Raw genomic sequence first — 40,635 nt, forward strand, 5'->3', positions numbered from 1 at the left:
ATCGACGGAGTCAGATCGCACGGCGGATGTAAAACGGCCGGCGCTGCGATCTGACTCACCGATCGGAACTGCGCTTCTTCCAGTAGCTCACCCACCAAAGCAAGCCAATTTCGCGGCCAGAGGATATACCCACGCCCACTATGTCGTCGCGGGCTTCAGGCCGCGTTCGGTATCAAGAAAGAATTTCGGCCGAAATACCGAAAGCAGTAAACTTGCCGGCTATGCGAACTCTGGCAGTCGCGCTCATTTTAACTTCAGTGCTGACCTTCGCCGTGGCGACGGCGTTGATTCTCCTGGGCCAGCCAATTGTTCCAGGAATTCATACCGGCCCTGAAGGATTCTCACGAGCCTCATCGAACCTGGCACTAATCGCTATTGCATTGGGTGTGTGGTTTGGACCCAGTACCGATTCCGGCAACGAGGACGACGACTAAGAGGGCACATCAGAACATGCGAAACCCAATGCTCCCTTCAGTCGTGCTGTTCTATTCGGTCGTTGCGCTGGTGCTGGCGGTGACGCTCATCCTTTTACACGGATCTTCACTGTTGGGAACCGGAGCGCGGGGCTTATCGAACGCGTGCGAAAACCTCGTTCTGATCGTGATTGCGATGGGGGTCTGGGTAAAAAGAAAGTAGAAAGGTTGCAGGCTTCTGCATTTCACATTTGAACTGCAGAAACCTCCAATGATGCAACCTGAAATAGGTTTTAAACTGTTTTCAGTTCGCGGGATTTGCCTTCTTCGAGTCGTCCCACTGCCCGACAACCTTGCCGTCGGCAAACCTGGCTGCGATGAACTCGCCGGCCGGTGAGCCGTCTTTCATCGGATGCATCTTCATTGTGACTTTCGCGCCGGCGGGGAACGTCGATGGGCGATAGCCCTGGCGCCCCAGCGCGTTCGGGCTGCCCCATTCCAGGCTCCATTCCGTCTTCTGACCCTTGGCGTCTTCCACGATCACCTGGATCCAGGTATGGGGATTCTTGAACTGGAACTCTTTTACCGTACCGCTGATTTCTGCGACTTTGTCGCTGTCGAAACCTGCGCCCGAATGATGCGCCATTACCGGCTGGAGCGCAAAAACCATGCCGGCAAGGACCACAGCGGCCAAAAGCGGCAGATGAGCTGACTTCATGAGAAATATCCTCCTCAGGAGAAATCTTTATTTAAACGGTTTGCCGTCCGGACCCAGCGTCAGCGTCTTGCCGGTAACCGTATCGACCGGATTGCGATTGTTTTCGGCGCATCCGTAGTCGTACAGGCGGGTTCCTGCGGGCATCTTCCGGAATTGCTTGGTGACGGCCCATGGCTTTGTCAAAGCCTTCGGATCTTCAATCGTCATCTGAATTTCAAGGGTGTCCGGGGCGGTCTTGTGGATTCGCGTTGTCGCGTGAGCTTTGTCGCTGAGAACCAGACCGGTCCGGTCCAGAATGCTGTCGCCGTCGCGATTGCCTTTGATCGCGATGGTGGTAAACACGAGCGCATCGCCTTCCCAGTGCCCCACGGAATCTCCGCTGTAGGTTTCCCACTGATCCTCAAGGTGCTTTCGTCCATCGGTATAAATCCGAAAGACGTTGGGGCCGTTTTCCGCCAGAATCCAGGATTCTTCCGGCCGAATTACGAATTCATAAGGATCCGGAAGATTGAACATTCGAGGGTAACCCGCGGGCACGCCGCAGTTGGTGAAGACGTCCGGCAGCGATCCTTTGTCGCGCAGCGCGAGGCTCTTCTCATACATGGCTTCCCACTCCGCATTGTAGGGAGGGTGCTCCCGGACGCCGGGAGTGATCGACCCGCCCTGACCCGTCTGGGTGGCGCGGTCGAAAACAGTACCGCCCGTCATGGACCAGGCGCCGCTCCAATCCGGCAGCTTGTCGTAGGGGGTCATCGCTCCCTGCCCGTAACTCGAGCCTGCCATCAGCAGACAAGCGATGATCATTGATGCGATTCGCTTATTCATGACACCATTCGTTCCTTGATGCAATTTTCCATCAACTTATATAACGTTTCCTGCGGCAAATGAAACGTTTTGGAGGTTCGTTGAAACGGAACGTCGTATTTACTTCAATCTGTCCGGGTTGCAATGCCCGCCTTAGAATCGAATTCATAACTGAACCCGTCCGTACCGGAGCCATGTGGACTGTGGACTGCCCAGTCTGCGGGACGAGCAAGATGGTCGGCAGTGAACCAGTCGGGATCGCCTACCAGAAGGATGGAAACTGGGTTGAATCGCAGCCCCATACCAATTACTCAGCAAACCGGTAAAACATTGGCATTTTCTGACCCGGTTGATTTTTGCATGACCCCAAGTTCTGATATTTGAGTCCACAATCCTGAAGCTTGGAGAGTGCCCATGAAGAGATTCGTATCGGGTTTGATTCTGGGAGTTTTCCTGAGTGCAAGCGTTATCACTCTAACTGCCCAAAACGAGAAAGCCATGCACCCGCGGCTCGCCAAGGCCATCGCGGCCTTGAAAGATGCGAGGGCGTACTTGCAAAGCGCCCCTCACGATTTCGGCGGACATAAAGCAGACGCCATCCGGGCGACGGACGAAGCGATCAAGCAGCTGAATTTTGCGCTCGCTTATCGGGGAAAAGAAGACAGACGCTAAGCCGGCTTATTTCGGACAGGCGGCGCTTAGATGAAGGTCCAGCTCCTGCCGCGTACCGAGCGGCATGATGTCTGAGCGCCGTTCCCGCACGAGATCACAGATCTGATTCAGCCCGCCGTCCGAAAGGACGGCACCCACCCATTGCGGCGGACCATCGCTCGTCAGTTTTACGATACTGACGGGACCGCCGACCGTGACATCGGTTTGCGCGGACGCCTCGATTGCCGCTTTCAACGCGGCCACTCCTTCATCCATCGTGGCCTTGCGGTTCAAGCTGGTCAGGGTCTCGCGAAGCAGCGGCGAAGGCTTGCTCGCAAAATAACCCGAATTGGAGCAGCCCTGGTCCGCGATGGGAGATTTGGCGCAAATCATCGGCTTCCCATCCAGAAAACCTGCGGAAATCATCGCAATACCGGTGCTATTGGTAAAAGGCACGTACAGCAGGAAGCCGAACAAAATCTCGTTGACCGGCCGCGCCAGCAGAAATCGATTCCGGTTGACGAATGAACTGAACAGTTCGCCATCCAGGCTGCTCATTCCGGAAAGCGCCACGGCCGCGCCGCGATCGACGTAGATTTTCGGCATTCCATCCACAAATGCGAACGCTTCGCCCTGGCCCGTCATGAAGGTCGACCGGGAATCGGCCGCGACAACGATCCCATCCGAACAGACAATGGCTCCGATAAACGTCCCGCCATATTGGTAGACGGCGAGCAGCAACAGGAGCCGGGATAGCAGCATTCGGAGCTATTGTAGTCCGCCGTAAGTAACTCAGATAAGAATATTGGACCATTGCATCATTGCAAGTGGTACGTCGAGATGATGCAATTTACATTAGTTCGGGGCGGAGGTCACCGGTCCCTGGAATCCCGTCGCGTCGGCAAGCTGTTTCAACGTCATGACCTCTTCAATTTTCTTACCGTTAATCACCCAGGTCGGATAGCTTTTGATTCCCATGGACTGGCACTCGGAAGCTTGAGGAGCATTCTGTCCGTTCGGACTGCACTCCACATAAGGAAGCCGGCCAACGGACGCGCCAAAAAACGATTTCTGCTGCTGGCAATGCGGACACCAGTATGCGCCGTACATTTTCGCGCCACTCTGAGCCAGGTGAACCGCGAGCGCCCGGGTTTGAAGATCTTCCGCCTTCGGCGCATCACCCAGAACTCCGATGTAATTGAGGTGAAGAATGATAATAAGCGCGGCCGCAACCGGCGCGGTTTTGGCCAGCCAGCCGCCCCAATTGAAATTCGGCAGCGAGCTGGGGCGTTGATAGGTGACGAGAGCGAAGGTCACGATCATCAGCGTCAGGGACGACAGGCAATAGGGACATGCCGCGTGCAGCATTGTCAACGACACCGTTGTGAGATAAGCGCTGTATACCAGGCCGAAAAACGCGACGCCCCAGGCAGCCCACCAATGCCGGTCCGCTCTTTTGATGAACGCAATCGCAGCCAGACTGGCATATGCCAGGAAACCCCACGCCGAAGTGGGAAAACCGAGCAGCGTTGCCCATTGGCTGGATAACACGATGTCGCAACTGCTGCCGACCGTGCAGCCTTTGACGGAATTGCCCGTCCAGTGCGTCCAGGTGAGATAGCTCGTCAAAAGCATCCCGATAACGCTCAATGCCAGCAGGGGCCAGTTGGGCGACGTCCGCGTCAGCGGCCGTCCGGCGGCCGGCATCCTTACAATTTCCCGTTCTCGTCTCGACTTGGCTTTCTTTCCCATAACCGCTACACGCTACCGCAGCAGGGGCATTGGATCAAGCCCAAGTATGTTATTGACACAAACCGACATTTTCTCTACCGTGTAGGGCAAATGCCTCAGATCGACTCACTCGGACATTTTGAGCAGATGGTTCTCAGCGCGATCGTGGCGCTCGGGGACAAGGCATACGGCGTCACGATTCACGAAAAAGTCGAGGAGCTTTCAGGGGATAAACCGGTCTCCGCCGGCGCCGTCTACATCACGCTCGACCGGCTTGAAGACAAAGGTCACATTCGCTCCTGGCTTGCGGATCCGACCCCGGAGCGCGGTGGACGGCGAAAGCGGTACTACCAACTGCAGGCGGCGGGCGCGCGCGCTCTCGAGGAGTCTTTGCGGACTGCCTTGCGCATGATCAACGCGGTTGAAGAATCGTGGGGCGGCATGCAGATGCCGGGACGCAAACGATGGAAACCCATCCGCCAAAGTTAATCGAGGCTCTGGTCGAGAGACTCGTCCCGCCGGCCTGCCGTGAAAATGTGATGGGCGACTGGGATGAGAAGTACACGTCGCCGGCGGGTTACATCCTTCGTGTTGTATCGGACTTGCCGTTCGTCGTCGCCAGCCAGATTCGCCGGACATTCCACGCGGCACTGTTCTTCAGCCAGGCCGCGGCGCTTTATATCGCGTTTGCGGGATCATCTCTCCTGGTGCCCAGGTATCTGTACGATGATTCCCGCCTGCTGCCGCTCACAATCGTCATCGGTGCCGTGTTATTCGCCCTCGTTTGCCGGGACGCCTATGCCAACCGCGAAGAGCATCCCGATGATAGAGCCCGGCGGGATCCCGTTTTTGCGATCGGAACCGGGCTCATCTGCGAACTTTTGCTTTTTGTCCTCGGCGGCTCAAGTTTGGTGCTGCCTTTCTGGATTTTGATTGCCGGCAGCGCCGCCGGACTGCTCATGGTCTACATGCTGCGGCGATTCATTCATTCTTCGCCGCAGGACTCGCCGGCCACCGCGGGCGGACCCCAAACATCTCTGGACGAGCATCGGAAGGCATGGCGGTGGAATCTTCTCTGGTTGATCGCGGGCTTGTTGATTATCTTCACACTTCCCAGCATCGGAAATAACAACGGTGGCAGCGTTCTGGATGCAGTATTCCTGGTGATTGTCGTTTTTCACCTTTTCCGTAGAAATAAAGATGGTTTCACCGGAGCCTCTCAGGAATATTCAGTTCTTTCCATCGCCGACGATCCCTACATCAACCAGCTCAAGCGAAAGCGCGATGGACTGGAGTTCTGGGCGGGTGCGTTCGCACGAGGCGGCGGCGGCATTTTGATTCTGGCGATCATCGGCTTTCATTTTGTCCCATTGGTTGCGGGACGGATTGGCGGTCTGCCGTTGCCGGCAAATGTGAGCGGAACGCACATTTCGCTCAGCCTGATTGCGTTTGGGATCCTGACCGCATCCTGGATATTCGTCAGATCGAGGAACCTGCGCGCGGCCCGGGCGATCCAGGACGAATTGGACCGGCTGAATACCAAAGACAAAAACCAGTGACCAACAGCGGAAAACGTCCGGCCATCCACGTCGAAGGACTGCGGTTTCGTTACGATGGCGCGGAAGTACTGCATGGAATTTCATTCGACATCCTCGCCGGCGAAGTCACCGGCCTCCTCGGCCCCAACGGCGCAGGCAAATCCACAACACTCAAGATCCTGACCGGAATTCTGAAGGCGCCCGAGGGTATCGCGGAGGTTGAAGGCTACAAGCTGCCTCAGGAAGCTTTCGAGGTAAAGAAACGGATAGGGTATGTGCCGGAATCTTCGGAGCTGTATGAAAGTCTCAGCGCTGTGGAATTTCTCGAGTTGTGTGGGCGTCTGCATGAAGTCGAGGAAGGAATTCTGCAGGCGCGGCTTGGCGTTTTTATGGAGACGTTCGGGCTCTCGCGTCAGAAACGAAACCGGCTTGGTTCTTATTCAAAGGGTATGCGGCAAAAGGTCCTCATTTCGGCCGCCCTGTTGCACGATCCTTCAGTTCTGATTCTGGACGAGCCGCTGACCGGACTGGACGTTGAAAGCGTCATGCTGACAAAGAGCCTGCTCACGGCGCTTGCGGCAAACGGAAAGTCGGTGCTCTACAGCTCTCATGTGCTGGACGTCGTGGAACGGTTCTGCGCCCGGGTTCTGATTATTGATCAGGGAAAGCTGATCGCCGACGGTTCTCCGGAGGAGCTGAAAACCAGAACCAACGAAGCAAACCTTGAAGGCGTGTTTCGCGGCTTGACGCATGCGGTCGACGCTGAACCGCGCATCCGCAACATCATCGACATCCTGCACTCATGAATAAGCTTCTGGCGCACCCTTTCGTAAAGAGCTCTCTTCGCGCCGCCGGCATCGATCCCATCCAATTCGGAACATTGCTCAGCTTTTTTTCCAAGCTTCGCGACCGCGAGGAATTCGAACTGGGATCGGCTCGAATGGGAATAGCGATCATCATCGGATTCTTCACGGCATTCAGCGCGTTGATCAATTTAATCGTGGTCGCGGTAGGAAAAGCATCGATCGTGCAGTTGGTCTGGGGGAATTATCTTTTCACGGCCTTTCTACTTCTGCCGGTACTCGCGACGGAAGCGATAAACACCTTTCTCAACCCCGTTGAAGCCGCGGCGCTTGCTCATCACCCGATTCGGGAAAAGTGTTATTTCACGGCGAAGCTGACCCATCTGCTTCTGACCACGGCATGTATTGTGTTTCCAATCAATCTCGTTCCCGCGGTGGCAGGTCTGAGCTTGAGAGGCGCCCGATGGTTTTATCCTCCGGTTTACCTGGCATCCGCATACGCTTTGGGAGTTTTTGTGGCGCTGACGGAATGCGGTGTTCTGGGGCTTCTGTTTCGAGTTATTCCGGCCGCGCGCGTGAGAAGTGTCGTTTTGTGGCTGCAGGTGGCTCTTTTCGCTTTGGTGATGGTCGGGCCGCAACTATTGCGGCTGGTACCAGCCACCACATTCAGCTCGAGTTCAGGTTATTCGTCGGCGATACCGCTCACATGGTTCGTGGCGCTTGCATCGTTCCGCAGTCCGGAAGCGGCAGCTCTGCAATGGCCGGCGATTCCATCGATGTTCCTCTTCGCGGTAATGGTGTATTTCGGAATCTCAGCCCTGACGCAGGGGTACTTGTCGAACGTCCATACGCTTCTTCGCAGCGGACCGGCAACAACACATAAACGGAGCGACTTTTTCGGAGGCATCATCCGGCGCCTCACAGGCAGGCCGTCCGGCCGTGCGGCGTTCGCTTTCACTTACCGCATGGCAGCAACAGATTGGCAATTTCGGCGAAGCGTCTATCCGATGTTGATTCAGTTTATGATCCTGCCGGTCGGGATACTGGTACGCGTGGGATTTCGGGCGTCTCCGTTTCAGCCCGGACCGCCGTCTTTTGCGCATTTTCTGCCCCACCTCGGCGGGCTGGCAGGCCTGCTCGTATGCAACATGATCACGTACTCCAACCAGCACCGCGGGGCGTGGATATTCCTGATGGCGCCTTTGAATGGGATTCGTTCCTTTGTCGAAGGGATCTTCTGGGCGTTGTGGCTTCCGCTGTTCGCCGTGACGATCATGGCCACTCCAGTACTTGCGTGGTATTGGGGCCCGGCCGACGCATTGTTGTTTGCCGGCTATAGCCTTGCCGTCGGGTCGTTCTACTTAAGCTGGGAGTTGTTCTTGATTGATGGTTTGCCTTTCGCAAATCCACCCAAGTTCGGAAAGGGCTCGATGATGGCGCCCCTGGTCATCGCGGCACTGATTGGCGCCATGATTCTTGTTCTGCTGCAATGGCTGTTTATATTTCAAAGCCGCTTCGTCACGGCAGGCGCGACGCTCGCCTTCGCCGGCGCCGCGTATCTTGTCACACGAACGTCATTCCGTTACCTGGAAGTCAACATCACCCACAACCTGCATGTCATCGCGTCGGGACGCGCGACAATGTTTGCGGAAATTTGATGTCGATCACCTTGTCACCTCCAAAGATCAGAAGCTCATACGGGCGTTGAATGTGAATCTCCGTGCGCCCGTCGCGTTGGTGATCTGTCCAAAACTGGTGGAGTTGATATTCACCGTGGGAGCCGAGAAATTGGGATGGTTCAATACATTGACCACGTCCAATCGCAACTCCAATTCCTTGCCTTCAGTGACTCTCACACGTTTGATCGCGTTCATATCGAATCCGAGGATGTTCGGGCCGGTGATTGTGCTCCGCCCGACGTTTCCAACGATTCCTGCGGCCGGATTCTGAAGCACTATCGCGCCATTGGCATCCTGAATGGCAAAGTTCGTCGACGAAGTATTTACGCTATTCAGCGACGTCAGCGAAGCGATTGCCGGGTCCTTCACCTGCGTCCAACCCGGGAAGTACGTCACGCCGTTCGATACGAACGTGAGTTTCCCCGTGTTGCTTGGAATCGACTGCAATGCAACCGGAGTGTTGGCGGAGCCTGTTTGCCACAACGATGCGATCGGCGCACTGAAGGTTAACGGAGCTCCTGTGCTGAAGCTCAAGATCCCACCAACCCCCCAATTCTCCGTTAGCCGCTGGACCCAAGCCGGGCTGCCGCCAAAAAACGCACGGTTCGGACCGAACGGCAATGTGTAGGTAGCGGTGCCGGTCAATATATGAGTCCGGTCAAAGCCGGCGCGCCCGTGTTCGAGGTTGATGTTGTTGGTATCGCGCGGCGTCACCGTCCCGTCGCCGTCCGAGATGTCGATGGCGCGGCTGTACGTGTAGGTAAATTGATTCGTCATTCCGTGATACTGGCGATTCGTTACCTGTAGTTGCATCGAATGGTAGGTCGAATTCAGCGAGCTGTCATACTGGTTGACGGCCGCAAACTGCGGATTGAGTACAAACAAGTTTTGCGCGAAACCGTTTTGAGTATACAAGCCGCCGCCGCCGACACCGGCGAGGTTCGTCGTCTCGAAGTAATTTGCCAGCGACCCGACCTGGCCCGTTGCGAGATAGCCTCTCGTCGTCGAATTCTGCCGCAGTGCGGCCGAACCGGTTTCCGTGGTGCCGTTGACGGTCGAAGCCCCGCCGCCGATATTGATGCCTTTCAACAACGCATCGAAGAACGGCGAATCCTTCCCGGCCGCCGTGTCTTTGAACGCTTGTAAAAGCGTCGTGTTGGCGGCGGCGGCGTTGATATTTACATTGTTCAGATTACGACCGCCATAGAGGTGAGTACCCTTGCTCGCAACATACGCCACGTCAACGGTCAGCGTCCTCGAAACCTGGCGCTGGATATCCATATTGATGTTTTGAACGTAAGGCGATACGCGATTGGTTGCGTATACGCTCAGCGTATCGCTGCGCGACCCGTTAAGCGGATCGGCCGAAAGGGGCGCAAACTGTTGCGGTATCGGCAGCGAGATACTTGCCATATTCAGGTAGGCGGTGGGATTGTAGGTGATACCGCCGCCGCCATTGATTTCCACGGCGCCTGGAGCGGCTCCGGCTATGGAATCGAGGATCGTGTTCGCCGACTTGAGCGCGCCACCGGTGTAATTGATACCGTAACCGGCGCGAAGAATGGTTTTGTCTCTTCCGAACCACGGCAGCGAATAGCTGACTCCGACCGACGGAGCCAAACCCTTGTAGTAATCGTTGTAGAGCTGAACGCCCGGATGCGGCGAATTCTTGCCGACGAACTGATCCACCGTTAAAGTTCCGCAGCTGATTCCGCAGGCACCGGTTTCGGAGCCGCCGATCGGCAAGCCCGCGCGTCCCTTACCTTCATAGGGCACACCGAAGTATTCCCAGTGAATGCCGAGATTCAAGGTCAATGATTCCCGAACCTTCCAATTGTCCTTTAAGAACATGCTGGCCTCATTGGAATGCCAGTCGCGGTCATGCATGGTGTAACCATCTTTGTAGCCCAGAAATTGCGTCGCCGTTGCGTTTGGAAGATCAAAACCTTCGGCAATCTTCGAGATCGATCCGGACATATCGGTCAACATGCTCTGCGCATTGGCCGCGGTGGTAGCCGCTATGCCTGGGAGCTGCGCTGTCGTGAAACCACTCACAGCAAAACCTGCGGCCGCGCCGAAGGTCGCCTGAGGCGTCAGGTTATTATCGTTATATCCGAACGTTTCGTCGCGACGGAACTCGATACCCATTTTCAGGGCGTGCTTACCCTTCGTGATGCTGAAATTGTCGCCGTAATCCCAGAGCGGACTTCGCGATGTGCGCGTCGAGCCGAAACCGGCCGACCAGTTCATGAATCCATTCGATCCGATGAACGAGGTGACTGGTTGAAACGGGATACCATTGTTCTGCGGGAGCAGCTTGAATGCTTGCAATCCGCTCCCCGTGGGGGAACCGGTGCCATCGATGTTTCGTCCAAAATAAAACGGCGCCTCGCTTGCGATTGCGGATCGCCGCAAACCAAACCGCACTTCGTTGAGCATCGTCGATGAGAGCGTTGAGGTGAGCGTCACCGTATACAAGCGGGGCCACTTTGCGTGCTGGCCGTCGAAGCCGTTGGGATAACTCCGGAACCCCGCTTGCGAACTGTGGTCGTTGGAGTTTTCCAGCGTATAAACGCCGCTGAGTTTGTGCTTGGAATTGAAGTTGTGATCGATACGGAGATCGATCTGATCCCGATTGTTCTGGTCGTTCGAATTCCCGTCCGCCACATCCGTGCCGTAAATCGTACGGTTGAACCGTATGCCGGCCGTGTTCAATCCGTCGCCAACGGTGTAATCGTTCGGCAAAGGCATGTTGCCGAGCAACGTATTCTGAACAAACCCGCTGGGATCAATCGACGGGCGAAGAGGGTCACGCGCTGTGCCGCCGGATGCGCAGCTCGTAGCCGACGGTGAAATCGGCGTGAGGTTGTAAATACAGAAGGCCTGGAGCGGCCCCGTGGCGGCCGCTGGCTGCACCGGATTTCCAAATCGGTCCACGGTAGGGGCATTCGTAGTCGACAGGATATTGGCGTTGTTCACACCCGGGAAATACCGGAAGACGCCGTTCCGCGCCTGAGGCGTCAAAACCGTCCCGACCGTATTGGTTTTCGTGACGTCCCGCTGTTCGTCGAGCAGGACAAAGAAGAATGTCTTGTTCTTGATGATCGGTCCGCCGAGGCGGAAGCCAAACTGATTCCGATTTTCAAAATTCGGGCTGACCCCCTGCAGGTTATTGAAGAAGCTATTGGCATCGAGCTTCGAGTTGCGATTCGTCCAGAATACCGATCCATTGAGTTTGTTGCCGCCCGAACGCGTCACCATCTGAACCTGGCCTGCGCCGCGTCCGTTTTCCGCGTCCACGCCGGCGGTAACGACCTTCACTTCTTCAACCAGGTCTGGACTCGTGTACGATTGTGAAAACTCGCCATGGGTGTAGCGGCCGTCGGAATTGACAAATCCATCGCGCGTGACATTCACTGAACTCGTTCGCCCGCCCGCGAAGTTGCCGTCGATCTCACCACTCGAGCCGACGTCCAGCGATTGTGGGCCCGTTCCTGCCATTGTCAGGAGAAGATTCTGGATATTGCGGCTGCCGAGCGGCAGATCCTGCAACTGTGCCTGCGGAAGCACGGTCGCGACGGAAGCCGATGTCGTCTTGAGTTCGCTGTCCGCAGCCACCGAGACTTCGACCGTTTGCGCCACCGTCCCGACCTGCAGCGTGAAATTCAAACGCGCCTGTTGGCCGATTCCCAACGTGAAACTGCTGACGACTTGACTCTGAAATCCCGGAAGCTCTGCCGTAACCTTATAAGCTCCGGTCTGCAGGCTCGCAAACTGGTACACACCGGATTCATTTGTTATTGCCGTGCTCACGATTCCAGTAGCGATATTCGTCGCCGTAACCGTTACGCCTGGAATCAATGCGCCGGACGCATCGCCGGCTGTCCCACCTAATGTAGCGTTCGTCGTCTGCCCAAATGCGCCGACACACAACACCACGCCAAGAACCAGCGCGCCAACAAAGCAGTTTTTCATTATGATCTCTCCACAGAGTTTCAAAGTCGTCGCACTTTAGACCAGAACCGGTGGCATGTCAAACGGACCGTGATTGCAAACGCCGTGCAAGACTGCAAGTGCATTCGGATAATTGCCTGTCGATCCGGTCACCAACTTGAATTCCAGCTGGGTGCCGGTTATTGAAACTGTCGTCGTTTCAGGAGGAAAAACCGACTGTGGTATTACCGATGTACACGGCGGGGCGAGTTCAATGTCATCCAACCGAACTGGATACAATAGCAGCCTTGCAGTCGACGATTTTAATCACGATTGTGGCGGTTGGGGATTAATTCGCTTGATGGATTCGAGAAGCTCCTCCATGGTCACTGACCCGAAGATGTCATGCCGCTCCTTGGAATAATCGCCATGGCCCGGATCGTACTGCATCATGAAGCGCATCGCTCCCCCGGGCCCCAATCGTTCGGTAAGCGCCTTCCATCCTTCCATCCGGATTTCGTAAAGAGACATCGGAGATGAACGCGGCATTTATGACTCTCCTCCCCCAGGCGGTGGAAGCTGGTCCGGCCTGAGCACTTCCACACGAAGCTGCTTGCGCTGAGTGCGCGCACGTTTCAGTAACCGGTCATCTGTTGTCACGAACCATGTCGCCGCCGATTGTTCTGCGAATGCAATGTGCAAGGCATCGAGCGGTGAGAAACCCGCAGCCGCAAGGGATCCAGCCCTTTCGAGAGTTTCCGCAGTCGGCATAACCCGAACTGCGGCCGACTCCAGCCATAGAGATGTCGCGAGCCGGCGATCTTCCCGCGGATTATGCTCGTTTTCTATATCATGGGCCGGCGATCGCACGAGTTGAATCCGTCCATCCTGGGCGGCATCCAGAACTGCTGCCACAGCTTCGGCTTCGCGCCGTACCCGTTCAGCACTCGCGTCATCAAACGGCCGCTTAAAGCAACAGATGTCAAGATATACGATCTCCTTCACCTCTCTATCCTATCATTCGTCTACCGCCGCCGCGCGTCTTCAGGCCGCCGTTTTTGCGCGTCAACAACTTCCGGCCGGTCCTGGCAGGCGAATTGTATGCACCCCTGGCGGCGCAATCTCAGCTACTTCTTACAAGACAGGCGACGCCAATTGCCAGCGTGCCACCAAAGACCACTCTCATGCGTCTTCCTCCGGCACTTCTTGAACCAGGCTTAGAATCTTATTGATCTCGACCCGGCTGAAACCCCCGGCTCGGTCGAGAACGACCGGCTACTTGGTTTCGCAGCACCATTCCTTGCCGTTACCCGTAACCATCTTGGCGAGAACACCTTCGGGCTTGCCGTTTTTGGCGGGATAGAGCGTCACGGTGACCTGGTCACCGGCTTTGATGGAGTTGCGGTTCCAGCCGATTCGAGTCCAGTTGATGACATTGGGGCCTTCGCCCAGCCAATTGACGGTTCCAGTCTTGCCTGCGACATCGAAGTAAACCAGGACATGAGGATTCACGAACTTGAACATGGTCACGGTACCTTTCAGGGTGACGGACTTACTCATGTCGTAAATTGCGGCGGTGCCGTGATGCGCGGTTAGTGGAACGGACAGGAACAGAAAGAAGAGGGCAACGCGGACGTTCATTACTTAATGCTCCATGAATACTGGACGTTGGGTCTCCATTCGTGTTCCTTTTGCACCGCTTCTGCAATCTGATCCGGACGGGCCGTTTTCTCCAGGCTGGCCAGAAGCCTTGGCGAGTTCGGCTCGCCTGCGGCGGCGGCCAGATCCGCCCACATCACTGCCTGAATGACGTCCCTTTGAACGCCGCGACCGGATGAGTACAACGTGGCGAGATTGAATTGCGCCGTCGCGTCTCCCTGATCCGCCGCCTTTCTTAACCATCCGGCGGCCTCAGCAAGGCTCGCAGGAACGCCTTCGCCCTTCAGATACATGATGGCGAGGTTGAACTGTGCGTCGGAATGTCCCTGGTCTGCGGCTCTCCTGAACCACGTCGCCGCCTTTTGCAAGTCCCTGGAAACGCCGTCTCCAAAGTAATTCATGCTGGCGAGATTGAATTGCGCCTCTGCATGATTCTGCTCAGCGGCTTTGGTAAACCACTGGGCCGCCTGGTCCAGATTCTTCGGTACGCCCGCGCCTTTTTGATACATGAGGGCGAGCGCATTTTCGGCATCGGCATTTCCAAGCATTGCCGACTTTGTAAACCACTGGAGGGCTGCTCCGACATCTCTCGGAACACCGTCACCGTTGTAATACAGGGCTCCCAGATTGTACTGAGCGATGGGGTGATCCTGATCCGCTGCTTTCCTGTACCATTGTGCAGCCGTCGCAGAGTCTTTTCGCACTCCTTCGCCGCGCGCGTACATCATGGCGAGATTGAACTGGGCATGCATTCTGCCTTGCTCGGCAGCTTTCGTGTACCACTCCGCCGCCATCGCAGGATCCAGGGGCAAGCCGTCTCCGCGGCCATACATCGCGGCCAGGCCCAGCTGCGCATCCGCATCGCCCTGTTCGGCTGCTTTCCGGTACCAATAGACGGCCTTCTGGGCATCGCGGGGCACGCCATCGGCGTCGTCATAGATCAGTGCCAGGGTCAGGAGCGCCTCCTGATCTCCATGTTCAGCAGCCTGGGTGTACCAATACGCCGCTTGCGCGCCGTCTTTCGACACGCCGGCACCGCTTTGATACATGACGGCGAGATTGAATGCGGCCGGCGCATAACCGCGCTTGGCGGCCTTCGTATACCATTCGGCGGCTTTGGCCGAATCGGCTTTAACTCCGTCGCCGTTCTGGTACTTAACGCCAAGATTGAATTGCTGCTCGACGTTCTGGCGAGTGCACCCGGTGAAGGCTAATAGCAGAATGAGGGCGCTGATTCGCATGGCGCCGACTCTAATGCGGCTCGGAATCGCTTGTCAACGGGGGGAATTGGCTACTTTTTGTGCCTGTTGTGGCTAATTCCCCAGTAGAATGCGCGCCTATATGAAAGACCGCGCCGTCACGGCCCCGTTGCTGCCTCTGCTCCTGATTCTGTTCATCGGCAGCGGCTGCGCCGCGCTGATTTATGAAATCGTCTGGTCGCAACTGCTGGAGCTGGTGATCGGCGCGTCGGCTGTTTCTCTTGGAGTTCTCCTCGCGACATTCATGGGCGGCATGTGCCTGGGCAGCCTGTTATTTCCGCGACTGGTGTCGGCGCGCCATCATCCTTTGCGGCTTTATGCGCTGCTGGAAGTGGGTACCGCGGCGTTCGGCTTGTTGATTCTCTTCTGCATGCCTTACGTCGGCTCGATCTATGGCGCGATCGGCGCATTCGGGTTCTGGGGGATTGTTGTTCGCGCCACCATCTGCATCTTGTGTTTGATGCCGCCTACTCTCCTGATGGGAGCAACCCTTCCGGCGATTGCGCGGTGGGTACAGACCACTCCAAGCGGAATCGCATGGCTCGGCTTTTTCTATGGCGGAAACATTGCCGGAGCGGTGCTGGGATGCGTTCTGGCGGGGTTCTATCTGCTCCGCGTTTACGACATGAGTATCGCCACATATGTTGCGGCTTCGATCAACGTTGTTATCGCGGTGGCCGCCTTCCTCACCTCAAAAGCGGCACTATACTCGCCGCCGGATTTGGATTCCAAACAGTCGAATTCAGCCGTGCCGGGCTCATGGCCGGTCTATGTTGCCATCGCTCTATCGGGAATGGCGGCACTCGGCGCTGAAGTCGTCTGGACACGGCTGCTATCGATGCTGTTTGGCGCGTCTGTTTATGCCTTCTCCATCATTCTCGCCGTATTCCTGACAGCGCTCGGCATCGGCAGCAGCCGCGCATCAGCAATGTCGCGATGGAGTTCCAATCCCCGGCGCGATCTTGGCATTTGCCAGGCGCTTCTTATCTTGGCGATCGCCTGGTCAGCGTATATGACAAACAGCTCGCTGCCGTACTGGCCGGTGAACCCCACGTTGACGCTGAATTTCTGGGACAACTTTCAGATGGATATCTTCCGATGCGCGCTGGCGATCGGGCCCGCAGCGCTGCTTTGGGGTGCGAGCTTCCCCTTGGCGTTGGCGGCAGCAACCGCAAGAGGCAAGGATCCGGGACGATTGGTGGGCGGAATCTACGCCGCAAATACCATCGGCGGGATCGTTGGAGTGGCCGCATTCAGTCTGGTGTTCGTTGCCGGATATGGGACGCAGCAAGCGCAACAATCCTTGATTATCATTTCCCTGGCCGCGGCGCTCCTGGCGCTCATACATGAAAACTTCAACAAGCGATCCCTCATACCTGCTGTAGCTGCCGTAGCGCTTGGCGCAATCTTCTTTATGACAATCCCCGTGGTTCCAGGGGGGTTCATCGCGTATGGGCGATTTTTCGCGAATGCTTCCTACAACCTCCGTAAAGACAAACCGAAAGTCATTTACTCCGCGGAAGGCATCAATGCCGCCGTTGCCGTGACGGAGTTGCGCAGCGGCATCCGTAATTTTCATGTCGCGGGAAAGATCGAAGCTTCAACCGAGCCGCGGGACATGAAGATGCAGCGAATGCTGGGACATCTCCCGGCTCTGTACAATCCGGCACCGAAATCCATTCTCGTTGTCGGATTTGGCGCCGGGGTAACGGCCGGCGCATTCACGCTCTATCCCGGCGTCCAGCGCATCGTGATATGTGAAATCGAGCCGCTGATCCCCCAGGCCATTGCCGGATATTTTCGCAAGCAAAACTACGACGTCCTCAAGGACCCGCGCGTTCAGATCGTCTACGACGATGCCAGGAATTTCATGCGCACGACACACGAGAAGTTCGACGTGATTTCATACGACTCCATCCATCCGTGGGTCAAAGGCGCCGCATCACTGTATACGGAAGAATATTTCAAGCTGGCCCGCGAGCACCTGAATCCGGGTGGAACCATTTCACTTTGGGTGCCGCTCTATGAGTGCAGTATGGAAGCCGCGAAAAGCCAGATCGCGACATTTCTGAACGTTTTTCCAGACGGCACTCTGTGGGGAAACAGCTTCGAAGGGGCGGGCTATGACCTCGTGCTGATGGCCAAGAAAGGCGATCCCGCCATTGATCTTGCGCAACTCACCGACCGTCTCGCGCGGCAGGATCATTTAAACGTCAAGTACTCGCTGGAAGATGTAGGAATCCATTCCGTCCCGGAACTTGCCGCGATGTACGCCGGCCGTGGGAAAGACCTTGCGCCGTGGCTTGCGGACGCACAAATCAATGACGATCGAAGTCTGAGGCTGCAATACCTGGCGGGTCTCTCATTAAACGACTACAACCAGGATGCGATCTATAAGACGATCCTCTCGTACAACAAGTTTCCCGAGGATTTGTTTATCGGCCCGGCGGACATCAAGGCGGAACTCAAAGCAGCATTGGACCGCGCCCCAAAATCATAGGAAGGAACACAAGAAGCACAAAAAGCACAAGAGGCGCTTCTTCTTGTGCCTCTTGTGCTTTTTGTGTTCGTTCCGTGTTTCGCCCGCGTCAGAAGAAATATTTCAGAGCGAACTGCACGTCTCTATTGAGGACGCTGCCGGGAGCGGCACCCACAGCTGAGGTGATCAAGCCGTAATTACTTGTGAGGGAGGTGGATGGATTTCCCGGACGAAAGCTGTTCGTCACGTTGTACATGTCGACTCTGGCCTGGATGCGCTGACCTTCCTTAATCTGGAAATTCCGGGACAAGGCGGCATCCCACTGCCAGAAACCCGGTCCGACGATGTTGAACTTGCCGTGATTGGAAGACAGCGCACCCGTGGACGCCGCGACGAACGCGCCGGGAGCTAAATATTGTGCGCGTGGTCCGGTCGGCCGGCCCGGGGAGTAGGGATCCGCCAGCTTCTGAATTGCAGTCTGACCTGCCGTAGATCCGCCAATCAGGGCCGTATCCCCGCCACTGGCGATTGTGAGATAGCTGCCGGTATTCGCCCGAACAATGCTCGACACACTCCAACCGGTCAACGCGCCGCGGACCAGAGTATTGCTGAAACGTGGAACCTGGGCGATGGCCGTGGTAGTAAAGCGCTGCCTGAAATCCGTGCCGCAGTTGACGCGATTCCAATCATGTTGATGCACCGGCGCGGCGGCCAAACCGGTGACGCCGGGCAGCCAATTACCGTTGTTGTCGAAGAATGCCGTCGATGGAGTTCCAGGATCATGACCATTGATACTGGTGTAGGTATCGCCGGTATCCACGTTTGGCATACCCGTTAATGCGGGATTTCCGGTCAAGTCATTGATGCAGTGTGACCAGGTATAGTTCGCATTGAGAGTCAGATCCTTCGCCTGGCGCCGGACCGACAGAACCAATCCATTGTATTGAGCGTTCTCCCCGGCTTCGAATGTATCCAGCGATGACGCATATTGACCTACCGCGGCGTTCGTCATCGAGAGAATCCTGCGATAGTTCAAACTGGTCGCACTGGAGCATGGTGAAGCTGAAGCCCTCGCGGCCGCCAGAGTGGCTACCTGGCCATCTGCCACGAGCAGACTCTGTGTCCCGCCGGCGCCGTTGGGAACCATACAACCTCCAGTCGATACTCCCGTGCCTGGAACATAAAGACCCGGATTCAGGGGATACGTTCCCCAACCATGACGCGTTCCATTGCCTGTATATTGGACGGACACAAAGAAGTTAGCTGGTAATTGACGCTGCACACTCAAGCTGTAGGTCTGGACGTAAGTCGTTGTCAGGTCCGGGGGTGTGCTGATGAAAGGACCGAACGGCGTAAAGGGAATACTTTTGTTCGACAGTGAGTTGTTGTACGGGAATGGGCTTACATTCGGTGCGAATCCAGCCCCGTGGAAACCCGCCCACGGATTTGAAAGCGTCGCGGCCGAGCTTTGAGGACCAAAGCTTGTTCCGGTATCGTCGCCAAAAGGCGGAGCAATGTTGGTGTTGAAGTTCCACTGCCCATTCACGAAATCATACGAAATGGCGTAGGAGGCCCGAATCGCCGTTTTGCCGTCGCCTTTCGGATCAAAACCCATGCCGATGCGGGGCCCAAAGGTTTTCCAGTTGTGGTTCAGACCCGCCTGCGCATTCGGAAATCCCGGATCTCCGGGATAACTGAAGCCCGGAGGCGCAGTGGAAAAAACCTGGCTCTTCTGGCCCGCCAACATGGCCTGGTAACTGAAGTTGTAAATGTGGCCATCGAGCTGCTGTTGCGGGAAGAATGGCTCCCATCGCACGCCTGCGTTTACGGTCAGTCTGTTTGTTGCTTTCCATTGATCCTGGACGTGATAGCCCATGTACCATTGCTTCATTAAAAGCCCGTTCGGGGCCGACTCCCGCAGCGTTGTCCAGTGCCCGAGCAGAAAATCTGCCCAGCCCAAACCGGTACTGGTGGAGTCCAGCGTGGTCTGCGAGGGCGAGAAGCTGAAAACCGGAATAGACCTCACATTCGCATACGAAATCACTTTCCAGGTTGCGATCGATCCGCCGAAAGAAATCTGATGCCGGCCATGCGTTATGCTGATATTGTCTGAAATGTTTGCCGTATTGGTGCTGTTGGTGGCATCGGTCTGAACGCCACCCTGACCGCTAGCCGCCCCTACTCCTCCGCCGCTTGAATTCACAGCAAACTCGAACGTCTTCTTCAAATACGTAAAAGCGTTGATGCCCAGATCATTGACATCATATGCAAATGGGCCCTCTCGATGGATGAATGTCCGGTTCGCAGCCAGATTGAGACTGTTTATCATTGTGGGGCTGATCACATAGGTATCGCCGATTGTGAAGAAAGCTCCGGTGTTGTCCTGCCCGTTTGACCCTAGATTTGCCGTGTCCTGGAACCCCAGGTGTGAGGTTTCCAAAGTGTTCGGGACAGCAGTAAGTTGCGGAGTCAGGAAAAACCGCCCCGTTATCGTATTCTTCGCGCTTTTCTGATAATCGATTTTGCCGATGATTTGCGAATCATGCGCGGAGTTGTAGCTCGTGTGCCAAACGCGCCCGCATGGATCATTTCCGACGGTACCTGAGTGACCGGTCTGCATCGGATTATCCGCCCACAAACTTAGCGGTGCATGGGTTGCACCGAACACATCGTCCTGCATGCCGTTGACCTGAGGCAAAAGGTGAATCAGCTTCACTGCCGCCGGGTCGAACCGTTTCGGGTCGATGAAGTTGGGGCTGTCCGTCAACCTGAGCTGCCCCGGAGTTCCGCCGGCAAAATTGTTGATCGGCACGCTCTGGCATCCGCCGATCTGATTTTTGGAATCGGTATATACCTTGAGGAATTGTGAAAAATCGCCGTTCAGCATGGCAGGCGTCGGAAGGGTTACAGCTGAGTTTGTGGGATTCGATGTGCTGGTGGTGTACTGATACGCGCCGAAAAAGAACAACTTGTCTTTCAGAATCGGACCGCCAATGGTGCCACCGATCTGCTGCCGCCTCTGGGAGCCCTTTGTGGTCGAAGTATATCCCCGGGCTCCGAACTTATCGTTACGGTAGTAATCGAACACGTCACCATGGAATTGATTCGTTCCGGATTTCGTTACGGAAGCCACTGTTGCGCCGCCCTGGAATCCGCCACTGGCATTCTGCGCTCCTGTCTGGATACTGAATTCCTGCAACGCATCGGGAAACGGGATTGGAAAGTTGAGGTTGTCAAAAGGATTGGTATGGAGAGCGCCATCCAAGGTGAATGTCGTCGAGCCTTCCGCCAATCCCTGTATGGACAACCCAACGCCGCCTTGCAGTGAACGCGTCGACGCGTTACCTGCGGTATCCGGAACGACTCCACCGGAAAGACCGAGCAAATCGGTCGGGTTCCGGCTTTGGAGAGGCAACTCCAGGATTTCCTGGTTTTCGATCACCTGCCGGACGCCGAGGTTCTGCGTCTCCACCAGCGTGACATTGGCATTGACCTCAACCTCCTGGCTCACCTGGCCGACTGCCATCGTGACGTTCAGGTTGGGATTCTGGTTAACGCCAAGTTCGATTCCAGTCTGAACAAAAGTGCGAAATCCCGGTAACGCCGCCTCCACCTTGTAAGGGCCTACCGGAAGATTCGGCAGAACGAAATTGCCGCGTTCGTCACTAACCACCTGGCGGCTGACATTCGTGCTCGTTTGCGTCGCCGTCACTTCCACTCCAGGCAACACCGCCCCGGAGGGATCCTTAACGGTGCCGTTTATCGTTGCGGTACCTTGAGCTTGCGGTGCAGCTGCGGAGTATCCGAACGTGGAAACGAGCAACAAATATAGCGTCGTCGCTAAGACACGTTTCATGTAGTCTCCTCCTACCAACCTTCTTGTTAAAAACGAACCTGACTCCACCCGAGAATCTGGCGCGAATTTAAGCACTTCCCCACAGTGAAGTCAAAGCAATAGAGAGACAAATTAGCCGCAGATGACAGGGATGCCCTATCTGCGGCATCCGCGTCATCTGCGGCTAATTTTTTGCTCTGTTCAGAACGTGACTCGCGCGGCTTCCGCAATGACCAGCGGCTTGTAGACTGGAAGCGCCCAGCCCTGTTTCACGAGCTCGTCATAGCGCTTTGCAACCTGGCTCTGATAGTTCTTGGAGTCTTTGTAGAGTTTCTTCAACTGGTCTTTCGGCAGCGCGGTCTCGTAGTTTCCAAGGCCGCAGAGCTGATTGATACCCTGGACGCCGCGATTCGCAATCCACGGATTCGCGTTGGGAACCGGCGGGTCTGCCCCTTCGTTCGGAGTGTGGAAGCTCTTGGTCGGAACATCGACGTAGGTGTTCCGGATGCCGCCTTTAACGTTTCCGAATTCATCGAGGGCCAGCAAGGCGCCGTTCTTGCGGTCGTGTTCGGGTTTGTTGTCGGGATTGAAATCCACGTAGAACCGGTCGGCATGAGGAGGCATGACGCCTTTGTCGACCCATGCGAAAAGCTTATCGAGGGCGACAGACATCATGACGCCCATCGGATACCGGCTGATCGGATATTTGCAGGGATCGGGGTAATACGCGCCCGCAAACCTCGAATCGATATGCGCCATCCCGGCAAATTCATAAACCCGGAGCTTGTCGTTGTCCGGCTGGGTTGTGCCCCGGCCCTGGAAGGTTTCGCGCATCGTGGGAACGAGGATCGTCGGAACGTCGAGCTCAGGGATCTGGCCGTTCGCGCTGGTCGGCATGAAGGCGTCGTAGATGGGCTTCATATCGGACAACCGCATCGCCATATGGGCATTCGTCAGGTACTGCGTGGCAACACCGGCAGAGGCCGAAGACCCGGTGAGGACCATCTTGCGGAGCGTGAGGCCGTTCAGCGGATTGTCTTTATGGTCGGACTTCAGCAGAGCTCCCACCTGCGCAATGATGTCGTTGGCGGTTCCGTTGGGAAGGACAAGGTCCTTGTAGCGGGTTTCATTGCTCGCGACCAGCCCAGGCGATGCGCTGGTCAGGATCTCGAGACCGATCACGCCGCTGTTCATCGCGTAGACCTGAACAAAGTGAAACACCCAGGGATTGCCGCTCGGGTGCATCGATTCGGCAAGAATCAAGCCATTGAATTTGCTGTTGTCCTTGGGTTTCCGGATGACGATACGCGTTTTGTAGGCCTGACCGTTCGCTGCGGTTCCGGAAACGAAGTATTCCTTCGCCTCATAACCGTATTTCGCGTAGATGTCCTTCGCGGGAATCTGCACGTTCTTCACATCGTCGTGAGAGTCCATGAAGGTCTCGAAGAACGGACCCGGGCCGGTGACTTCGATTGCGGCAGGAATCGGAGCCACAACCTGCTTCACCGGCGCCGCTGCTTCGGCGCCGCGTTGTCCGCGGCCACCACCGCCGCGTTGCCCCTGGCCGCGCTGGCCTTGACCGCCGCCGCGCTGACCCTGGCCGGCACCCTGGGCCGGACTCTGTCCGGGCACCGGAATCGGTGTCTGTCCTAAAAATGTAATTGCGCTGAGCGCGACAATGAAGGCGCTCAGCGCAATGGCTCTTCCTGGCAATTTCGTGACCATCACGTTCTCCTTGTAGCGTTTCGCGCTGTAGGCGCGGCCCATCCTATTTCTTCGGCTTTAGCGTTTTGTATACCGCCTCAACAAACATGTCGGTAGTCCACGGGCCGGTTGCCGTACCGTACCGAAGATCGTAGTCCATTGTAGGCTTTGCAGCTCTCACCTGCTGCAGGGACAGGCCCCGGTTCACCATGTCCTGAATGCGATCGCGAATGACCGTGCACATATCGCGGTAGTAACCGACATCGGCAGAGTCACTGAGGCGGCCATGCCCGGGGATGATCATCGTGCCGCCTTCTTCGCGGAACTCCGGAATCGAGAGGTCCAGGATATGGTTCAGCGCGTCGAGGACGCCTTGAATCGTGCCGCCTTTGTCGACATCGATGACCGGCCAGGTATCCTGGCGGAAAAGATCTCCCGAAACGATGACATCCGAGCCGCGGAAATACACGATGGTGTCTCCATCGGTCGTGGCCTTCGGCGCGTGGTACAGCATGATGCCTTCGCCATTCACAAAATTATTGAACTTCAGCTGCGGGAGACTGTACGTATCGGTCGGCAGCATTCCAGCCGCTGTGGGCTTCTGGCCGGGCTTGGTTTCGCTCAATCGGGCCAGCAGTTCTTCACGCGAAAAAATTGCGGCTCCCGAAGGGGCATACGCGCCGACGTTGCCGCCGGAAATTGTGACGCCGCCGCCGCTGATCTTTTCATTGCCGCCGATGTGCTCGGGGCCGATCGTTGTATTGATGATCCAGCGGATGCCTTCGGCCGGCGCCACGCTGTTGAAGTTGATCATGCTTCGAGTTTCCGAAGCGAAGCCGAGTGGCTGGGGAATGGAGTTTTCAAGATTCTCGAGATACTTCACCGTCGCCAGCAGCTTGTCCGCGTTCTCCGCGGAGCCCGAATCCACCATCGCGACGCCATCGCGACCGACTTGAACCGCCACATTGGCGCCATTGGAGCCGGCGCCGGGAATCAGAAAAACTTTGGTGTTCCGAACGCGCCAGAACGGCAGCGGCGGAGGAGCCATCGGAGTATTGTTCGCATTCAGGGACGAAACGGCACCTTGATACTGCGCCAGAACCCCCGTCTGACCGCTGATGCCGATCGCCACGGCCGCAGCGGCCGCCAGCAGGCTCGTTCGCAACAGGCAGGCCTTCATTTCTGTCACCGGCTGCGCGCTACCGCGCTTGCATTCGCTCCGCTCATCGAAACATCTCCCATAAGTCGTTTTATTGTGCCGTACACGGCGTCGGGTTCCAGCCTTGTGCGTCGGGCAGCTTCCTGTAATGAGAACTCCGGATATGAGGCTGCTGAAGGTAGGTGGGATCTTCGGTCAGCGTGGAAACAACCAGCAACGACCAGGGCTGCGCTCCCGGCTCGTCATATTTGCTGAAGTATTCCGTGAATACGGCATTCGCGCTGTAGGGAACACCGTTTTTCTGCAGGTATCCCGGCTGCGCGCCTTTCGTCACTACTTTCAAGTCGCCCGAGCGATCGGCTCCGCGTCCGGCGGTTTCCCAGCTTGCAACGGAATTGCCCTGCCAGTTTTTGGGATCAGCCGGATTGGGTTTCATCTCGGGCGCATTCGTTCCGGTTGCGAAGTGGAACAACCGGGTCTGGTTCCCGTTATCCACTTCGACCTTGAGCGTATTGGCATCGGCCCACGTGATATGAAAGCGGGCCGGCAATCGCATCACGTTACCCGCGCCGTACGACTTGCATGCATCGCCGCTGGCTTCGTCCTTCGCGGGGTCCCAGGCGTTTGCAAGATCACGGCCGGCCGGATTCAAAGGGATGCTGGGAAAATCGCCCTTCTTCGGCGTGATCATGCGCCAGCGCCAGTCTTCCGTGACAAGAGCGACCCAATAGCCGGTGATATCCACCGGCGCCGCCGCCTGTGCAGGCTGTGCCGCACCACCGCGGTTCCCGCCGCCCCGGCCGCCTCCTCCGCCGCCGCGCTGGGCGTAGAGAGAACCTGTTATTGCCAGAGCAACCGTAATGACGAGCGTCAGCTTTCGGGATTTCATGACGAAAAACTCGGTTAGTCGAAGGTTTCCCCAGGCTTCGTGCCCCAGCTCAACTCCGGCGTCTCACCGGATGCGGGACGCTTCAAGCCTGTCATGCGCATGCGATGCTCATCGGGATTGCGGCCCGGATTGCCCGTGATGATGACGTGGTCGCCAACCTTCAGCGTGTAGCGGTTGATGCCCTGACCACCGAGCTGCCCGGCGCCGCCCCATTCCACACCCCAACGCTGCATGACGCCTTTGGAATCCATCGCATCCACCTGGACGAATGAATGGGGATTGCGGAACTGGAACTGGACCAGCGTGCCGTCAATCTTCATCGACTGGTCTTCATGGTACGTCGCCGCGAACGAATGGTGGGCGTACAGCTGAACACCGGAGACCAGCATGGCAACGGCGAAGAGAGCGAAAAGTGCGCGTTTCATGAGTTTCTCCTCCTTCACTTACCTTTCATTTTGTTTATGTATTCGGGATACATCGTTTGCGGCCCGCCGCGCGTTGCCTCAAACGGAATATCGTGCTTTTCGGCGTACTCATGAAGGTCCGGGTTTTTGCCGGGCAGCCAGCTCGGCACATAGCCGTACTCATGCGATTCTTCCTCAACAACGCTGCACGGATAGGGCGCCACAAGAGCATTGAGCGACAGACGATAGTCCGTGGTCCGGACAAAGGGTTCGGTGAGGTAAACCGGATCGTTCATGATGACAGCTACTGTCAGATAGTCCCCATGACGCGTCCAGTGCTCCACGACCGTCGCCTTGTCGCTGCGAGGCAGACCGTTGCGGCGCAGGTACCCTTCTTTGAGATGCGTTATGGTGACCGTTAATGTCTGTCCTTCCCATTTGCCGGTGGCGAAGCCGCCCCACGTGTGCTCCGCGAAATCCGGAGGGTGAGGACGTCCATCCAGCCAGACGGGCGTGTCCACGGAGCGCAGCCATTCCGTATGAAATGCCGTGATCTGGCGTGTAACCGGATTGACTTCCTTCGTGATTCGAAGCTGCGATGGTCCGCGCCAGATGTAATCGGCGCTGTGCGGACGGCATTGCCACTCCGGCAGTGTCTGAACGGATGCCTTCCAGCTATCACCTCTCAGGCGGGCCGCATCGTTGATGGGAATGCCGGTGTAGTCGCCGATCTCGGGTCCGGCAACGCGTTCCGGCTGGTCTTCGTAGAAGATCGGCTGCCATTCGCCGGAGAAATCCATCTGAGCGAACGCCGGACGCGAAAAAAGGATGGCCGCCACCAACAGCAGTGGCGCCATCAGCGCAGTCCGCTTAGCCCTCACCATCGTCATCCTCCTGCCCAAACGGAAGTTCCGACAGACGTTAACACCCTGAATCTGCCATGTCAAAACGTTTACTGCGGCAGCAGATTCTCGATATTGACGTCATCCGGTTCGGCCGTAACGTTGGGCCGGCCGGTGGTTGTAAAGCCGGTAAAACGGCCCAGAAATATGATCGCGATCCACAGCACAAGGGAGATCGCCGCCACCGTGCGTCCGGCCAACGGGGCTTTCGCGTCATTGTCCCAACGATGCACGGTGCGGGCGGCGGTCAACTCGAATACGAGCATGTTGATTCCGGCAAGCATCAACAAAACCATCTTCGTTCGGAAAAAAAAGTTGTGGTAGTACACGGCCGCGTTTGTGCTGAACATCAGGGAGCCCGTGACGACGGTCAGTCCGAAAGAGGCCCATGTCCATTTAAGGACATCCGACGCGATTCGTCTGAACGAGCGCTTGGTGGATGCGATCCCGAGCAAACGCAAATCGATGACTGCAATCGTGCCGAACACCATCGCCAACCCCAGGACGTGGAAGGCCTCGATCAGCGGAAACCAATAGAGAGAATTGCGGATCGCTTCAGGTACGCTCGAGGATTCGATCGCGGAAAGGATGCCGGGAATGCTCATCTTTATTCGCTGTTTCGCCCTTTCGTACTCACATTCGCTCCGCTCATCTTGATTCCCTGTTTCGCCCTGTCGGGCTCACATTCGCTCCGCTCATGTCACGCCTTCGGAGAGAGCGACCAGCTGCCCCAGACATTGTCATAGGCGATCAGCCGGCCCAGAATGACGATCCCGATCCAGATCAAAAACGTTATGATGGCCAGAGACTTTACGCTCCAGCGATGCAGAGACTTCTCCCAGTAACTTTCATTTCGTTTGAGCGCGACCTGGAAAACGGATGCGATCAGCGTACCGACCGCCACCAGGAACATCTTCAACCAGAATGAAAATGCCAGAAGCTCGCGTGCGGGCTCCCCGATAATCATGAAGATACCGGTGGTCAGCAGCACACAAAGCGCGCCGGTCAACCACGGGAAAAAGCGGCCGGTCGTTTCCAGCAGTGACTGATCCCGCCCCGCCAGGCCGAGGACGCGGAGGTCGATCATGAAGACCGAAGCGAGAACGACGCCGATCGCGGCGATGTGAATGGATTGGATCGTTGGAATCACCCACTCATGCGTCTTGATGATCAGACTCAGGGATGTCAGGGAAAGCCACTGCGTGAATTGAAACACTGAAGAATTACCTCGACTTACATAACTAAGAATTATTGGATCATTGCATCATCTGACGTTTCTTCATTGCTTCAACTTGATGAAATGAAGAACCGTTAAATGATGCAATGATCCAATGTTCTTAACTTAGAACTCTGACCCGCCGAGCAATTCGTTGCCGGGGACGGAATCGCAATTTTTGCCGGCAGCGGGAAACACCGGCTTGCCGTCTTTGCCCATCGGGCACTTGGCGATGGCGCCGGTGCGGGAGCCAAAATTGCTGCCGTCACGCAGGGGATTCACCTTGACGCTGAACACGGTACCCGCGCCAAAACTTTGCGCCGTAATCCCTTGCTGTGCCACAGCTGCAGCGCCGGCCATCTCGACGCCCCACCGGATCGGCTTTCCATCTTTGTCCCGCTCCGGCTTTCCATCCGGCCCGATCGGAATGAAGTGGAGTTCGGCATGATTGGCCTGAGCGACGAACTGTATGGCAACGCCGGTCAGCGTTACGGTCTTGGTCTGGTCGTACATTGCAAAGGAATGATGCGCCAGCGCGGGTGCGACGAGAAAACCCAGGCAGACAACAGCCGAACAGCCCGCGATCGCAAAGGTTTTGATAACTCGATTCATAATAAGCTCCTCGTATTATTGCTATTTCTTTCCGTCCAGGCTGTTCAGCAGGTCCAGCACGTTGGCCGGCAGATCGTCTTGCGGCTTATCCCAGCCGGTTTCAAAATACTTCTCCCAATTCTGCGCCCATGGCCGGCCGTAGTAGTCGATGAACCGGGGATCGCTCGAGGTAAGCTGAGACGGTCTGCCGTTGACGTTCCGCAGATTGCTGAGGCATTCGATGTAAGTAAATCGCCGCGTGTCGTTATCAAGGTTCGCGACGCGATTGAATTGCATCGTGAGATGCAGAGGCTGAACAAAAGCCTCCGGATCATAAAAGACAGCCTCGTGTTTCAGGCCTGCAAACGCGCCATTGTTTACTATGGGTTCGTAAGTCTCGATGGTCTCCAGTTTGTCGCTGTACTCGAACATCGAGTGCGACAGCGTCCAGGGCTGGACATTCGCCGTCCAGGTCACCAGCTTGGTTCCATCCCAGAAGCCGACCGTTTCGCCGTACCACTGCGGAACCTTCTGCACATGCTGCTTGCCGATCAGAACCTGGCGCAGGAAATTGGCCGCGATGCCGGAAAGGAATTGGATATTGCCGACGTTCATCGTCAGCTGGAAGTTCCCGCCCTGCGACGCTTCCGACCACCAGCGCATGAAGCCCTCGGGATAACAGAACGAAGCGTTCCACTGCGGCGAATTGTCGACGCCTTCGTGATAGTTCATCTGAACCATGCGCTTCTGGTATTCGGGCGTCAGGAGTGAAAGGATCGTGGGCACCTGGTTGATGGTTCCCCAGGTCCACTGGGAATCCGAGTACGAACGATCGCGCGTGTACCAGCCATCCCAATCCGGAATCGTCGCCTTCGTGTAGACTGTCGGACCGCCTTTCGCTTTCGCCGCCGCCATTAAGGCTGCGTAGTGCTCCTTCGCTGTCTTGTAGGGATAAGGACTGACAATCTTTTCCCGCGGATAATCGATCTTGCAGTCGCCCCAGGAAGCCGAGTTGGGCGGCTTCTCGCCGATCCGATGCGATGTCCAGATATCCGTGATCTGCCGCGGAGTATTGCAGCGGAAGTAGCGTTGATCCGACCACAGACCGTTGTCTTTATAAAAGTTCTTCGAGGTGAACATGTCCATCGGCAATGCACTCATTCCGGCCGGTGGGCCCGGGAAAGTCGGAGTGTTTGCGCGACCGCCGCCGCCGCCGCGTCCGCCTCCGCGGCCGCCACTACCCTGTCCACCTTGTCCGCCGCGTCCCCGCTGCCCACCATTCTGCTGCGCACCTTGCGGCGCCTGGGTGTATGCCGTTGAGGTCAACACGATGGTGGCGAGCACGGCAAAGGTCGCCGTGACGAGGAAAACGAACAGTCTGGATTTCATGGTCTTGACTCCCTATCTCGTTTCACTGCAATCGGTTCGTGGCGGCAGTATACGACAAACCGTAAACTCGTGGTTCAACAAAGAAATTAGGCCGCAAAAGGGGAAAATTCGGGGGTCGCACCCCCGAATTTTCCCCTTTTGTCGCTAACCCTCTTCCGCGATCAATCAAATGTTTCGCCGGGCTTCGTTCCCCAGGTATAACCGTCGGATGGACGCTGCAGGCGGATCATCCGGAGCCGGTGATCTTCGGGGTTCCGTCCCGGATTTCCGACGATGATCACGTGATCGCCGACCTTTAAGGTATCGCGTCCAACGCCCTGACGGCCCAATTGGCCGCCGCCACCCCATTCCACGGCATACCGGATTAGCTCGCCGTTCGGCTGTTTCACATCAACGTGCACGAACGAATGTGGATTGCGGAAGAGGAACTGAGCCAATTCGCCCTCGACCTTCTCCTGCTTGTCTTCGAAGTAGGTCGCCGCAAAGGAATGATGCGCGGAGAGTCGCAGCGTCGACAGAGACACCAGCGCCGCAGCGGCAAGCAGCAGCATGATCCATTTGACCTTCATTCTTCCTCCTGGCAACCGGGTTATCCGCAGAATTTCACACCCGATGAACTGTTATGTCAACATCTGAATCTGCCGTTCTACAATGAGCTATGAATCGAACATTTCGCATCGGCCAGATTGTTCCCAGCTCCAACACAACCATGGAGAGCGAGATTCCCGCCATGCTCCACGCCCGGGAAGCCATAGAACCGGAACGGTTTACATTTCATTCCAGCCGGATGCGAATGAAGAAAGTGACCAAAGAAGAACTGGCTGCGATGGACGCCGACTCCGGCCGTTGCGCCGCGGAACTGGTGGACGCGCGAGTCGATGTACTGGGCTATGCCTGCCTGGTGGCGATCATGAGCATGGGCAAAGGCTATCACCGAGAGTCCGAAGAGCGCCTTCACGAAATCACCGTTAAAGAAGGTCACCCGACTCCGGTAGTCACCAGCGCAGGGGCTTTGATCGCAGGCCTCAAGGCGCTGGGCGCGAAACGCGTGTCTCTAGTCGCTCCTTATATGAAGGCGCTGACCTGCATGGTCGTCGATTACATCGAGGTCGAAGGCGTTCAGGTTGCCGACAGCATCGCTCTCGAAATTGCGGACAACGTCGAGGTCGGCCGTCAGGATCCGATGGCGCTGGCCAGAATCTATCGCGATCTGAAACTGACCGGCATCGATGCGCTGGTGCTTTCCTCCTGTGTTCAAATGCCTTCGCTCGCCGCAGTCCCCATCGTCGAAAACGAATGCGGATTGCCGGTCGTTTCCGCCTCGATCTGCACCACCCATCAAATGCTCCAGCGGCTCGGACTCAAAACCGTCGTCCCGAACGCCGGCGCCCTGCTTTCCGGAAAATTTTAGCTGTTATTTTTATAACATTGGTGTTATACAATTAGCACCAATGAAACAAGCAGCGATCTGGAGTTGCATTTGCGCCGCGATGGTCAGTCTGTTGCTGGCGTCACCGCAAAAATCGACTTTCGATGTGGCGACTATAAAAAGCACGTCCGGAAGGCTGCCGAATGGTGCAATTCGCGTAGGAGCTGCTCCAATCGGGCATCCCGCGGCCGCGAGTCCCGGCCGCTTGTACTACGATCGCGTTTCGTTGAAGTCCATCCTGCTGGTCGCTTTTTCCCTGAAGGAGATGCAGCTTGTTTGTCCGGACTGGATGGCAAGCGAATACTACGAGATCGATGCCCGCATGCCGGTGGGAACGACACCGGAACGGATTCAGACGATGCTTCAGAACCTGCTCGTCGAACGATTCAAAATGACGCTCCATCGAGAGGTCAGAGAGACCGACGCCTACCGGCTGGTCGTTGCGAAAGGCGGCCCGAAGCTGAAGGAGGTCGAAGCCCCCAAAAGCAACGTTGTTATTCCGCCGCGTGGTCCAGTCCAGCGCGACGCAGACGGCTGGATGATCGCCCCCCGACGCCCGGGGCCCTTCGCGGACGATCGTTCGGATCGCAGCCGCTGGACGTTTCAGCAATCCCGCGTGACCGAGTTGGCAACGGCGCTGGAGCGGCGACTGAATCAGCCCGTCACCGATGCGACATCGCTGAAAGGGAACTACGACTTTACGCTGACATTCTCTGCCGATGGATTGCCCACGCTACTCGACCCACTAGGCTTTCCCGTCGCTCCTCCGATTGGAGTCGTACCGCAACCATTGGATCTCTCAAACGTCTTCACGGCTCTGGAGCAACAGATCGGACTCAAGCTCGAACGGACAAAAGGTTCCATCGATGAGCTTGTGATCGATCAGGCCACGAAAACGCCCGGCTCGAACTGAGAGAGGTATCATGACATGACAGCAAACCCGAAAAGTATCTGCCTGCTGCTCGTCCTTACATTTTCCACGATAGCCACTGTCCCTTCGGTCTTGTCTCAGAGGAATGAACTGGCCCAAGGTCCGATGGCATTCGAGGTGCCTCCGTCAAGGTCGCGGATCCGCATGGCGGCCCTACTGGTATTTTCAGAGAGGGAGACAAGTTTTACGCTAACAACGCCACGTTAAACATGCTCGTTGGTTATGCGTACGACCTGCGGCCATTCCAGGTGTCTGGAGGTCCCAAGTGGAGTGAGTCTCGTCCATTCACAATCGTCGCCAATGTGCCCCCGGGGACGGCCGCCCCACAGACGACAATGGGGCGCCAGCAATTGGGCCAGATGTTGCAGGCCTTGCTCCGCGACCGGTTCAAGATGATCGTGCGCAGCGAGTCCAAAATGGAAACTGTTTACGAACTGGTCGTTTACAAGGGAGGCTCAAAGCTCAAAGAAGCGAAGGCGGATGGAACCAACACTAGCATTCGCAGCGGACCTCGACAGATCCTGGGCTTAGCTGCGAGGATGGATCCGTTGGCTCGGCTGTTATCCCAGCAGGTCGGCCGCCCCGTCACAAACAAGACAGGGTTGACCGGCCGGTACGACTTCACTTTGACCTTCGAGCCGGAGCTGACAACGGCTGCCACTGCAGTCCCTTCGATATTTGTTGCCCTGGAGGAACAGCTGGGCCTGGAACTGAAGACCGTCCGCGGGCCTGTAGATGCCCTTGTTATTGTAAGTGCCGAAGAGCCCAGCGAGAACTGAGTGGGAACGCTGTTATGCTAACCCGCTTCTGTCCTGCAACACCCTTGAGCTTCCCAGAATCTTCTCATAGACTTTTGATGTGTTAGTTTTATAACGTTTATGTTATTCAATTAGCACCAATGAAACAACCGCTACATTCTGCACTCAGCCGCCGCGAGCGGCAGATCATGGACATCCTGTACCGGCTGGGCCGCGCCACCGCAAATGAAGTGATGGCGGATCTGTCCGGCGAGCCGAATTACTCGACGGTTCGCACGCAGCTTCGCGTGCTCGAAACCAAGGGGCACGTGCGGCATGAGGAAGAGGGACTTCGTTACATCTACTTCCCGACGGCGCCGCGGCACAGCGTACGCCAGTCAGCGGTGAAGCATCTCATCGAGACCTTCTTCGGTGGGTCGGCCGAGAAGATGATGTCGACTCTCCTGGGAAGCGAAGGCTCGAAGCTGTCGGACGAAGACCTTGACCGCCTGGCGAAACTTATCGAAAACACGAGAAAGGGCAGGCGATGATTCTCGCAATCCTGCAATCATCCGTGATTGTGATCATCGCGTTTGGAGCGGTTTGGATGGCGCGCAAGCAATCCGCGGCCTTGCGCCACGTGATCCTCACGGTGGCATTGTTCGCGTCGCTGATTGTCCCCTTCATCGGCGCGCTCCTCCCGGAACGCGCCCCCCGGCCTTCGCTTCACGTAGTCGCGAGCTTTAGCCCGCGTTCAGCCGCACTGACGCAAGGGGCGCGGGCTGAAGCCCGCGACTACACAAGAATCGCCGTTGTTTCAGAGTCCGGACATTCATATGCATTTGTGACCTGGATTGTTGGGATCAGCATAACGTTGGCGCTCATCCTCACAGGCATGTTGCGCCTCGCCTGGCTCGTGCGTCATGCCCGGCCTTTCCCCGGCGAGTATCCCTTCCGCATGAAGCGCGATGTCCGGATACTCCGAAGCAATTCCTCGGTCCTCGGCACCTGGGGTGTCCTACGGCCCTGCATTCTGCTTCCGGGCAGTTCGGAGAAATGGTCCGGTGATCGTCTGCAGGCGGTGCTGACTCACGAACTCGCGCACATCACGCGTTTCGACTGGCCGGTCCAGATGCTTGCCGAAATTGCGCGGGCCGTTTACTGGTTCAACCCGTTGTTCTGGTTTCTCTGCCGCCGGCTTCGCGCGGAAAGCGAGCACGCCTGCGACGACGCCGTGTTGAACACTGGAATCTCCGCGACCGATTACGCAACGCACTTGCTCGAACTCGCGCGCACGTTGAGAGGCTCCACCCAAACCTGGGCTCCTGTACTGGCAATGGCCAGGCCACCGCATGTTGAAAGGAGATTTGTCGCCATGCTGAATCCGTCCATCAATCGCAAACAGGTAAGCCGCAGAATCATTTTTATCGCCGGTATTCTTGCGCTGTTGATCACTCTGCCGATCGGGGCTGTCCGGGCAGGCCAGGACAGCAAGCCTGCTGTCCTTTCGGAAATCGTTACGGTCGTAAAACCGGCAGAGTCGCCCGCGCCGGCTCCCCCTCCAGCGGTTAAAAGAGCGGCGCCGCGGGTGAAGCCGGTGCAGGGCCTCGCAGACGGGAGCCTGTCCGGAACTATTTCGGATGCAACCGGCGCAGTGATTCCGGGCGTTAGCGTAACCGTGTCGAGCAGAACGGTCAGCCAAAATGCGGTCACCGAGACCGACGTGCAAACAACAACGACCAATGAGGTCGGTAGTTATGAATTTCGCGGATTGACCCCCGGCCCATACATCATGAAAGCGATGCTGCCCGGCTTTGCGCTGTTTCGATCTGGCGCGCTGCAGATAACCTTCGGACAGAACGTAGTCGAGAACGCTACCCTGTCCATCGGCAGCATGCTGCAGCGGGTGGAACTTACGGTTGCCGGACAGGCCAGACCAAGGACTGTCTCAACCAATGGTCCTGTCCGTATCCGCGTCGGGGGAAATGTCGTGGCTGCCAGACTCATCACTCAGGTCAAGCCGTACTACCCGGAGGAGGCAAAGGAGGCCGGCATCGAAGGCATCATTCACCTTCAAGGTTTCATCGGAAAGGACGGAACACTGATCGGTTTGAACGCGACGAATAACATCAACTATCTGAGCAAAGCCGCCCTCGAAGCCGTCAACCAGTGGCGCTACTCGCCGTCGCTTCTCAACAACGAACCGGTTCAGGTCCCCACATCCATCGACATCGAATTCAAATTGGAACAGTAAAAGCGAACGACACAGGAGGCACAAATTCATGTGCCCCCTGCCCCTTGATAAATGCAACCGTTAAACGCTCCTGGTTGACGGGCAGCTTGGGGTTGAGTTGCGCATCAATTGAAGGCGCCGCCGCCACCTTTCCCGTCGCCATTTTTGATTGTCTGGCCCTCAAAGCCACCGACGGACGCACTATCTTCCTCCGAATGGCTTTACCGATAGAATATACCGCCATTGCGACGAGGCCCGATCGATTGCGACGAACGACTTGGCTGTATCACTTCACGGACGCGAGAAACATCCCGTCGATACGGGAGTCGGGCGGACTCTGGTCAACAGCCAAACTTCGCGAGATGGGCATCGAGTTTTATCCCGGAGGAAATCAGCATAGCCTCTACGCGTATGCTGGGTTCACCGATGTCGAGTTCAATCCTCACCGGTCGATTAACTGTCAGGCTCGCTCAGCAGCGTTGTTTCTATCACTCTTGAAACGGACGGAGTTGGACAGCGCACTGCAATCACCTAGCAACTTCGTTGAGACGTTGGTACGATCGCGATACCGTCCCCAACTACGTAGTGATGACTTCGCCACACACGGCTTATTCTCGCAGAAGAGATAACTCGCAAATTGCGCTTCATTGATTCCACCGTTCTGTGCGTCGAGCTTTTGCTTTTCCATCATTAACCAGTCGTGCAAGCGCCACCACATCTGCGTATCGTCTTCGAGAATGTCCATCTCGCTGACGTCATCTCCATCGTTGCATTCGCGTCCCGCAGCTAACATTTCTCATCTGCCGGCCCGGGAAAGTGTGTCGCAACCTCCGCCGCTCCCGCCGAAGTTGCGTGATCGAACTGCTGCCGGTATAGAATCTGCAAGCATGAGCTTGCCCCGGACAGTTCTCCTTCTTTCCGTCGTCATCACAGCGCTTGCTCTTGGCGTGGACCCTGCGCCGGGCCAGAAGCTCGCGCCGATTCTAGGGCAGGTGGCGGGCGCGCGGACCCCGTGTACGCAGGACACACGTATCTCACTGGAAAATATCGAGAACTACAACTGGAGCTATTGCAACTTGGATCTGCATTCGTTTTGGAACAGCTTGCAGGTTCCTGTGGGCCGTTTCACCGGCTCGGAATTGTTATTTGATGTATCGAGCACGTATGGGGATGTCGACGGCGATGGCATCGATGAACGGCTCCTGCATCTGAGACTTGAATTCAATCAAGTTTCGAGAATCGTGGTCCTCAAGCCTCCAACAGCGCAGGTCAATCGATGGCGTACCGTAGCTTTTCTGGATCTGGACACGTTCCATCTTGATCCGGAAGGTCGCGTCGTGACAAGCGGCCGGGAACGCTGGCTTGCGGTCAGTCACATCGAAAAGGCCTGGGGAACCGGTATATTTCAGGAGAATGAGAGCTGGTACGCGCTTAGCAACGGTCGGTTTCGCGAAGTGTTGAGCTTTCCAGCGGAGGGACATGTCACCCGCGTAGGCGCTCCTGTGATCGAAGTGAAGTTCAAAACAAGTGTCGAACTGGGCCGTTTCGACGGATCGAAAAATGCGATCAACGTCCAGTACACCACGACGGTAGGAGACTTTGCGGATCTCCCCATCCGTACAGCGGTTCGGTTTACGAAGTCGCCATCCGCTTCTGCATTCACGTTCGATCCCGCGGGATCGACGATTTCGAGCGGTGATTTTCTCGCAATCCTCAACATCGACTCCGGGAAGCTCACAGATCAGCGCTTCCTGAACTTCGCTTATCCAGCGCTGCGCGTAGTGGCGCACCGCGACGCATCGGCGCTGGAATGGCTGAGTGAGTTGCTTAACTCGTGCGACGCAACGACGCAGAAGGCCTGCGCTAGCCTGACAAGCGCGCTCGAATCAAGACAACGGTAGGCCTTGCAGATATCGCTGCTGCCCAGGTGAGGCGACCCGACCAAAATCCTTAGAAGCAATTGATCGCGGTTTTCGATGAGAAGACATTGCCCCCGGCGGCGTTCGCGTCGGGGAAAGCCGTTTCCCGTTCGGGAAAGCCGTTTCCCATTTGGCAAAGTCATTTCCCATTCGGCAAAATCGGTCCGCCCGTTTTAAATAGTGAGCGGGTGAGAGATGCGGCGGCAAGGGCCGCCTGCGGATCTGCCCAAAACCGTTAACCATTAACAAAGGAGGAGGCACATTATGCCAAAACCAATTCGTTCCAAAGCGTTGGCCGGCTTTTTCAAGCTGTCCGACGTGGATGTCGTCAGAGACGGCATCTCTGTTCAGACCAATATGACCGGTAATTCGAAATTCCCGAATCCGCCGGTCGATCTGGCGACCCTGAAGACCAACCTCGACTCGCTGACGACACTCATGTCGCAAGCGGCCGACGGAAGTAAGAAGGTCATCGCTCAGAAAAACCAGCAACGTGAAGTCGTGATCGGAATGTTGCGGCTGCTCGCGCGTTACGTCGAGAACGTTTCTTTAAACGACCCGACGGCGTTCGAGACGAGCGGATTCCAGCTTGCTTCAAGGCCGAAGGCGCAAACTGCGCCGTTGTCCGAGAAGATCCGCAAAATCGATCACGGTCCCAACAGTGGGCAGATTCTCGTTTGGCTCCAGTCCGTTCTCAAGGCGGGCAGCTACGAGCTCCACTTTGGGCCGGCCGTCAACGGCGGCGCACCCACCACCGGGACAACGCAAGGCGTCCTGGGAGTGAAGTTGCCGATCGTTCTGACGGGCCTGACGCCGGGCGCCACCTATTTTTTCCAGGTGCGCGCTCTGCTTCAGGATGGTTTCACCGACTGGAGTGACCCGGTTACGTTCATCTGCACGTAGCTGAGTAAAGAATGCGGCAGTCGAGACGGAAGTCTTACGTCTCGATTGCCGCATTTGACTCATCTCTTAGAATGAGCACATCCAGTTCGATGGAAACTCCAGAACATTTGCCGATTGTCATTCCGCCGCTGACGTCGCGCACCGACGAAGGCGAGCTGTATATGCGGCCCGAAGCCGTGGAGGCCGAACTTCTGTCGGTCTTGCCGCAGGGGCCGGCGGAATGGATCAAGGGCAGAACGAAACTCAAAAGCGAATCTCTCGTCTTTTTGCACCGGTACCTCCGCCGCAGCAAAGACGACGACGCCGCCGGCCGGCTCCAGCAGGAAATCAACGCCCGCACAATGCGAATGGGCAAGCGGTGGATCTACGGCATTGACAAGGAGGGAACCGACTTTATCGTGTCCGAGGTCGAAGCGGAAATCGATGAGCTTCTGCTCGCCGAAATACCGTCGCGCCAGAGCGAGTATCTGGAGGTCGGATTCGGACAGACCGTGTATCGCCGCACCAAGGACGCCGTCGAACGTTTCAAGAACACGCCGTTCGCCCACAAGGGCAATACTGTGACGGAAACCTATGACGAGAACGGACAGGAGGAGGTCGACCTTCTGGAACAAGTTCCGGACAGCGGCGCGAGGCCGGAATCCGAAGTGCTTTGGGCGGATTGGGTCGAGAAAACTCTAAGGTTCGTCACGAATCCGAAGCATCGCGAGGCGGTCATTCTTCGCTATCTCCGAGGATGGCCGATCACCAGTAAAGATCCGGAGGAATCGTGTTTGTCGAGGTACTTCAAAGTCAGCTCGCGGCAGATCCAGACCTGGATCGACATCGCACTCAAACAAATGAAAGACGGAATGATGGGAGAAGGTTATGGCACAGCAAAATACCGCTTTTAGCGACGTACTGGCTGCCCTGAAGACGGAGGAATCCGAGCCGACGTATTCCGCGCTCGCGCGCTGGCAGGAGCGGTATCCAGAATTTCACAACGACCTGGAAGACTATTTTGCAAACTGGGCGACTTCCATTTTCAACGCGTTGGAGCCCGTCGACCTTGACGCGGAACCCGGCCCGAACGAGCGCTGGCTCACGGATTTCGGCGTGGCCTACGCGATGCAGATCATGCGGCGGCAGGAAGCCGGAATCCCCGATAACCGGATCGAATCGCTGACGGATTTCGAACGGCTAGTGCTGACGGCGATGAAAGCGCAGCGCACACCGCGCTGGCAATACCTCGACCGGATTACCGACACAGTCCGGGAAATGTCGAACCATCACTACCTGCGGAGCGCGGTCCTCGAGGCTCTTCAGTCGCTGGAAAAGCGGTACGTGATTTTCTCGTGGTCGCCCAGTCCCGACAGGCATCCCGATGAATCCGGGCGAACGTATCTTTTTCTGTCCTCCATCGGCGCGGCCTCGCTGAAACAGGCAAGGAAGGCGTCCCACAGGAGGAATTGACGGCGAACGTTACCGGGAACATTTCCAACATCACCCCGATGTGCCTCCTGTGCCTCTTGTGGTTCCTTCCTCCTTCCCGTTTTGTCGTACAATCCCCGCCATGACAACCGTTGCAAATGAAGAGCGCGGAGCCTTTGCGTGGGTGGCCGACCTTGGCCAGGCGGAACGGCGCGCCTTTGGCGCGTGCGTTGGAGGATGGGCGCTGGACGCGATGGACGTTCAGATGTTCAGCTTCGCCATTCCCGCGCTCATTGCAACCTGGGGCATCACGCGCGGGCAAGCCGGAGTGCTTTCGACCGCGGCGCTGCTCATGTCTGCTGTCGGCGGATGGCTGGCGGGATGGTTTGCGGACCGTTACGGACGCGTCCGTACCCTACAAATCGCCATCGCCTGGTTTGCGGTTTTCACTTTTCTATCCGGCCTGGCGCAGAACTATTCCCAGATGTTCGTCGCGCGAGGCTTGTTAGGTCTGGGCTTCGGCGGCGAATGGGCGGCGGGCGCAGTATTGCTGGGAGAATCGATTCGCGCTCAGCATCGGGGTAAGGCTCTCGGCACCATGCAAGCCGGATGGGCCGTGGGATGGGGTGTTGCCGCCATCTTGAACGCCGTCTTCTTTACACTGCTTCCCACCTCAATCGCATGGCGCGGATTGTTTCTTGTCGGAATCGCTCCGGCGCTTCTGGTGTTTTTCCTCCGGTGGTATGTCGAAGAGCCGGCTGTATACCTCAATACACGAAAACAACTCGCCGCGAGCGGCGACAAGCCTTCGTTCTTTGAGATTTTCCGTCCGCCGCTGCTGCGCATCACCTTGCTGGGCGGACTGATGGGTACTGGAGCGCAAGGCGGCTATTACGCCGTCACGCAGTGGCTGCCGACCTACCTTCGTACCGAACGAGGACTCTCCATCCTCGATTCGACGGGATACCTGATCGTGCTGATCACCGGCGCCTTTTGCGGCTACATGTCCGGCGGCTATCTGGCCGATCGGATCGGGCGCCGCCTGACGTTTCTGGTCTTCGCGATCGGAGCAGGGCTCGTGGTTGTGACGTACACAGCTTTTTCTTTCGGAAACCACACGATGCTCTTCCTGGGATTTCCGCTCGGTTTCTTTGCGTCGGGCGTCTTCAGCGCGATGGGAGCGTTCTATACCGAGCACTTTCCAACCCGCGTCAGAGGCGTCGGCCAGGGCTTTGCCTATAACCTCGGCCGCGGCACGGGAGCACTATTCCCGACGCTCGTGGGATATCTTTCCGTACATATGCCGCTGGGGGAAGC

40 protein-coding genes are annotated in these 40,635 nt (G+C 56.8%); 18 read left to right on the top strand and 22 right to left on the bottom strand.

Features of this window, described 5'->3' with window-relative positions:
- Nucleotides 1-221: 221 nt before the first annotated feature.
- Nucleotides 222-434, top strand: a complete 213-nt coding sequence (locus VGK48_18595) for a hypothetical protein (protein HEY2383188.1) — start codon at nucleotides 222-224, stop codon at nucleotides 432-434.
- Nucleotides 435-450: 16 nt separating this feature from the next.
- On the top strand, nucleotides 451-636 hold the full coding sequence (locus VGK48_18600; GenBank protein ID HEY2383189.1) for a hypothetical protein: 186 nt from the start codon (nucleotides 451-453) through the stop codon (nucleotides 634-636).
- A gap of 81 nt (nucleotides 637-717) precedes the next feature.
- Here the strand turns inward: VGK48_18600 and VGK48_18605 are convergent, their stop codons facing one another.
- Nucleotides 718-1,131: a DUF6152 family protein gene (locus tag VGK48_18605; protein ID HEY2383190.1), complete on the bottom strand. Its 414-nt coding sequence runs from the start codon at nucleotides 1,129-1,131 to the stop codon at nucleotides 718-720.
- Nucleotides 1,132-1,158: 27 nt separating this feature from the next.
- A complete protein-coding gene (locus VGK48_18610; GenBank protein ID HEY2383191.1) occupies nucleotides 1,159-1,956 on the bottom strand; it encodes a hypothetical protein in 798 nt (265 codons plus the stop codon).
- A gap of 393 nt (nucleotides 1,957-2,349) precedes the next feature.
- Between VGK48_18610 and VGK48_18615 the strand changes: the two genes are divergently transcribed.
- Entirely contained in the window at nucleotides 2,350-2,607 is a 258-nt protein-coding gene (locus VGK48_18615; GenBank protein ID HEY2383192.1) for a hypothetical protein, read from the top strand.
- A gap of 6 nt (nucleotides 2,608-2,613) precedes the next feature.
- Here the strand turns inward: VGK48_18615 and VGK48_18620 are convergent, their stop codons facing one another.
- Nucleotides 2,614-3,348: a hypothetical protein gene (locus tag VGK48_18620; protein HEY2383193.1), complete on the bottom strand. Its 735-nt coding sequence runs from the start codon at nucleotides 3,346-3,348 to the stop codon at nucleotides 2,614-2,616.
- A gap of 93 nt (nucleotides 3,349-3,441) precedes the next feature.
- A complete protein-coding gene (locus VGK48_18625) occupies nucleotides 3,442-4,293 on the bottom strand; it encodes a vitamin K epoxide reductase family protein (GenBank protein HEY2383194.1) in 852 nt (283 codons plus the stop codon).
- A 135-nt stretch (nucleotides 4,294-4,428) separates the two neighbouring features.
- Between VGK48_18625 and VGK48_18630 the strand changes: the two genes are divergently transcribed.
- Genes VGK48_18630 through VGK48_18645 form a run of 4 tightly spaced genes read left to right on the top strand, consistent with a single transcriptional unit; the run spans nucleotide 4,429 to nucleotide 8,316 of the window.
- Nucleotides 4,429-4,806 carry a helix-turn-helix transcriptional regulator gene (locus VGK48_18630; protein HEY2383195.1) on the top strand — a complete coding sequence of 126 codons (378 nt, stop codon included), beginning with the start codon at nucleotides 4,429-4,431 and terminating at the stop codon, nucleotides 4,804-4,806.
- A complete protein-coding gene (locus tag VGK48_18635) occupies nucleotides 4,782-5,876 on the top strand; it encodes a hypothetical protein (protein HEY2383196.1) in 1,095 nt (364 codons plus the stop codon). The genes VGK48_18630 and VGK48_18635 overlap by 25 nt, the downstream gene beginning before the upstream one ends.
- Nucleotides 5,873-6,661 (top strand): ABC transporter ATP-binding protein, encoded by a 789-nt coding sequence (locus VGK48_18640; protein HEY2383197.1) that lies wholly within the window; start codon nucleotides 5,873-5,875, stop codon nucleotides 6,659-6,661. The genes VGK48_18635 and VGK48_18640 overlap by 4 nt, the downstream gene beginning before the upstream one ends.
- The gene (locus VGK48_18645) at nucleotides 6,658-8,316 is read left to right on the top strand and encodes a hypothetical protein (GenBank protein ID HEY2383198.1); all 1,659 of its coding nucleotides are present in this window, start codon (nucleotides 6,658-6,660) and stop codon (nucleotides 8,314-8,316) included. Before VGK48_18640 ends, VGK48_18645 begins: the two co-directional genes overlap by 4 nt.
- A 27-nt stretch (nucleotides 8,317-8,343) precedes the next feature.
- On the opposite strand, the gene VGK48_18650 is transcribed toward VGK48_18645, so the two are convergent.
- From VGK48_18650 to VGK48_18670, 5 genes are all read right to left on the bottom strand, one after another.
- Entirely contained in the window at nucleotides 8,344-12,312 is a 3,969-nt protein-coding gene (locus VGK48_18650; GenBank protein ID HEY2383199.1) for a carboxypeptidase regulatory-like domain-containing protein, read from the bottom strand.
- A gap of 285 nt (nucleotides 12,313-12,597) precedes the next feature.
- Nucleotides 12,598-12,819 (bottom strand): hypothetical protein, encoded by a 222-nt coding sequence (locus VGK48_18655; protein HEY2383200.1) that lies wholly within the window; start codon nucleotides 12,817-12,819, stop codon nucleotides 12,598-12,600.
- Nucleotides 12,820-13,275, bottom strand: coding sequence for a PIN domain-containing protein (locus VGK48_18660; GenBank protein HEY2383201.1), 456 nt, complete (start codon nucleotides 13,273-13,275; stop codon nucleotides 12,820-12,822).
- A 270-nt stretch (nucleotides 13,276-13,545) separates the two neighbouring features.
- Complete coding sequence (locus VGK48_18665; protein ID HEY2383202.1) at nucleotides 13,546-13,911, bottom strand: DUF6152 family protein; 366 nt, start codon at nucleotides 13,909-13,911, stop codon at nucleotides 13,546-13,548.
- Nucleotides 13,911-15,170, bottom strand: a complete 1,260-nt coding sequence (locus tag VGK48_18670; GenBank protein HEY2383203.1) for a hypothetical protein — start codon at nucleotides 15,168-15,170, stop codon at nucleotides 13,911-13,913. The genes VGK48_18665 and VGK48_18670 overlap by 1 nt, the downstream gene beginning before the upstream one ends.
- 100 nt (nucleotides 15,171-15,270) lie before the next feature.
- Between VGK48_18670 and VGK48_18675 the strand changes: the two genes are divergently transcribed.
- Nucleotides 15,271-17,688 carry an SAM-dependent methyltransferase gene (locus VGK48_18675; GenBank protein HEY2383204.1) on the top strand — a complete coding sequence of 806 codons (2,418 nt, stop codon included), beginning with the start codon at nucleotides 15,271-15,273 and terminating at the stop codon, nucleotides 17,686-17,688.
- A gap of 88 nt (nucleotides 17,689-17,776) precedes the next feature.
- On the opposite strand, the gene VGK48_18680 is transcribed toward VGK48_18675, so the two are convergent.
- The 11 genes from VGK48_18680 to VGK48_18730 form a co-directional block, all read right to left on the bottom strand.
- A complete protein-coding gene (locus VGK48_18680) occupies nucleotides 17,777-21,523 on the bottom strand; it encodes a carboxypeptidase-like regulatory domain-containing protein (protein ID HEY2383205.1) in 3,747 nt (1,248 codons plus the stop codon).
- Between the two features lie 180 nt (nucleotides 21,524-21,703).
- Nucleotides 21,704-23,227 (bottom strand): alpha/beta hydrolase domain-containing protein, encoded by a 1,524-nt coding sequence (locus VGK48_18685; GenBank protein ID HEY2383206.1) that lies wholly within the window; start codon nucleotides 23,225-23,227, stop codon nucleotides 21,704-21,706.
- 43 nt (nucleotides 23,228-23,270) lie between these two features.
- Entirely contained in the window at nucleotides 23,271-24,386 is a 1,116-nt protein-coding gene (locus tag VGK48_18690) for an MBL fold metallo-hydrolase (protein ID HEY2383207.1), read from the bottom strand.
- A gap of 70 nt (nucleotides 24,387-24,456) precedes the next feature.
- Nucleotides 24,457-25,254, bottom strand: coding sequence for a hypothetical protein (locus VGK48_18695; protein ID HEY2383208.1), 798 nt, complete (start codon nucleotides 25,252-25,254; stop codon nucleotides 24,457-24,459).
- A 14-nt stretch (nucleotides 25,255-25,268) separates the two neighbouring features.
- Nucleotides 25,269-25,679 carry a DUF6152 family protein gene (locus tag VGK48_18700; protein HEY2383209.1) on the bottom strand — a complete coding sequence of 137 codons (411 nt, stop codon included), beginning with the start codon at nucleotides 25,677-25,679 and terminating at the stop codon, nucleotides 25,269-25,271.
- Nucleotides 25,680-25,693: 14 nt separating this feature from the next.
- Nucleotides 25,694-26,542: a hypothetical protein gene (locus tag VGK48_18705; GenBank protein ID HEY2383210.1), complete on the bottom strand. Its 849-nt coding sequence runs from the start codon at nucleotides 26,540-26,542 to the stop codon at nucleotides 25,694-25,696.
- Nucleotides 26,543-26,610: 68 nt separating this feature from the next.
- Complete coding sequence (locus VGK48_18710; GenBank protein ID HEY2383211.1) at nucleotides 26,611-27,165, bottom strand: DUF6644 family protein; 555 nt, start codon at nucleotides 27,163-27,165, stop codon at nucleotides 26,611-26,613.
- 95 nt (nucleotides 27,166-27,260) lie between these two features.
- Complete coding sequence (locus VGK48_18715) at nucleotides 27,261-27,776, bottom strand: DUF6644 family protein (GenBank protein ID HEY2383212.1); 516 nt, start codon at nucleotides 27,774-27,776, stop codon at nucleotides 27,261-27,263.
- A 126-nt stretch (nucleotides 27,777-27,902) separates the two neighbouring features.
- Nucleotides 27,903-28,388: a DUF6152 family protein gene (locus VGK48_18720; GenBank protein ID HEY2383213.1), complete on the bottom strand. Its 486-nt coding sequence runs from the start codon at nucleotides 28,386-28,388 to the stop codon at nucleotides 27,903-27,905.
- Nucleotides 28,389-28,409: 21 nt separating this feature from the next.
- Nucleotides 28,410-29,756, bottom strand: coding sequence for a hypothetical protein (locus tag VGK48_18725; protein HEY2383214.1), 1,347 nt, complete (start codon nucleotides 29,754-29,756; stop codon nucleotides 28,410-28,412).
- Nucleotides 29,757-29,917: 161 nt separating this feature from the next.
- Complete coding sequence (locus VGK48_18730) at nucleotides 29,918-30,325, bottom strand: DUF6152 family protein (protein ID HEY2383215.1); 408 nt, start codon at nucleotides 30,323-30,325, stop codon at nucleotides 29,918-29,920.
- Nucleotides 30,326-30,414: 89 nt separating this feature from the next.
- On the opposite strand from VGK48_18730, the gene VGK48_18735 reads away from it, so the two are divergent.
- From VGK48_18735 to VGK48_18755, 5 genes are all read left to right on the top strand, one after another.
- Nucleotides 30,415-31,167 (top strand): Asp/Glu racemase, encoded by a 753-nt coding sequence (locus tag VGK48_18735; protein HEY2383216.1) that lies wholly within the window; start codon nucleotides 30,415-30,417, stop codon nucleotides 31,165-31,167.
- A 40-nt stretch (nucleotides 31,168-31,207) separates the two neighbouring features.
- Complete coding sequence (locus VGK48_18740; GenBank protein HEY2383217.1) at nucleotides 31,208-32,098, top strand: TIGR03435 family protein; 891 nt, start codon at nucleotides 31,208-31,210, stop codon at nucleotides 32,096-32,098.
- A 128-nt stretch (nucleotides 32,099-32,226) separates the two neighbouring features.
- Nucleotides 32,227-32,895, top strand: coding sequence for a TIGR03435 family protein (locus tag VGK48_18745; protein HEY2383218.1), 669 nt, complete (start codon nucleotides 32,227-32,229; stop codon nucleotides 32,893-32,895).
- Nucleotides 32,896-33,014: 119 nt separating this feature from the next.
- Nucleotides 33,015-33,404 carry a BlaI/MecI/CopY family transcriptional regulator gene (locus VGK48_18750; protein HEY2383219.1) on the top strand — a complete coding sequence of 130 codons (390 nt, stop codon included), beginning with the start codon at nucleotides 33,015-33,017 and terminating at the stop codon, nucleotides 33,402-33,404.
- The gene (locus VGK48_18755) at nucleotides 33,401-35,107 is read left to right on the top strand and encodes a M56 family metallopeptidase (protein HEY2383220.1); all 1,707 of its coding nucleotides are present in this window, start codon (nucleotides 33,401-33,403) and stop codon (nucleotides 35,105-35,107) included. Before VGK48_18750 ends, VGK48_18755 begins: the two co-directional genes overlap by 4 nt.
- Here the strand turns inward: VGK48_18755 and VGK48_18760 are convergent.
- Together VGK48_18760 and VGK48_18765 are read right to left on the bottom strand one after the other, a co-directional pair.
- A complete protein-coding gene (locus tag VGK48_18760) occupies nucleotides 35,091-35,288 on the bottom strand; it encodes a hypothetical protein (protein HEY2383221.1) in 198 nt (65 codons plus the stop codon). The genes VGK48_18755 and VGK48_18760 overlap by 17 nt on opposite strands.
- Nucleotides 35,289-35,546: 258 nt before the next feature.
- On the bottom strand, nucleotides 35,547-35,879 hold the full coding sequence (locus tag VGK48_18765) for a hypothetical protein (GenBank protein HEY2383222.1): 333 nt from the start codon (nucleotides 35,877-35,879) through the stop codon (nucleotides 35,547-35,549).
- Nucleotides 35,880-35,973: 94 nt separating this feature from the next.
- On the opposite strand from VGK48_18765, the gene VGK48_18770 reads away from it, so the two are divergent.
- The 5 genes from VGK48_18770 to VGK48_18790 all read left to right on the top strand — a co-directional run.
- The gene (locus VGK48_18770) at nucleotides 35,974-36,987 is read left to right on the top strand and encodes a hypothetical protein (GenBank protein ID HEY2383223.1); all 1,014 of its coding nucleotides are present in this window, start codon (nucleotides 35,974-35,976) and stop codon (nucleotides 36,985-36,987) included.
- Nucleotides 36,988-37,269: 282 nt separating this feature from the next.
- Nucleotides 37,270-37,908, top strand: coding sequence for a fibronectin type III domain-containing protein (locus tag VGK48_18775; protein HEY2383224.1), 639 nt, complete (start codon nucleotides 37,270-37,272; stop codon nucleotides 37,906-37,908).
- A gap of 89 nt (nucleotides 37,909-37,997) precedes the next feature.
- Nucleotides 37,998-38,801, top strand: coding sequence for a hypothetical protein (locus VGK48_18780; GenBank protein HEY2383225.1), 804 nt, complete (start codon nucleotides 37,998-38,000; stop codon nucleotides 38,799-38,801).
- Nucleotides 38,776-39,360 (top strand): hypothetical protein, encoded by a 585-nt coding sequence (locus tag VGK48_18785; protein HEY2383226.1) that lies wholly within the window; start codon nucleotides 38,776-38,778, stop codon nucleotides 39,358-39,360. Before VGK48_18780 ends, VGK48_18785 begins: the two co-directional genes overlap by 26 nt.
- Before the next feature lie 100 nt (nucleotides 39,361-39,460).
- Nucleotides 39,461-40,635, top strand: a 1,175-nt coding sequence (locus VGK48_18790) for an MFS transporter (protein ID HEY2383227.1), incomplete at its 3' end; no start/stop codon positions are given.

Source organism: Terriglobia bacterium (genome assembly GCA_036496425.1).
Classification (GTDB): Bacteria; Acidobacteriota; Terriglobia; order 20CM-2-55-15; family 20CM-2-55-15; genus 20CM-2-55-15.

What these genes read in the sequence shown, in the direction of transcription:
- VGK48_18770 (HEY2383223.1), top strand. Translation starts at nt 35,974, where the DNA reads ATGAGCTTGCCCCGGACAGTTCTCCTTCTTTCCGTCGTCATCACAGCG.
- VGK48_18740 (HEY2383217.1), top strand. Translation starts at nt 31,208, where the DNA reads ATGAAACAAGCAGCGATCTGGAGTTGCATTTGCGCCGCGATGGTCAGT.
- VGK48_18665 (HEY2383202.1), bottom strand. Translation starts at nt 13,911, where the DNA reads ATGAACGTCCGCGTTGCCCTCTTCTTTCTGTTCCTGTCCGTTCCACTA.
- VGK48_18720 (HEY2383213.1), bottom strand. Translation starts at nt 28,388, where the DNA reads ATGAATCGAGTTATCAAAACCTTTGCGATCGCGGGCTGTTCGGCTGTT.
- VGK48_18730 (HEY2383215.1), bottom strand. Translation starts at nt 30,325, where the DNA reads ATGAAGGTCAAATGGATCATGCTGCTGCTTGCCGCTGCGGCGCTGGTG.
- VGK48_18705 (HEY2383210.1), bottom strand. Translation starts at nt 26,542, where the DNA reads ATGGTGAGGGCTAAGCGGACTGCGCTGATGGCGCCACTGCTGTTGGTG.
- VGK48_18670 (HEY2383203.1), bottom strand. Translation starts at nt 15,170, where the DNA reads ATGCGAATCAGCGCCCTCATTCTGCTATTAGCCTTCACCGGGTGCACT.
- VGK48_18685 (HEY2383206.1), bottom strand. Translation starts at nt 23,227, where the DNA reads ATGGTCACGAAATTGCCAGGAAGAGCCATTGCGCTGAGCGCCTTCATT.
- VGK48_18765 (HEY2383222.1), bottom strand. Translation starts at nt 35,879, where the DNA reads ATGTTAGCTGCGGGACGCGAATGCAACGATGGAGATGACGTCAGCGAG.
- VGK48_18610 (HEY2383191.1), bottom strand. Translation starts at nt 1,956, where the DNA reads ATGAATAAGCGAATCGCATCAATGATCATCGCTTGTCTGCTGATGGCA.
- VGK48_18750 (HEY2383219.1), top strand. Translation starts at nt 33,015, where the DNA reads ATGAAACAACCGCTACATTCTGCACTCAGCCGCCGCGAGCGGCAGATC.
- VGK48_18755 (HEY2383220.1), top strand. Translation starts at nt 33,401, where the DNA reads ATGATTCTCGCAATCCTGCAATCATCCGTGATTGTGATCATCGCGTTT.
- VGK48_18680 (HEY2383205.1), bottom strand. Translation starts at nt 21,523, where the DNA reads ATGAAACGTGTCTTAGCGACGACGCTATATTTGTTGCTCGTTTCCACG.
- VGK48_18655 (HEY2383200.1), bottom strand. Translation starts at nt 12,819, where the DNA reads ATGCCGCGTTCATCTCCGATGTCTCTTTACGAAATCCGGATGGAAGGA.
- VGK48_18625 (HEY2383194.1), bottom strand. Translation starts at nt 4,293, where the DNA reads ATGCCGGCCGCCGGACGGCCGCTGACGCGGACGTCGCCCAACTGGCCC.
- VGK48_18775 (HEY2383224.1), top strand. Translation starts at nt 37,270, where the DNA reads ATGCCAAAACCAATTCGTTCCAAAGCGTTGGCCGGCTTTTTCAAGCTG.
- VGK48_18785 (HEY2383226.1), top strand. Translation starts at nt 38,776, where the DNA reads ATGGCACAGCAAAATACCGCTTTTAGCGACGTACTGGCTGCCCTGAAG.
- VGK48_18700 (HEY2383209.1), bottom strand. Translation starts at nt 25,679, where the DNA reads ATGAAACGCGCACTTTTCGCTCTCTTCGCCGTTGCCATGCTGGTCTCC.
- VGK48_18735 (HEY2383216.1), top strand. Translation starts at nt 30,415, where the DNA reads ATGAATCGAACATTTCGCATCGGCCAGATTGTTCCCAGCTCCAACACA.
- VGK48_18645 (HEY2383198.1), top strand. Translation starts at nt 6,658, where the DNA reads ATGAATAAGCTTCTGGCGCACCCTTTCGTAAAGAGCTCTCTTCGCGCC.
- VGK48_18695 (HEY2383208.1), bottom strand. Translation starts at nt 25,254, where the DNA reads ATGAAATCCCGAAAGCTGACGCTCGTCATTACGGTTGCTCTGGCAATA.
- VGK48_18630 (HEY2383195.1), top strand. Translation starts at nt 4,429, where the DNA reads ATGCCTCAGATCGACTCACTCGGACATTTTGAGCAGATGGTTCTCAGC.
- VGK48_18690 (HEY2383207.1), bottom strand. Translation starts at nt 24,386, where the DNA reads ATGAAGGCCTGCCTGTTGCGAACGAGCCTGCTGGCGGCCGCTGCGGCC.
- VGK48_18615 (HEY2383192.1), top strand. Translation starts at nt 2,350, where the DNA reads ATGAAGAGATTCGTATCGGGTTTGATTCTGGGAGTTTTCCTGAGTGCA.
- VGK48_18605 (HEY2383190.1), bottom strand. Translation starts at nt 1,131, where the DNA reads ATGAAGTCAGCTCATCTGCCGCTTTTGGCCGCTGTGGTCCTTGCCGGC.
- VGK48_18710 (HEY2383211.1), bottom strand. Translation starts at nt 27,165, where the DNA reads ATGAGCATTCCCGGCATCCTTTCCGCGATCGAATCCTCGAGCGTACCT.
- VGK48_18650 (HEY2383199.1), bottom strand. Translation starts at nt 12,312, where the DNA reads ATGAAAAACTGCTTTGTTGGCGCGCTGGTTCTTGGCGTGGTGTTGTGT.
- VGK48_18620 (HEY2383193.1), bottom strand. Translation starts at nt 3,348, where the DNA reads ATGCTGCTATCCCGGCTCCTGTTGCTGCTCGCCGTCTACCAATATGGC.
- VGK48_18780 (HEY2383225.1), top strand. Translation starts at nt 37,998, where the DNA reads ATGGAAACTCCAGAACATTTGCCGATTGTCATTCCGCCGCTGACGTCG.
- VGK48_18675 (HEY2383204.1), top strand. Translation starts at nt 15,271, where the DNA reads ATGAAAGACCGCGCCGTCACGGCCCCGTTGCTGCCTCTGCTCCTGATT.
- VGK48_18635 (HEY2383196.1), top strand. Translation starts at nt 4,782, where the DNA reads ATGGAAACCCATCCGCCAAAGTTAATCGAGGCTCTGGTCGAGAGACTC.
- VGK48_18725 (HEY2383214.1), bottom strand. Translation starts at nt 29,756, where the DNA reads ATGAAATCCAGACTGTTCGTTTTCCTCGTCACGGCGACCTTTGCCGTG.
- VGK48_18600 (HEY2383189.1), top strand. Translation starts at nt 451, where the DNA reads ATGCGAAACCCAATGCTCCCTTCAGTCGTGCTGTTCTATTCGGTCGTT.
- VGK48_18595 (HEY2383188.1), top strand. Translation starts at nt 222, where the DNA reads ATGCGAACTCTGGCAGTCGCGCTCATTTTAACTTCAGTGCTGACCTTC.